Annotated in this window: 47 protein-coding genes and 4 tRNA genes (1 of these 51 running past the window's edge); 34 read left to right on the top strand and 17 right to left on the bottom strand. The window is 51.8% G+C overall.

Annotation, left to right across the window (positions count from 1 at the left end; all coding sequences use genetic code 11):
• On the bottom strand, positions 1 to 1,051 hold the 5' portion of the coding sequence (locus CLV58_RS02345; RefSeq protein WP_106136171.1) for a TlpA disulfide reductase family protein. The gene continues 74 nt to the left of window position 1, outside the view; only the first 1,051 of its 1,125 coding nucleotides appear in the window; its start codon is at positions 1,049 to 1,051; the stop codon falls past the left edge of the window.
• Positions 1,052 to 1,053: 2 nt separating this feature from the next.
• Positions 1,054 to 2,559, bottom strand: coding sequence for an Asp-tRNA(Asn)/Glu-tRNA(Gln) amidotransferase subunit GatB (gene gatB / locus CLV58_RS02340; protein ID WP_106136170.1), 1,506 nt, complete (start codon positions 2,557 to 2,559; stop codon positions 1,054 to 1,056).
• A gap of 223 nt (positions 2,560 to 2,782) precedes the next feature.
• Between gatB and CLV58_RS02335 the strand changes: the two genes are divergently transcribed.
• On the top strand, positions 2,783 to 5,887 hold the full coding sequence (locus CLV58_RS02335) for a SusC/RagA family TonB-linked outer membrane protein (RefSeq protein ID WP_106136169.1): 3,105 nt from the start codon (positions 2,783 to 2,785) through the stop codon (positions 5,885 to 5,887).
• 106 nt (positions 5,888 to 5,993) lie between these two features.
• Positions 5,994 to 7,637, top strand: a complete 1,644-nt coding sequence (locus CLV58_RS02330; protein ID WP_106136168.1) for a RagB/SusD family nutrient uptake outer membrane protein — start codon at positions 5,994 to 5,996, stop codon at positions 7,635 to 7,637.
• Between the two features lie 302 nt (positions 7,638 to 7,939).
• Here CLV58_RS02330 and CLV58_RS02325 read toward each other — a convergent pair whose 3' ends face one another.
• The 5 genes from CLV58_RS02325 to CLV58_RS02305 form a co-directional block, all read right to left on the bottom strand.
• Positions 7,940 to 9,172 (bottom strand): MFS transporter, encoded by a 1,233-nt coding sequence (locus CLV58_RS02325; protein WP_106136167.1) that lies wholly within the window; start codon positions 9,170 to 9,172, stop codon positions 7,940 to 7,942.
• 66 nt (positions 9,173 to 9,238) lie between these two features.
• Positions 9,239 to 10,075: a phytoene/squalene synthase family protein gene (locus CLV58_RS02320; RefSeq protein WP_106136166.1), complete on the bottom strand. Its 837-nt coding sequence runs from the start codon at positions 10,073 to 10,075 to the stop codon at positions 9,239 to 9,241.
• A gap of 48 nt (positions 10,076 to 10,123) precedes the next feature.
• Entirely contained in the window at positions 10,124 to 11,596 is a 1,473-nt protein-coding gene (locus tag CLV58_RS02315) for a phytoene desaturase family protein (RefSeq protein WP_106136165.1), read from the bottom strand.
• A gap of 159 nt (positions 11,597 to 11,755) precedes the next feature.
• On the bottom strand, positions 11,756 to 12,271 hold the full coding sequence (locus CLV58_RS02310) for an RNA polymerase sigma factor (protein WP_106136164.1): 516 nt from the start codon (positions 12,269 to 12,271) through the stop codon (positions 11,756 to 11,758).
• Between the two features lie 392 nt (positions 12,272 to 12,663).
• Positions 12,664 to 13,632 carry a KpsF/GutQ family sugar-phosphate isomerase gene (locus tag CLV58_RS02305; protein WP_106136163.1) on the bottom strand — a complete coding sequence of 323 codons (969 nt, stop codon included), beginning with the start codon at positions 13,630 to 13,632 and terminating at the stop codon, positions 12,664 to 12,666.
• Between the two features lie 106 nt (positions 13,633 to 13,738).
• On the opposite strand from CLV58_RS02305, the gene recQ reads away from it, so the two are divergent.
• The 3 genes from recQ to CLV58_RS02290 all read left to right on the top strand — a co-directional run bounded on the left by recQ (position 13,739) and on the right by CLV58_RS02290 (position 18,647).
• Entirely contained in the window at positions 13,739 to 15,943 is a 2,205-nt protein-coding gene (gene recQ / locus CLV58_RS02300) for a DNA helicase RecQ (RefSeq protein WP_106136162.1), read from the top strand.
• 41 nt (positions 15,944 to 15,984) lie between these two features.
• Positions 15,985 to 17,271, top strand: coding sequence for a phosphoribosylamine--glycine ligase (gene purD, locus CLV58_RS02295; RefSeq protein WP_106136161.1), 1,287 nt, complete (start codon positions 15,985 to 15,987; stop codon positions 17,269 to 17,271).
• Positions 17,272 to 17,426: 155 nt separating this feature from the next.
• Entirely contained in the window at positions 17,427 to 18,647 is a 1,221-nt protein-coding gene (locus CLV58_RS02290; protein WP_245882180.1) for a PSP1 domain-containing protein, read from the top strand.
• 48 nt (positions 18,648 to 18,695) lie between these two features.
• On the opposite strand, the gene CLV58_RS02285 is transcribed toward CLV58_RS02290, so the two are convergent.
• From CLV58_RS02285 to CLV58_RS02270, 4 genes are all read right to left on the bottom strand, one after another.
• Complete coding sequence (locus tag CLV58_RS02285) at positions 18,696 to 18,968, bottom strand: hypothetical protein (protein WP_106136160.1); 273 nt, start codon at positions 18,966 to 18,968, stop codon at positions 18,696 to 18,698.
• 230 nt (positions 18,969 to 19,198) lie between these two features.
• Positions 19,199 to 20,143 (bottom strand): hypothetical protein, encoded by a 945-nt coding sequence (locus CLV58_RS02280; RefSeq protein WP_106136159.1) that lies wholly within the window; start codon positions 20,141 to 20,143, stop codon positions 19,199 to 19,201.
• 8 nt (positions 20,144 to 20,151) lie between these two features.
• Positions 20,152 to 22,008: a M56 family metallopeptidase gene (locus tag CLV58_RS02275; RefSeq protein WP_106136158.1), complete on the bottom strand. Its 1,857-nt coding sequence runs from the start codon at positions 22,006 to 22,008 to the stop codon at positions 20,152 to 20,154.
• A 36-nt stretch (positions 22,009 to 22,044) separates the two neighbouring features.
• The gene (locus tag CLV58_RS02270) at positions 22,045 to 22,407 is read right to left on the bottom strand and encodes a BlaI/MecI/CopY family transcriptional regulator (RefSeq protein WP_106136157.1); all 363 of its coding nucleotides are present in this window, start codon (positions 22,405 to 22,407) and stop codon (positions 22,045 to 22,047) included.
• A gap of 109 nt (positions 22,408 to 22,516) precedes the next feature.
• On the opposite strand from CLV58_RS02270, the gene CLV58_RS02265 reads away from it, so the two are divergent.
• Positions 22,517 to 23,005, top strand: a complete 489-nt coding sequence (locus CLV58_RS02265) for a gliding motility lipoprotein GldH (RefSeq protein WP_106136156.1) — start codon at positions 22,517 to 22,519, stop codon at positions 23,003 to 23,005.
• Entirely contained in the window at positions 23,005 to 23,649 is a 645-nt protein-coding gene (locus tag CLV58_RS02260; RefSeq protein WP_106136155.1) for a phosphatase PAP2 family protein, read from the top strand. Before CLV58_RS02265 ends, CLV58_RS02260 begins: the two co-directional genes overlap by 1 nt.
• 33 nt (positions 23,650 to 23,682) lie before the next feature.
• On the opposite strand, the gene CLV58_RS02255 is transcribed toward CLV58_RS02260, so the two are convergent.
• A complete protein-coding gene (locus tag CLV58_RS02255; protein ID WP_106136154.1) occupies positions 23,683 to 24,192 on the bottom strand; it encodes a DUF4293 domain-containing protein in 510 nt (169 codons plus the stop codon).
• A gap of 51 nt (positions 24,193 to 24,243) precedes the next feature.
• Between CLV58_RS02255 and mnmC2 the strand changes: the two genes are divergently transcribed.
• The 19 genes from mnmC2 to CLV58_RS02160 all read left to right on the top strand — a co-directional run bounded on the left by mnmC2 (position 24,244) and on the right by CLV58_RS02160 (position 43,683).
• Complete coding sequence (gene mnmC2 / locus CLV58_RS02250; protein ID WP_106136153.1) at positions 24,244 to 24,912, top strand: tRNA (5-methylaminomethyl-2-thiouridine)(34)-methyltransferase MnmC2; 669 nt, start codon at positions 24,244 to 24,246, stop codon at positions 24,910 to 24,912.
• A gap of 74 nt (positions 24,913 to 24,986) precedes the next feature.
• Positions 24,987 to 25,574 (top strand): thioredoxin family protein, encoded by a 588-nt coding sequence (locus CLV58_RS02245; RefSeq protein WP_106136152.1) that lies wholly within the window; start codon positions 24,987 to 24,989, stop codon positions 25,572 to 25,574.
• A gap of 183 nt (positions 25,575 to 25,757) precedes the next feature.
• Complete coding sequence (locus CLV58_RS02240; RefSeq protein WP_106136445.1) at positions 25,758 to 27,773, top strand: M13 family metallopeptidase; 2,016 nt, start codon at positions 25,758 to 25,760, stop codon at positions 27,771 to 27,773.
• A 107-nt stretch (positions 27,774 to 27,880) separates the two neighbouring features.
• Positions 27,881 to 28,396, top strand: a complete 516-nt coding sequence (locus CLV58_RS02235) for a hypothetical protein (RefSeq protein ID WP_106136151.1) — start codon at positions 27,881 to 27,883, stop codon at positions 28,394 to 28,396.
• Positions 28,397 to 28,516: 120 nt separating this feature from the next.
• Positions 28,517 to 28,602, top strand: a tRNA-Tyr gene (locus tag CLV58_RS02230).
• Positions 28,603 to 28,707: 105 nt separating this feature from the next.
• Positions 28,708 to 28,783 (top strand) — tRNA-Gly (locus CLV58_RS02225).
• 14 nt (positions 28,784 to 28,797) lie between these two features.
• Positions 28,798 to 28,869 (top strand) — tRNA-Thr (locus CLV58_RS02220).
• A 159-nt stretch (positions 28,870 to 29,028) separates the two neighbouring features.
• Positions 29,029 to 30,216 carry an elongation factor Tu gene (tuf, locus tag CLV58_RS02215; RefSeq protein ID WP_106136150.1) on the top strand — a complete coding sequence of 396 codons (1,188 nt, stop codon included), beginning with the start codon at positions 29,029 to 29,031 and terminating at the stop codon, positions 30,214 to 30,216.
• Positions 30,217 to 30,349: 133 nt separating this feature from the next.
• Positions 30,350 to 30,420, top strand: a tRNA-Trp gene (locus tag CLV58_RS02210).
• Positions 30,421 to 30,437: 17 nt separating this feature from the next.
• Positions 30,438 to 30,629 (top strand): preprotein translocase subunit SecE, encoded by a 192-nt coding sequence (secE, locus tag CLV58_RS02205; protein ID WP_106136149.1) that lies wholly within the window; start codon positions 30,438 to 30,440, stop codon positions 30,627 to 30,629.
• 63 nt (positions 30,630 to 30,692) lie between these two features.
• The gene (gene nusG, locus CLV58_RS02200; RefSeq protein ID WP_106136148.1) at positions 30,693 to 31,253 is read left to right on the top strand and encodes a transcription termination/antitermination protein NusG; all 561 of its coding nucleotides are present in this window, start codon (positions 30,693 to 30,695) and stop codon (positions 31,251 to 31,253) included.
• A gap of 170 nt (positions 31,254 to 31,423) precedes the next feature.
• A complete protein-coding gene (gene rplK / locus CLV58_RS02195) occupies positions 31,424 to 31,867 on the top strand; it encodes a 50S ribosomal protein L11 (RefSeq protein ID WP_106136147.1) in 444 nt (147 codons plus the stop codon).
• A gap of 24 nt (positions 31,868 to 31,891) precedes the next feature.
• A complete protein-coding gene (gene rplA / locus CLV58_RS02190; protein ID WP_106136146.1) occupies positions 31,892 to 32,590 on the top strand; it encodes a 50S ribosomal protein L1 in 699 nt (232 codons plus the stop codon).
• 3 nt (positions 32,591 to 32,593) lie between these two features.
• Positions 32,594 to 33,127, top strand: coding sequence for a 50S ribosomal protein L10 (gene rplJ / locus CLV58_RS02185; RefSeq protein WP_106136145.1), 534 nt, complete (start codon positions 32,594 to 32,596; stop codon positions 33,125 to 33,127).
• Between the two features lie 56 nt (positions 33,128 to 33,183).
• Positions 33,184 to 33,567, top strand: coding sequence for a 50S ribosomal protein L7/L12 (gene rplL / locus CLV58_RS02180; protein ID WP_106136144.1), 384 nt, complete (start codon positions 33,184 to 33,186; stop codon positions 33,565 to 33,567).
• 250 nt (positions 33,568 to 33,817) lie between these two features.
• On the top strand, positions 33,818 to 37,687 hold the full coding sequence (rpoB, locus tag CLV58_RS02175) for a DNA-directed RNA polymerase subunit beta (RefSeq protein WP_106136143.1): 3,870 nt from the start codon (positions 33,818 to 33,820) through the stop codon (positions 37,685 to 37,687).
• 127 nt (positions 37,688 to 37,814) lie between these two features.
• A complete protein-coding gene (rpoC, locus tag CLV58_RS02170; protein WP_106136142.1) occupies positions 37,815 to 42,185 on the top strand; it encodes a DNA-directed RNA polymerase subunit beta' in 4,371 nt (1,456 codons plus the stop codon).
• Positions 42,186 to 42,368: 183 nt separating this feature from the next.
• Positions 42,369 to 43,235 (top strand): transglutaminase domain-containing protein, encoded by an 867-nt coding sequence (locus CLV58_RS02165; protein ID WP_106136141.1) that lies wholly within the window; start codon positions 42,369 to 42,371, stop codon positions 43,233 to 43,235.
• 4 nt (positions 43,236 to 43,239) lie between these two features.
• Complete coding sequence (locus CLV58_RS02160) at positions 43,240 to 43,683, top strand: hypothetical protein (RefSeq protein WP_106136140.1); 444 nt, start codon at positions 43,240 to 43,242, stop codon at positions 43,681 to 43,683.
• Positions 43,684 to 43,749: 66 nt separating this feature from the next.
• Here CLV58_RS02160 and CLV58_RS02155 read toward each other — a convergent pair whose 3' ends face one another.
• Positions 43,750 to 44,688: a hypothetical protein gene (locus CLV58_RS02155; protein WP_106136139.1), complete on the bottom strand. Its 939-nt coding sequence runs from the start codon at positions 44,686 to 44,688 to the stop codon at positions 43,750 to 43,752.
• Positions 44,689 to 45,019: 331 nt separating this feature from the next.
• Here CLV58_RS02155 and CLV58_RS02150 point away from each other — a divergent pair, with 331 nt between their 5' ends.
• Positions 45,020 to 45,841: an Fpg/Nei family DNA glycosylase gene (locus CLV58_RS02150; protein ID WP_106136138.1), complete on the top strand. Its 822-nt coding sequence runs from the start codon at positions 45,020 to 45,022 to the stop codon at positions 45,839 to 45,841.
• On the opposite strand, the gene CLV58_RS02145 is transcribed toward CLV58_RS02150, so the two are convergent.
• Positions 45,836 to 47,101 carry a DNA polymerase Y family protein gene (locus tag CLV58_RS02145; RefSeq protein ID WP_106136137.1) on the bottom strand — a complete coding sequence of 422 codons (1,266 nt, stop codon included), beginning with the start codon at positions 47,099 to 47,101 and terminating at the stop codon, positions 45,836 to 45,838. The two genes, CLV58_RS02150 and CLV58_RS02145, sit on opposite strands and share 6 nt — an antisense overlap.
• Before the next feature lie 126 nt (positions 47,102 to 47,227).
• Between CLV58_RS02145 and CLV58_RS02140 the strand changes: the two genes are divergently transcribed.
• The 3 genes from CLV58_RS02140 to CLV58_RS02130 are packed head-to-tail and all read left to right on the top strand — an operon-like array spanning position 47,228 to position 48,586.
• Positions 47,228 to 47,938, top strand: a complete 711-nt coding sequence (locus tag CLV58_RS02140; RefSeq protein ID WP_245882179.1) for a LexA family transcriptional regulator — start codon at positions 47,228 to 47,230, stop codon at positions 47,936 to 47,938.
• A gap of 37 nt (positions 47,939 to 47,975) precedes the next feature.
• Positions 47,976 to 48,221: a DUF433 domain-containing protein gene (locus CLV58_RS02135; protein WP_106136135.1), complete on the top strand. Its 246-nt coding sequence runs from the start codon at positions 47,976 to 47,978 to the stop codon at positions 48,219 to 48,221.
• A gap of 5 nt (positions 48,222 to 48,226) precedes the next feature.
• Positions 48,227 to 48,586 carry a DUF5615 family PIN-like protein gene (locus CLV58_RS02130; RefSeq protein WP_146141343.1) on the top strand — a complete coding sequence of 120 codons (360 nt, stop codon included), beginning with the start codon at positions 48,227 to 48,229 and terminating at the stop codon, positions 48,584 to 48,586.
• Between the two features lie 5 nt (positions 48,587 to 48,591).
• Here the strand turns inward: CLV58_RS02130 and CLV58_RS02125 are convergent, their stop codons facing one another.
• Positions 48,592 to 50,364: an ABC transporter ATP-binding protein gene (locus CLV58_RS02125; protein WP_106136133.1), complete on the bottom strand. Its 1,773-nt coding sequence runs from the start codon at positions 50,362 to 50,364 to the stop codon at positions 48,592 to 48,594.
• Positions 50,365 to 50,573: 209 nt separating this feature from the next.
• Here CLV58_RS02125 and fusA point away from each other — a divergent pair, with 209 nt between their 5' ends.
• Positions 50,574 to 52,685 carry an elongation factor G gene (gene fusA / locus CLV58_RS02120; RefSeq protein WP_106136132.1) on the top strand — a complete coding sequence of 704 codons (2,112 nt, stop codon included), beginning with the start codon at positions 50,574 to 50,576 and terminating at the stop codon, positions 52,683 to 52,685.
• A gap of 112 nt (positions 52,686 to 52,797) precedes the next feature.
• Positions 52,798 to 53,103: a 30S ribosomal protein S10 gene (rpsJ, locus tag CLV58_RS02115; RefSeq protein WP_077922220.1), complete on the top strand. Its 306-nt coding sequence runs from the start codon at positions 52,798 to 52,800 to the stop codon at positions 53,101 to 53,103.
• 104 nt (positions 53,104 to 53,207) lie between these two features.
• On the opposite strand, the gene CLV58_RS02110 is transcribed toward rpsJ, so the two are convergent.
• Entirely contained in the window at positions 53,208 to 53,744 is a 537-nt protein-coding gene (locus CLV58_RS02110) for a hypothetical protein (RefSeq protein ID WP_245882178.1), read from the bottom strand.
• 383 nt (positions 53,745 to 54,127) lie between these two features.
• Here CLV58_RS02110 and CLV58_RS02105 point away from each other — a divergent pair, with 383 nt between their 5' ends.
• On the top strand, positions 54,128 to 55,678 hold the full coding sequence (locus CLV58_RS02105) for a leucine-rich repeat domain-containing protein (RefSeq protein ID WP_170108628.1): 1,551 nt from the start codon (positions 54,128 to 54,130) through the stop codon (positions 55,676 to 55,678).
• Between the two features lie 40 nt (positions 55,679 to 55,718).
• Here the strand turns inward: CLV58_RS02105 and prfA are convergent, their stop codons facing one another.
• A complete protein-coding gene (prfA, locus tag CLV58_RS02100) occupies positions 55,719 to 56,792 on the bottom strand; it encodes a peptide chain release factor 1 (RefSeq protein ID WP_106136129.1) in 1,074 nt (357 codons plus the stop codon).
• A gap of 161 nt (positions 56,793 to 56,953) precedes the next feature.
• Here prfA and CLV58_RS02095 point away from each other — a divergent pair, with 161 nt between their 5' ends.
• Entirely contained in the window at positions 56,954 to 57,553 is a 600-nt protein-coding gene (locus CLV58_RS02095; protein WP_106136128.1) for a hypothetical protein, read from the top strand.
• Positions 57,554 to 57,671: the final 118 nt, after the last annotated feature.

Here is a 57,671-nt window from a genome sequence, read left to right as displayed (position 1 = left end):
TGTCCAACAGGAACGTCGCCGGAATGGCCTGAACACCGTACTGCTGAGCCGCTGCCGATTGCCAGAATTTCAGATCCGACACGTGGGTCCAGGGTAGGTTGTCGTTACGAATGGCGCGTTCCCACTCGCCTTTGGTACGATCGAGCGATACGCTGTAGATCGTAAAACCTTTGTCTTTGAACTTGTTGTACATCCGCACGACGTTCGGATTCTCGGCCCGGCAGGGACCGCACCAACTCGCCCAGAAGTCGACCAGTACGTAATTGCCCCGCAGTGATGACAGGGCCACTGCCTTGCCTGTCGTGTCGTTGAGGGCAATGTCGGGAGCTACCGAGCCGACCATAACGCCCTTGATGCGCGTTACCCGGCCGATCAGCGCCTGTGCGTGCGGACTGTTCGGATTGTCTTTTTTGAACCGCTCCGCCAGTTGATCGTAGGTGTCGAAGTCCGTATCGATATTGATGAAGTTGAGCGCAAACAGCGACGCCAGGGAAGTGCCCATTTCAGGCAGCATCGCTTTCACTTTACTGACGACGTCGGCTTCAGCTTTCTGATACTCTTCCTCAATCTGCGTGATTCGCTTGGTATCCTTTTTCTCGGTGGCGGCTGCAATCTGCTTGTTCCAGGTGGCTACGCGCGACTCCATGCTGTTACGAAGCGTCATCAGCTTGTCGTAATACTCCATGTTTTTGGAGCCGGTAATGGTTGCCTTACCCACCTCACCAGTCTTGGCGTTCATCTTGAACCCGTCGGCAACGACATTGAGCGTTTCCCCCCCTTCGACCAGCAGGGCCATTTTTTGATTGCCACCAACGTTCAGGACCAGTACTTCACCGCCGTCGGCTACGTTGCTTTTCAGCGAGAAGGCGTTACTGTTGTCGACTTTGGCGGAGTCGATTTTGCGGGTTGGCTGTCCGTTGGTTTCCAGATACACATAGCTGCCCGGCGTTGCCCGTTTAACAGTGCCGGTGACCGTAAAAGGCTTCGTTCCCTGTGCCAGTGCGGCAACGGAAGTCAACAGGCCTACGACTAAAACTATCGTTCGTTTCATGCTTACTGTAACGTCTTAACGACGAGTTGGTTGACTAATTTAGGATCGGCTGAGCCTTTCGACTTTTTCATCACTTCGCCGACGAACATACCGAGCAGGTTCTTTTTACCTTTCCGGTATTGCTCCACCTTATCGGGCCATTCGGCTAATACGCTCTCTACCAACGTTTGCAGCGCGTCGGTATTGCGGTTCTGAATCAATCCGTGCTGCTGGGCCAAGTCGGCGGGGCTGGTTTCCAGGTTCGTGAGCATTAGCGTAAACACCTGCTGCGCTGCCGTTTGGCTGACAGTTTCGTTCAGCACCAGACCAATGAGGGCTGCGAGCTGCGAAGCGGATACCGGAAATTGCCGGTCGCGCAGGGTTTTCTCGTTGAGATGCCCTTTGACAGGCCCCATGATCCAATTCGACACCGCTTTGTAAGCCGCCGGACTAATTTTGTCAGTAGGCAGGGCGGCACAGGTTTCCTCGTAGTAATCGGCCAGTTCCTTCGCGTCCGTCAGTAGTGTTGCGTCGTAGGCGGGCAGGCCGTAGTGATCGGTGAATCGAGCTAACCGGGCCGACGGTAGCATGGGCATGGCCGCTTCAATGTCGGCCAGCCAGGCATCGGAAATGACAACTGGTGCCAGATCGGGGTCGGGGAAATACCGGTAGTCGTTCATCGTTTCTTTCTCACGCATACCCGCACTCAAACCCGTGCTGGCGTCGAAGGTGCGGGTTTCCTGAATGAGCGTGCCGCCCGCTTCGGTGACATCGATCTGCCGCTGAATCTCGCTGTCGACAGCCCGCATGACGTTACGGATCGAGTTCAGGTTCTTGACTTCAACCTTCGTACCGAGGTAAGTCGCGCCCACCGGCCGAATCGACACGTTGACGTCACACCGTAACGAGCCCTCTTCCATGTTCCCGTCGCAGATGTCGAGGTAGCGTACCAGCCGCCGGACTTCGGTCAGGTATTGCCCCGCTTCATCGGCAGTACGTATACATGGCTCCGTTACCATTTCGATCAATGGCGTGCCCGCCCGGTTGTAGTCGAGCTGCGTGGTCCAGTCGCTGCCGTCGTGAATCGATTTACCCGCATCCTCCTCTAAATGAATGTGATGCAGCTGAATTTCAGTTTGGTACGATTCGCCCGTGACTGGATCTTTCGCCGTGATGGGTACGGTGCCGCCAACGCAGATCGGCCCTTTATCCTGCGACAGCTGATAGCCCTTTGGCAGATCAGGGTAGAAATAGTTTTTCCGCGCAAACACATTGTGCCGTGTGATCTCGCTACCGACCGCCAGCCCGATTCGAACGGCGTATTCAACGGCCTGTCGATTGGCTTTGGGCAGGGTGCCGGGGTGGCCCAGGGTAATTACGCTAACGTGCGTATTGGGTTCACCGCCGAAAGCGTTGGTGTCAGCTGCAAACATCTTACTGTGTGTAAGTAGCTGGCAATGAACTTCCAGGCCGATAACGGCTTCGTAGCGGGTCTGAACATCGGAGGAACGGGGCGTGTCGGCAACCATGGCATTAAAAATCGTTTAGACAAAGGTAAGCCGAAAAAGCGGTACGGTGCGCCCAAGGCCGTCTGTACGTCAATATGGGTGAACAGACGCTCTTATCGAATCGAGCAGGCTATCGGTAGAGAGGTAAACAGCAACCATTCGGTGACCACTTATACAATTCTTTGCCAACATCTGGGTAAACACTGGGTTAGGGAGAAATTAACCAAGTTAACTACTAGATTTTATGGTCTTATTTCTACGCACCCGCTACCTGTGGTGCTTACTCTGCATGTGCCATGCACTATGCCTCAGGCCCGGGTATGCCCAGACACCCGCAATTAGCCCATCGACTACCGCGCAACGTACCCTTTCCGGGCGCGTCACGACGACCACTGGTGAAGCGCTACCCGGTGTAACAATCGTTCAGAAAGGAACAACGCAGGGCACGACAACCGACGTCAACGGCAACTTTCAGCTATCCGTCGGCAATCAGAATGCAACGCTGACGGTTAGCTACATCGGCTACGTTACACAGCAAGTGCCTGTTGGCTCGCAGACGTCGTTTACCATCCAGCTCAAAGAAGATGCCCAGGCGCTCAGCGAAGTGGTCGTCGTTGGGTACGGCACGCAAAAACGGGCGACCCTGACCGGCGCGGTAGCTGAAGTGTCGGGCCGCGACCTGGTGCAAAGTCCACAACCGAACCTGGCGAACTCGCTTGTTGGCCGAACGCCGGGGCTGATTGCCTTGAACCGGTCCGGTGAGCCGGGTCGGGACGGGTCTCAGTTTTTTATTCGGGGCCGATCAACATTAGGTGACCCGAACCCGCTTATCGTTATCGACGGGGTGGCGAACCGGCTGGGTGGGCTGGACCGACTCGATCCTAATGAGATTGAAAGCGTATCGGTGCTGAAAGACGCGTCGGCGTCGATTTACGGGGCGCAGGCGGCCAACGGCGTTATTCTGGTGACGACAAGGCGCGGTACCAAGGGCAAACCGCAGATTACCTATAATTTCAACCAGGGATTCTCGACACCGACGCGTCTACCGAAAATGGCTGATGCGGCTACCTATGCCCAGATTCTGAACGAGATCCAATACTATTCAAATCCGGGTAGAGGACTGAACCAGCGATACACCGACGAACAGATTCAGAAATTTCGCGACGGTTCGGACCCGCTCAATTACCCCAATACAAACTGGTTACAGACGGTGCTGCGTTCGGCAGCTCCACAGCATCGGCATACGCTCGGTATCAGTGGAGGAAACGATGACATCCGCTATCTGGTGTCATTCGGGAATCTGTTTCAGGATGGTATCTACAAAAACGGGACGGCCAAGTATAACCAATACAGCCTGCGTGCTAACGTCGACGCGAACGTGGGCAAAAATCTGACAGTGGGCGTCGACATAAACGGGCGGCAGGAAGATCGAAACTACCCGCTCGACTCCGCCGGCCGTATTTTCCGGTACGCGTTGCGGGCCTATCCAACGCTGGTGGCGGTTTATCCTAACGGGCTGCCGGGGTCGGGTACCGATCAGGGCCGAAATCCGGTACTACAGGTTACCGATGCGCTTGGCTATCAGCGCGACCGGCGCGGCTACATCAATGCAACCGTTCGTCTGCGGGAAAACCTGCCGTTCCTGCCCGGTTTTTCCGTCGATGGCTTCGCTGCCCTTGATAAGTTGTATCAGTTCAACAAGCAGTGGTCGATTCCCTGGACGACGTACAATTACAACGCCACTACCGGACAGTATGCGTCACAAGTCAACCCGCCCAGTGTGCCCGGTTTGTTACAGGGGCAGACAAACGTGACACAGATCACGCTTAACGCCCGCGTCAACTACGACCGCACGTTCGGGCCGAACAAGTTGTCGGCTTTTCTGGCGTACGAGCAGAGCACGTACAACAGTACCCTGTTTACGGCCTACCGCAGCAGCTTCGTCAGCACCAGTATTGCCGATTTTTACGCGGGTAGTGAAAGCGACCGGGTGAGCGGGCAACCGTTTGCATCGGCGCGGCAGAACTACTTCGGACGGGTACAGTACAATCTTAAGGATCGCTACCTGGCCGAATTTCAGGGTCGTTACGATGGATCGCAGAATTTTGCCAGCAATCAGCGATTCGGCTTCTTTCCTGCCTTGCTGCTGGGCTGGCGCATTTCTGATGAACCCTGGTTCAAAACGTCGGGTACGGCATTCGTCAACAGTTTGAAGATGCGGGCGTCGTACGGTTTGCTGGGTAACGACCGGATTGCGCAGTTTCAGTATCTGGCGTCGTACGTATTCGATCCCGGCTATATCCTGGGCGATTCCCCCGTGCGGCAACCCGGCCTGACAGCGAGCACGGAACCGAACCCGAACGTGACCTGGGAGAAAGCACAGACGGCTAATATCGCGATTGACGGCGTTTTATTCGACGGCAAGCTGAACGTGACGTTCGACTATTTCAACACGCTGCGTAACGACATACTGATTCGGCGTAATGTATCGGTGCCCGACTATACCGGCCTGGTACTGCCCAACGAAAATCTGGGTCGACTCACGAACAAGGGCTTCGACTTTCAGATTACCCACAACAATACCTACGGACCGATCAATGTGTCGGTTGGGACCAACTTCACCTACGCTCGTAACCGGGTGCAGTTTCTGGATGAGGTGTCGGGCCTGCCGACCTATCAGCAGCAGACGGGCCAGTCGATCAGTGATCCCAGTTACGGTGGGTTGCTTTACCGTAGTCAGGGCATTTTCCGGACGCAGGCTGAGGTCGACGCCTATCCGCATGTGCTGGGGGCCGGTCCGGGCGATATTAAGCTGGAAGACGTGGATGGTAATGGCGTAATAGACGCGAACGACCGTATCCGGCCTCGCTACAGCAACGTTCCCGAAATCGTCTACGGCGTACCGATCAACCTGATCTGGCGCGGTATCGACCTGAACATTCTGGTGCAGGGGCAGGCGCATGTGTCGCAGTACCTGCTGCTCGAATCGGGATCGACGGGTAATTTCTTCGCGCAGGATGCCGCCAACCGCTGGAGCCCCACCAATCCCGATGGTACGTTTCCGCGTGTGTCGAGCGAGATGTTGAACAGCGTCAATGGCGTCTATCAAAACACATACTGGCTGAAAAATGCGGCTTTCACCCGGCTGAAAAACGTACAGATCGGCTACAATCTGCCGAAGACGTTGCTCGATAAATTTAAGATCCAGTCGCTGCGTGTCTATGCCAGCGGCTTCAACCTGTTGACGTTCGATCAACTCAAGACGATCGACCCCGAAGGTGGCTCAGCGCAGGGCTGGTTTTACCCACAGCAGCGCGTTTATAATCTCGGCCTTAGCGCACGATTCTAATAATGACTGAATGATGGATTGACGGAATGGTTGAATAAAAGCTTAAGCCAGCCCATTCTGTCTGTTGATCATCTACGCTGTCATTCGATCACTCAATAAGTTAGCTATGAAATCGCTCTTTCTCTCATTCATTCTTTCGCTCTTTTTATTCTCCTGCTCGCATGACCTGTTGGACAAAGCACCTGTCGATCGTATCAGCGAGGACGCTGTCTGGACCGATGCTGCGCTGGTGCAGACGTTTGTCAACTCGAAATACCGCGATCTGAGTTTTGGCTTCAACTGGAACGGCGATGAACTCATGTGGGCGTCGGCATCCGACGAATCGCTTTTCAGCCACGATTACGGAATGTGGGCCATCAACAAAGGCGAGCTGACCCCAGCGAATCTGGCTATTCTGAGCAGTGGACCGACGGAGTACAACGGCAACATGAATCCCTGGAGCAAGAACTACCGCTACATCCGCGACAGTAATATCTTTTTCGGGAAGATTGCATCTGTGCCGATGGACTCAACATTACGCCGGCAGCTAACCGGGGAGATGACGTTTCTACGTGCATTCCGCTACTTCGATCTGGTCCGCAACTACGGTGGTGTCCCGTTGATTACGCAGTCGTTTGGGCTGGGCGATGACTATGCCGCTACCCGTCGGGCAACGCTTGATGAAAGCATAAACTTCGTGGTTAGCGAGGCTGATAAAGCAGCTGCTTTACTGCCGGTTTCGTACACGGGTGCGGACGTTGGGCGGGCTACAAAAGGCGCTGCACTGGCGCTGAAAGCCCGAATGCTACTGTATGCAGCCTCGCCACTGTATGCGTCGTCAACGAGTACGGCCCGCTGGCAGGCAGCCGCACAGGCTGCGCAGGCTGTACTTGACCTGAACGCGTACCAACTGTATCCCAACTATCAGCAGTTGTTTTTAATAGCCAACAACAGCGAAGTGATCTTTAACCGGATTGAAGCGCAGCAGGGCGATAGCTTCCTGAATCTGGAGCGGTGGAACGGTCCGAACGGATACGGTGGCTGGGGCGGCAATGTACCTACACAAACGCTGGTCGATGCCTACGAGACACTGGACGGCCGCTCTATAACGGACGCTAGCTCTGGCTACGATGCGCAGAACCCCTATGCCAATCGCGATCCCCGACTAGCTGCTACCGTGCTCTACAACGGCTTACCGTACCGGGGGCGGGCGCTGGAAACGTTTCGGCCGGGTGGACTGGATAGCCCCGACGGACCAGAGTCGTTCAACACCTCACCGACGGGGTATTACCTGCGCAAGTTTATTACTGAGTCGCGCGACTTGGGCTCGGCTACGGGCAGTCAAGCACCCTGGATTTATTTTCGGCTGGGAGAGGTGTTGCTGAATTATGCGGAAGCGCAGAACGAAGCCGCCGGTCCTGACGCGAGTGTCTATACGGCCATCAACCGGATACGGGCGCGTGCGTCGATGCCTGCCCTGCCCGCTGGATTGTCACAGGCGCAGATGCGCGATCGAATTCGACACGAACGGCAGGTTGAACTGGCCTATGAAGAGCATCGCTACTACGACGTTCGTCGGTGGAAAATAGCGGGTACAACCGAGAATTTGCCGGTACGTGGCGCTGCTATCACAAAGGATGCCTCCGGGAAACTGCAGTTTGCCTATCCTTCCGTGCAGGAACGGCGATTCAACGAGCGAAACTACTTCCTGCCGATACCGCTCAAGGAAACGCAGGCCAATCCTGCCCTAACACAGAATGCGGGTTATTGATTGAGTCAATCGTTCTCCCTCTTTACTCTTTTATGGTTTTATCTAGCGTTGCAAGCAGGTTCTTTCACCCCTAAATCCCTTGAAGGCAGGGCTGTCAAGTACTTAAATTAATGCTGACATTAGCCAAATTCCCTTCGGTCCATCTACCCCACAGCCCCCTAAAGGGGGAGTTGTTTCTTCGCGGAACGCTCCCCCTTTAGGGGGCTGGGGGGTAGATGGTCTAGAACTTAACAGTCTGCTCTTCAAGAGGATTTAGGGGTGGATAGATCCCCAAAATAGCGTCGCAGTAGGAGGGAGAACGATTAATCCTTCGTGAATAAAGCTGGCTTGTCGCGGTGCGTACGGTAGGCTAGCCAGATAACAACGGCCATCGTGATACTAAACCAGATGAACGGTAGCCGAAGGTCGAGTGCTGACAGTGCCCCGAACAATAGCGTCGTAACCAGACTGGCGAATCCCTGCATCCCCTGTACCAGGCCAAACAGGGTTCCCCGGTCAGCCTCTTCAGTACGCTCGGCGATCAACCCTTCCACAATACCCGAAATCAGGCCAATGCTCAGACAGTCGATGGCCACTAACCCGTACAGAACCAGCGTCGACGTACCTACCAGACTGTAACCGATCAGCACGGGTACGCCCAGTATGGCAAACCACAGTACGGTTTTTGTTTGATTAAGCCGATCAGTCAGGAAGCGGTAGAAGACAAACGACGTGATGACGCTGAATCCACCGTAGTAAATGAAAAAGTAGGAAATCGCTTTCGTGCCGAATTGTAACGGTCCCAGCGCCAGATATGTGACGAAATACGTGTAATATCCCTGCGTTAGCGCCAATACCGTTCGGGTCAGGACCAGCGTTTGAAGACCCGGTCGCTCGGCTTCTTTCTCGACAAGCTGCCGCCACAACGCAACCGGATTGATTGATTCAAAAATCGTTTGCTTCAGCTTACTCCGATCTAATTCTTCCTTCTTGGGGCAGGTTTCGCCGATTAACAGGCTGGTACCAATGTTGAGCACCGACAATCCCAATGCTATGTAGATGATGTAATTGGTTTGTTCTTTCTCGGGAATCGTGAAAATTGTCAGCAACCCGCCCGCTACCATTGGCCCCAGGACGTTCCCCAACGACACGATAGTGCCCTGAATACCTAAATTTTTGACGAGGTTTTCCTTCGGCGATACATCGGTAATGGCGGATCGTACCGTCGCAAACATGCCATTCGTTAACCCATCACTAACGCGATTAACTAATAGTAGACCAGCTTTTACGGGAAGCAGCAATAGATTGGCAAGCGCCGTACCGACACTCGATACAATCAGGATAGGCCGGCGACCAACGGCATCCGCTAGTTTTCCCAACAGCGGACCAGAAAAGAGTTGAAGCCCCAGGAATAAGGCCGTAGCCCCTGATAGCCACAGTTCGGGATGTGATCGACCGGCAACGAATTGGGGCATTACGGGCGAGATAGCCGCTCCGACTACTACATCAATTAAAACGAGCGCGTAAATCAGCAGCAACTGACGATTCTTGACCATGAACAGTCAAGAGAGCGATTAGCCGTAATGTTCAGACAATCAGGTAAATCGTCTGCGAATTTAATGCTATATCACCCGGAGCCGGTACTTCAGGTACGTTTGTGCCAGTAGAATGATTTTCTGTGGGTTCGGTACCCGTATACGTTGATTGCTGATTGTAGTCGCTGATAACCGTTTTATCTTCCGGAATAGCGTCAGATAGTAGGTATACGCCAGATAGACGCCCATGCGCGCGCCGGCCGGCAGCTTTAGAATACCTTTCAGCGCATCGTCGAAGTCGTGCTGTATATCTGCTTCGATCTGCTGCTTGGCTTTTTGGCCGAACGCCTGAAAGTCGACGCCGGGAAAATAGGTGCGCCCCCGATCGGCAAAATCGCTTTTAAGGTCACGCAAAAAGTTTACCTTCTGAAAGGCAGCCCCCAGCTTGCGGGCTGACTCACGCAGTCGATCGTATTCAGCACAGTCGCCTTCGCAGAACACGCGCAGGCACATCAGCCCTACCACTTCCGCCGATCCATATATGTATTCGTTATAACCATCCGCGTCATACTGCTGATTATACAGATCCATTTCCATGCTGTGCAGGAACGCATCGATCAGCGGCCGGTCGATGTTGTACTGCCGAACGACTAGTTGAAACGAATGCAGCACCGGATTCAGGCTAATTCCTTCTTCAATCGCCTGATAGGTATCGTGCCGGAATCGGTCGAGCAGCGTTTTCTTATCGTAATCGTGAAAGGTATCGACAATCTCATCGGCGTAGCGCACGAAGCCGTAGATGGCATATATAGGCAAATGAAACTTACGATCGAGCGTTTTGATGCCCAGCGTGAATGAGGTACTATATCGCTCCGTGACGAGTTTGCTGCATTCAAGGGCGGTGTTGTTAAACAGGGCCATCATAGGCGTCATGGAGTGGGGTTAGGCGTTTTTTGGCAAGTGAGGTGTAAATTAACTGAATTCTTTGGCAACCTCGTCGGCGACGACCAGTCCCGAAATAAGCGACGGCGGAACGCCTGGCCCTGGAACGGTCAGTTGGCCGGTATAGAACAGATTGTTTACCCGTTTGTTCTTCAGCGATGGCTTCAGCAGGGCCGTTTGCTTCAGCGTATTGGCCAAGCCATACGCATTACCACGAAACGCGTTGTAATCCTGCTTGAAGTCGGTATGGGCGTAACTGCGTTTGAAGACAATGTGATTGCGAATGTCGGTACCCGTATACGTTTCGAGCCGATCCATGAGCATGGTAAAGTAGCGTTCACGCGTTTCCTCATCATCAGCCAGGTCAGGTGCCACCGGAATCAGCAGAAATAGATTCTCGTAACCTGCCGGGGCAACACTGGGATCAGTTTTCGACGGAGCCGATGCGTAGAAGAGGGGTTTCGTTGGCCAGCGGGGCGTTTCGTAGATCTCCTGAGCGTGCAGCTTGAAGTCCTCGTCGAAGAACAGGTTGTGGTGCTGTAACTTGGGAATACGCTTGTTGACGCCCAGATAAAACAGAAGTGAGGAAGGGGCCATCACGCGGCTTTTCCAGTAAGCATCGTCATAGTTGCGGGTACCATCCGTCAGTAGCGCGCTGTCAACGTGCTGATAATCCGCTCCGGCAACAACGACGTCCGTTTCGAAAACGCCCTTGTCTGTTACAATCCGTTTCGCTTGCCGATTAGTAACCTCGATCGACTGTACGGTTTGATTCAGCAGAATCTTAACGCCTTTTTCTTCCGCCAGACTAACCATGGCTTTCACGATTTCGTGCATGCCCCCCATCGGATACCAGGTACCCAGCGCCATTTCGGCATAATTCATCAGACTGTACATGGCTGGTGTGTTCTCCGGCGTAGCCCCCAGAAACAGTACTGGAAATTCAACGATTTCAAGTAAGCGGGGATGCTGGAAATACTTACGGGCATGGCTCGCCAATGATTGAAAAATATCCAGTCGCGCTACGTCGGCTAGTAGCTTCAGACTGATAAATTCTGTGAGCGAACGGCTCGGCTTCCACACGAATTTGTGCATGCCAACCTCGTATTTATAGGCAGCCTGTTCCAGAAATGACCGCAGGCGGGGGCCACTGCCCGGCTCGAACTGGTCAAACAGCGTAGCTAAATTGTCGAGACCAGCAGGGAGATCAACGGCTTCCTCAGGTCCGAAAATGACTTTATAGGAAGGATCGAGTCGGACTAGATTGTAGTAATCGGCGGTTTTCTTACCGAATCGTTCGAAATACGTGTCGAATACGTCGGGCATCCAGTACCAGCTTGGCCCCATGTCGAACGTAAAGCCATCGGCCTGGAAAACGCGGGCCCGGCCACCGGCCATACTGTTTTTTTCAAGAATCGTAACGTCGTATCCTTTTTGAGCCAGCGAGGTAGCGGCTGCCAGTCCGGCGAAGCCGGCACCAATGACGAGAATGCGTTTGGGCATTAGGAGGAAGTAAAAAACCGACTGAATGTCGGTTATGCAACTGTTTGGAACAAAAAAAAGTTGGACGGAACTCCATCCAACTTTTCGAACCTTCCTCTTTTTTAACCAAAAACTACTCAATCAATATTACTTAGACGACGTTTCGTCAAAAAGTATCGCTTACGCGTTGTAATGTGCATAAACTTTTAATTGATCTTTTAATTCTTTGCGGGCAATGTGAATCCGGTTCTTAACGGTACCGATGGGTATATCGAGCTTTGCTGCGATCTCATGGTACTTAAAACCCCGGAAGTGCATCATGAACGGCGTACGATACGTGTCGTCAAGTCCGTTCACAGCCCGGTTGATATCTTCCTGTGCAAACGAAGAGTAAGCCATGTTGTCCGTGCTGCTCTCCGTCGAGTTGATATAATGTAGGTTGTCCGTTGTGTCGATGAATGTGTTTTTACGAACCATCCGTTGATAGTTGGTAATGAACGTATTTTTCATGATGGTGTACAACCATGCTTTCAGGTTTGTACCATCTGTGTATTTATCACGATTCGTAAACGCCTTCAGCAGTGTATCCTGCAACAGGTCGTTTGCGTCTTCTACATCTTTCGTCAGCCGAAGGGCAAAAGGGCGCAACGACTTGGATACTTTACCGATGTGATAGGTGAATTCGAGCGCGGTCATGATCTATGTCTGTTTTTCTGTTGAATGCTAGTTGTCTACGGTTTTGCAAAAAGTTGACCAGCAATGCCACTCCCTTTGTTACGGCTCTGTTAATCGGTTGTATGTGTTTGTTATACAGGTATTTATAAAAATAGTTGACTTGTGCCAAAAAAAAATCAAACAAAAACGCTCGAAAATAGTGTAGAAGAATTTTCCCCAATGTGTGGATGTGTGGTGTGGAACGCTGTTTAAGATAATCAGCGCACTGTTAAACAAAAAGTCTCTATTTGTTGGAAATAATCATATAGATAATTGATAAAAAACAAAAAAGCCCCACATTGGCCTAAATGTGGGGAACCGTGTAATGCATGTATGTGCCACAAGGGTCACTTACTGATGACAACGGGTCAAAATCAGACAAGGCCCTCCCGTAACAGATCGTGTAAATGAACGAAGCCGACCACTGTCTCGCCTTCCGCTACAATCAACTGGGTTATGTTTCGCTCCTGCATTATCTGGAGCGCCGAAACCGCGAACTCGTCGGGGGGAACGCAAACGGGTGCCGGTGTCATAACGTCACGGGCGTGCAGGTCGAGAAAGGAGTCATGTTCGTACGCCATACGCCGAATGTCACCGTCGGTGATGATCCCACGAAGTTTGTTGTCTGCGTCAACAACAGCCGTAGCCCCCAGGCGATTTGCTGAAATAGAGAAAATAACTTCCTTGACGGCAGTCTCCGGTGACACACGGGGGCACTGGTTGTGGGGAAAGATATCAGCCACCTTCAAATAAAGCTTTTTACCAAGTGATCCGCCCGGATGGTATCGGGCAAAATCGCTGCGGGTAAAGTCGCGGGCTTCCAGCAGCGCTACGGCCAGCGCATCGCCTAGTGCCAAAGCCACCGTCGTACTGGTTGTCGGGGCGAGGTCAAGTGGATCAGCTTCGCAGGCACAGTAAGCGTGCAGAATATAGTCGGACTGACGGGCCAGATAGGAGTCCCGATCGCTCACCATCGCTACGAGGGGGACTGTGATGCGCCGAAGCAGCGGAACCAGCACCTTTATCTCGGCCGTGTTACCGCTCTTTGAGAGAATCAGGGCCACGTCGTTTGCCTGAAGCATACCGAGGTCGCCGTGGATGGCGTCGGCTGCGTGCATGAATAAAGCCGGGGTACCGGTTGAATTTAGCGTTGCAACGATCTTCTGACCGATCAGTGCGCTCTTTCCCACACCACTGACGACGACCCGGCCGGTGGCAGTTAAAATCGTTTGCACGACAGCTACAAACTGGTCGTCCAGCAGGTCGACTGCCTGACGAATGGCATCGGCTTCAGCCAGCATCACCGCCTGTGCCGTGTTTTTGGGATTTTTTAGTACTTTCAACGGTCGTTATCGCGATGAAGAATAGTTTGCTCTGTATATTCGCTATCAGTAGAAGCAAAGATACGCAAGCGAATTAGCGTAAAGTAACTTTTGTACGATTTGTAGAATGATGCAGGTTGATCAGACAGTCTATACGACTCTCAAAGAACGCCTAAAGGAAATTTTTGGCTACAATCAGTTCCGGGGCGATCAGGAAGCGATTATCCATAGCATCCTGTCCGGGTATAATACATTCGTGATTATGCCGACCGGAGCCGGCAAATCACTCTGCTATCAACTGCCTGCTATTGTTAGCGAGGGCACTGCGGTGGTTATTTCACCGCTGATTGCCCTGATGAAAAATCAGGTAGACCAGCTAAACGCCTTCGGTATCAACGCGCAATTTTTGAATTCGACGCTGTCGAAAACGGAAATGAACCGTGTCAAACGCGATACGCTGAACGGTACATTGAAGCTGTTATACATCGCGCCGGAGTCGCTGACGAAAGAAGAAAATTTGGATTTTTTAAAGAAAGCCAATATTTCGTTTGTCGCTATCGACGAAGCACACTGTATCTCGGAGTGGGGGCATGACTTCCGGCCGGAATACCGAAAAATTCGGGGCATCGTCGATAACATCGGTAATCTCCCCGTTATCGCGCTGACGGCTACCGCTACGCCGAAAGTGCAGCAGGATATTCAGAAAAACCTCCAGATGGAGGATGCTCACCTTTATAAAACGTCGTTTAATCGAAAGAATCTTTACTACGAAATCAAGCCGAAGGTTGACGCCAAGAAGCAGCTCATTAAATACGTCAAACAGCACAAAGGCAAGTCCGGTATCATTTACTGCCTGAGCCGTAAAACGGTTGAAGAAATTGCCGAGTTGTTGAGCGTAAATGACGTAAAGGCGCTGCCGTACCATGCCGGCCTGGACCCGCAAACCCGGATGCACAATCAGGACGCGTTTCTGAATGAAGACGTCGATGTCGTCTGTGCGACAATTGCCTTCGGGATGGGTATCGATAAACCCGACGTTCGGTTTGTTATCCACTACGATGCCCCCAAGTCGCTTGAAGGGTACTATCAGGAAACCGGTCGGGCCGGACGCGATGGGCTGGAAGGTAACTGCGTGATGTTCTACAGCTACGACGACATTCAGAAGCTGGAGAAATTCAATAAAGATAAGTCGGTAACGGAGCGGGATAACGCCAAACACCTGCTGGGTGAGATGGTATCGTACGCCAACCTGGGTGTATGCCGTCGTCGGCAGTTGCTGGGTTATTTCGGGGAATACATGGAGAAAGACTGTGGTTTCTGCGATAACTGTGTCAAGCCCGCGCCGACGTTTAAAGTGCAAAACGAGGTGGTACTGGCGCTGCAAACCGTTCTGCAAACCGATCAGCGCTTCGACGTTACGCACCTGAGCGACGTACTGACGGCAACGTCGAACCAGTACGTAACCAGTTACGAGCACAATCGGCTCGACGTGTATGGTAAGGGTCGTGAGTTCAACGAGACAGCTGAGTTCTGGTGTTCCCTCATCAAACAGATAACGATCTACGGGTATCTGGAAAAGGATGTCGATAACTACGGCATTCTAAAGCTGACGCAGCGGGGTATGAATTACATCGAGGACCCGTATCCGCTGACGCTACACAAAAACCACGATTACGACCACCTGCCGACCGACGAAGACGAGGATAAAGATGCTGCGCCAACGTCGGGTGGGGCCGCTTACGATCAGGAGTTGCTGGGTTTGCTGAAAGCCCTGCGCAAGAAGGTGGCCAAGGAGAAAAACCTGCCCCCGTACGTTATTTTCCAGGACCCGTCGATGGAAGAGATGGCCACGACCTATCCCACGACGCGGGAGGAAATGGCGCAAATCAATGGTGTCGGGCTGGGCAAAGTGCAGAAGTTCGGGCGACCGTTTATCGAACTGATCGCCAAGTACGTCGAAGACAACGACATTGAAACCGCGAAAGACGTCGTTATCAAGTCGACTGTCAACAAATCAAAAGTCAAGATTTACATCATTCAGCAGATTGACCGGAAGGTCGACCTCGACGAGATTGCCGAATCGAAGTCGCTACAGATGGAAGATCTGATGGAAGAAATCGAACACATCTGTTACTCTGGTACGCGGCTCAACCTCGATTACTACATCAACCAAGTGATGGACGAGGACCGGCAGGACGAGATTTTTGATTATTTCATGCAAGCCGAAACCGACAACATTGCCGTGGCAATGGAGCAGTTCGGTGGCGACGATTTTACCGAGCAGGATCTGCGTCTGATGCGCATCAAATTCCTGTCGGAAGTAGCTAACTAAGTCAATTGGGGCGGTTGCCGCAACGGACTAATTTTGTAGTGATGAACATACTTTTACTTGGCTCGGGTGGTCGGGAGCACGCATTTGCCTGGAAACTGACCCAGAGTCCACTCTGCGATACGCTGCTGGTTGCACCGGGAAATGCCGGGACGGCGCAGGTTGCTACCAACGTACCTGTATCAGCCACTGATTTTCCGGCCATTGCCGATCTCATTCGCACCCGAAGCATTGATCTGCTAATCGTTGGACCGGAGGAACCACTCGTCAAAGGCGTCGTCGATTACATGCGGCAGCAGCCTGATCTGGCGAAATTGCCAATTGTCGGTCCAGACGCGGAGGGCGCTCAACTGGAAGGTAGCAAAGATTTTTCCAAGCAGTTTATGCAGCGACATGGTATCCCCACGGCTGCCTCACAAACCTTTACGGCTGATACACTCAACGAAGGATTGGCCTATCTGGAAAGTCATTCGCTGCCCATCGTGTTGAAAGCCGACGGTCTGGCGGCAGGTAAGGGCGTCATCATTGCCGAAACCGTGGCTGAAGCGCAGCAGACGCTGACCGACATGCTGAGCAACGGTCGGTTCGGGTCTGCTGGTAATAAAGTGGTTATCGAGCAGTTTCTGCGGGGCATTGAACTATCGGTTTTCGTACTGTCCGATGGAGTGAACTACAAGATTTTACCCGAAGCAAAGGATTACAAGCGCATTGGTGAAGGCGATACAGGGCCGAACACAGGCGGTATGGGCGCTGTGTCGCCGGTTGTGTTTGCCACGCCGTCGTTTTTGAGCAAAGTCGAGGAGAAAGTCGTCAAGCCGACATTAGCCGGTTTGCAGCAGGACGGTATTCAATACCGGGGCTTTATTTTCATCGGATTGATGAAAGTAAATGGCGAACCCTACGTGATCGAATACAACGCGCGCATGGGCGACCCGGAAACGGAAGTCGTACTGCCGCGTATTCAGACTGATTTCGCTGAGTTAATGATGGCGGCTGCACAGGGTAAACTGGCGAACATCGATTTGCAGGTGTCGCCCCAGACAGCCGTGACGACTGTCGTTGTGTCAGGCGGATATCCCGATGGCTACGAGACGGGTAAAATCATTTCGGAACTCGATCGTTTAGAAGACGTGACTGCGTTTCATGCGGGCACAAAAGCGGAGGACGGTCAGATTCTGACCAATGGTGGGCGGGTACTGGTGCTCACAGCACAGGCTAACTCACTCGAAAACGCCGTTCGGAAGTCGCAGGAAGCGGCCCGGCGGGTACAGTTTGACGGGAAGCAATACCGGAAAGACATCGGGCTCGACCTGATTCGGTATTCTGATTAGAAGGAAGTGATGAAGTTGTGAAGTTGTATAGTTATGAAGTTGTATGGTTATAAAGTTGGCTGGCGCATTAGTACACCGGCAGAGCTAACTTTACAACCATGAAACTTTATGACTTTACAACCCTATAAGTTCACAACCATACAACTATAAACGTTATGTCATGCAAATCGTGTGCAACCGGCGGGTGTGGAACCCAGCGCGGAGCCGCCGACAAGCCGGGAGAGAAAACGGCGACGGCAGGCTGCGGCAGTGGTGGATGTAGCACGGGCGGTTGCAATAAATTGAATTCATTCGACTGGCTGAGCGATATTGCCATGCCCGGTCCGAAAAAATACGACGTCATTGAAGTTAAGTTCAAAGGCGGACGAAAAGAATATTACCGGAATGTGCATCAGCTCGACCTGACAACCGGCGATTACGTCGTGGTTGAGATGCAATCGGGCTTTCACATTGGCTCGGTATCCCTACAGGGCGAACTGGTGCGGTTACAGGTGAAAAAACGAAGTGTCAAGATCAACGACGACACCAAGGTTATTCATCGGATTGCTACACCGAAAGACATGGATCGGCACGAGCAGGCGATGCTGCGCGACTTGCCGGCCTTGTACCGCGCTCGTGAAATCATCCGGGAGCTAAAGCTGAACATGAAACTCTCTGATGTGGAGTTTCAGTCGGACAATACGAAAGCAACGTTCTACTATTCGTCGGAAGAGCGAGTCGATTTTCGGGAATTGATCAAGATGCTGGCCAGCGAGTTCAAAGCCCGGATTGAAATGCGGCAGATCAGTCTGCGGCAGGAAGCCGGACGGCTCGGCGGTATTGGCTCGTGTGGTCGTGAGCTGTGTTGCTCGACCTGGCTTACCGACTTCAAGAATATCGCGACGTCGGCGGCCCGGTATCAGAACCTGTCGCTGAATCCGGCTAAACTGTCGGGGCAGTGTGGGCGACTCAAGTGCTGCCTGAACTACGAACTGGATACGTACATGGACGCCCTGCGCGACATTCCAGCCGTGGATAAGCCGCTCGAAACGCAGAAAGGGCGGGCATGGCTACAGAAGACGGATATCTTCCGCAAGCTGATGTGGTTTGGCTACAGTTCGGAAAGTACTTGGCATCCGTTGCCGATCAACCGGGTCATGGAAATTCTTGAGTTGAACAAGCGGGGCGTTATCCCGGAATCGTTCGATGTACTGACGCCAATCGGTGACAAGGAGCCGGTCAAGGCAGCCGCGTTAAACAGTGACCTGCAAAAGCTCGACGCCAAGTATGCCACGCGTAGTAGCAGTAGCGCCAAAAAGAAAAAGAAGAAGCCTAAAGGGAGTGGGGGGAGCAATACCGCCGGAACGCCCAAGTCAGCCAATAACGGTAACGCTTAAAACGGAAAAAGCCCGACCTGCGCAGGTCGGGCTTTTTCCGTTTTAAGCCTACAAGCCGGCTTTCGTTGTAATTAGCAGCAGTCCGTGTTTAGCGTTTGGTCCGTACAGCGCAACGGCCTTCTCGCCATCCATACTTGTGATCGATGCCACATCGCTCTGCTTGAGTCGTCTGATCTGCTTGACGGTGGCTACGTTACCATCCAGAATATAGGTTGGTTCCCCTTTCGTGCGGTCGCGTAACCAACCGGGTGCTACCCGTCTGACGGCGGGGTCCTGCCTGGCTATCGTTCTGAAGTTTGTATCCAGGTGCGTGCCGGGCATAATAATCGGTGGCGGTGGCTGGTACGGCGATTGTCTATTTGGCCTCGGTTTCTGCGCGGGTACGGAGTCTGACGTGGCTGTGTGATCCGCCAGACAGGTCGTAAAAGGGGTAACCACTAGTACTAAGAAGAGAAGCCGTTTCATCCGTCAGGTTCGTGTTGGTATATAACGCTTCTTTGACGATTAATCGCACCTGCTGGTTTAACGTACCGATCAACGGGGCTGGTTTATCAAAAATCGCCCGTGTAAAAGGGGCTAAAGACGTAGTAACTGCTATCCCGGTTTGCACGCTTGGGCTCTGTCTGGATAAACAAGGCAAAACGGGGGGTGGGGTTATCGCGCCGAAACCAGTTTCTGAATGGACGCTCTTTCGTATGCAGCCGCGCTACTTCCCGTATGTGAATGGTCGCAACGTCGGCCGCCGTCGATCGGATGTTATTGATAAAGATTTCGGTCGTCGGTAGAAACTCGTCGTAAACTTTCAGATGATCGTCCTTCGTTCGTTCGACCAGCGCGTCTTTGTTGTGGAAAAAAGTCGCTTCCAACAACTGGTTCATCGTAAACGAATACGAGTCGCCCAATGGGTGTTTGGATAGATCAGCTGCCTGAAGGAGTGTAAAGAACGCTTGTCGATTTATGTCGAATGGCAGTACCTTTCCCCGCGTCTGAATCATCAGCTGATACGGAAGAATAGTGTGATCGGCTCCCCGGAGATTCTCGAACTGATGCATCAGAAACAACTCGTCGACCTGGTCGGGGGATAGCTGAGCGAGTGCGTCGGGCGTTGCTTTTTTACCATCGATGAAGATAGCCGTATCCCATTGATGGTCGGGCGATAACTGTAGCTTATCCTGCTTAACAGACACCAGGATTGGCTCGCCATAGGTTATCTCCGTACGTTTTTTGTCGGTAAACAACGCCATGTGCCGATACCAGAAACCTGTGTCTTCCAGATCCGCAACCAATGCCCGCGTCGGGCTCGTGGCTGGCAGTGCTCCAGCATAACGCGTTACCGGCTGATCGGTTGTATGTCGGCAAGCCAGAATGATTAAGCCAACAGCACCCAGCCACGCGGCATACCGTACGAACGCCAGCGGGCCCGACCGTTGCCGGTTCATCATCCGGATACGATCGCGGAGGCCAAAACCTGTAAATCGATTCGTAAAGGCGTACATAGCAATCGCTATTTATTGGTCGTATATAACAGCAGGGCAACAGGTGTAATGTGCTTACTTACGGGGTCATAGCTTGATCTCTTGACGACGGCGTAGAGCTTGTCGACGGTCCATAGATTGATTGCCTCAGCATCGACAGGTTCATTATTAATGTAAATAGATGCCGATCGACAGTCGTTGTCGACAACCAATGATTTGTCGGCTTTTACTAAAATGCCACTGCTCTTCGTAGACTTGTTATCGAAATAAAGTCGGTCGTAACGGGTTGAAAGTAGATTCCTTCCTTGAAGCTTAGATGGGGTTGCCGCAAGGGCAGATTCAGGGTCACTGCCAACAAAAGTAGCCGCTGATTTGGTATCAATACTGGCGAGTGATTTGAGTTCTTCGGGGAAATAGAGAGCATAGTCATCTACAGTACCTATCCCTCTGTGCCCCCGCCGGCTGCCAACCGAAAGATGACCAGCAATTGCCTTTATTGGATTGCCGTTGTCATTGACTGTGTCTCTAAAGGCAGTCATCCCCGAGCCAGGCTCGATGACGGTAATGTCAATTCGATCAATGTATTGATAGCCAGGATTGTACTTGATCTCTCGCAATTGCAGTTTACAACCATGCTTGGCAAGCTCACGCTGGAGCCCGTTAAACTCGTCCAATGTCGTTCTAGGAGTAATAACCCAGTGTAAAACATCTTCTTTATAAGCGACTAACTTAGAGTCGCTGTGGTAGATAGAATCGGTCCGAGCAATTTTTGATGAATCTATGGATACCGCGACCACAGATTGTTCTAGACTATCTTGTCTGACTTCTGAGTTATTTAACTCAACCACAGAGTCTGTAGTTAGCGGTAAATCATTCGTATATATTTTGATACTTTTTACAGGCTCAGCTACAAATGACCGCGCTACGGGTTCGGCCACCTGTGTGGCGATCTGCTCGGCCTTGTGGCGCGCAAAGGCCGTAACTACCGCCAGGCTCAACACCATAACGACTGGGTAGTTAAGCGCCTTAAACCAGCGTGACCGCTGCCGGTTCATCATCCGGATACGATCGCGAAGCTGCGACGTGCTGAAGGAGTTCACAATGGGTGTCGTTCCCGATGCCAGACTTACTTTGAGCAGATTGTACTGATACGATCGGGCGTCGATACCCTCAGCCAGTACTGCCTGATCGGCGCAAAATTCAAGTGTCTGGTGAACCAGTTTTCGGAACAGATAAGCCGCCGGATTCATCCAGAAAACGATGCACACCCCCTCGGCCATCAGCATATCCAGGCTGTGTCGCTGCCGGACATGGACGCGTTCGTGCCGCAGAATCTGCTCCAGCTCGTCGCCCGTGTGTCGAGCTGGGTTGAGTACTATCCATCGGAAGAACGAGAAAGGAGCGTCGACCACCGGGTTCGTTACCAGCGTAAAGGTGTCATAAGGCTGTCGGGCCGAACGATGGACAAGCCGCCGAATGGAAACGAGCTGAACCAGGAAACGGATAAACAGACTACCGACGCCTACCAGATAAAGGCCGATCAGCGCCAGTTGCCACGACCAGCCAAACCGGGCCAATCGACGGGCGGGTGTAACGGGGTAGGAGCGGCCGTTCGGAAACGTGATTGTCACGGGGGGCGCTACCGGTGTACGCGGTAGTACGCTCGGCGCAATCACCCGAGCGGTGTGTTGCATGGCAGATCGTACGCGTTGCGGACGCCAGTCAGGAAACTGTAGCGCCGGGAGCACCAGTACCGACAAAACGCCCAGCCAGAGCATAAGCCGGTTGGTGTTGAAAAACGTCTCGCGCCGGAGCAGTAAGTAAAAGGCAACGCTTACCACGATCAGCAGACCATTGGCCAGCAACACATAACGCAGCGTTTCCATTGGAGAAGAATTTGGTGTGGTGAAGCGAAAAGCCCGTTACTTTTTCTGTTCGATCAGCGATAGAATCTCGCGTAACTCGTCGGCCGAGATTTTCTCGTTCTCCGCAAAGTAGCTGACCAGATTCTTGTACGAATTATCGAAGTAGTCACCGACAACCTTTTTCAGGACGAACCGATTCTGGTAGAACTCTTTCGAGACAATGGGGTAGTACTCATGGGTGTTGCCGTAAGCTTTATGACCCACGTACCCTTTTTCTTCCAGGTTGCGAATAATGGTCGACACTGTATTGTAATGCAGTGGTGGATTGTCGAAGAGCGGCACCATGTCTTTTACATAGGCCTGCTCCATCTTCCACAATACCCGCATCACTTCTTCCTCTTTAGCGGTCAGCTTTTCCATAAATCAAATTTATAACTAGTTTTCTCGTTTCCAAACTATCGTCATAGTTTTTTTGCGGTTTGGCACCCACCGCTACCTGTCGTAGCTTTGCAACTTCGTATAGTACGCTATGAAACAAACGGTTTGGGCGTTGGTACTGTTGGTCGGCTTGCTCGTCGGCTGCGATTCTAATGCCGTTTTCAACGAATACACTGATATCGACGACGGTAAATGGTACATCAAGAATGCACCGTCGTTTACGTTTGAGATCAAGGACGCGTCGATTCCATATAATCTCTACTACAACCTGCGCAATAGTCTGTCGTACGGGTATTACAACCTATACCTGACCCGCTATCTGCGTGATAGTTCAGGAAAGGAAATCGAGTCGAAACTGGATGAGCTGATCCTGATGGACCCCAAAACGGGTAAGCCGAATGGCGATGGGCTAGGGGATTTGTTCGACCACAAGTTTCTGTTTAAACGAAACTACCTGTTTCCAAAACCGGGCAAGTACACCATTCAGCTTCGGCAGTATATGCGGCAAGATCCGCTGCTGAACGTGCAGAGCGTTGGTATCAGCGTCGAGCGGGCCAAGCCAGCCAATTCATCAAACTGATGGTGTTCCGAATCATTCGCGCCAATTACGCCTTTTTTCTGCCGTACCTGCTGCTGCTGATCGTAGTCGGCGTGTTACAGTTAACACGTTCGCAGGAGCAACTGATGCAATGGGTCAATGTGCGTAATGCGCCCGCAGCCGACGAAGTCTTTCCATACGTAACCTATCTGGGCGACGGTGTTTTCTTTGTGCTCGTCTGTCTGCTTCTGGCAATCAATAATCGCCGAATTGGATTGATGGCTTTCGCCAGCTTTGCCCTGTCGTCGCTGGTGTCGCTATTTCTCAAACAGGTTGTCTTCTCAGACTCGCTTCGGCCCTTGAAAACGTTTGAGCATTCGACGTATCAATACCACATCATTAAAGGGCTGGACATTCATAGCTACAACAGCTTTCCGTCGGGGCATACGACATCGGCTTTTGCGTTGTTTGGTATGCTGGCACTACTGGACGAGCGGAAGGGGCGGGGCTGGTTTTTTCTGGTGATAGCTGCGCTGACGGGCTACTCGCGGGTGTATCTCTTCCAGCATTTCGTGGAGGATGCATACGTGGGATCGACCATCGGGACCGTTTCGACGGTGGTGGTTTATCTGCTGATGTATCGCTGGGTTGCACAGGACCAAAAAAAAGGCCGGCCAACTGTATAAGCTGGCCGGTCGAAAGGTATACGGTCAATACGATTACCGAAGCCGGTCGGCTCCGCGAACCAGCTTCTCGTCGCGTCGAATAAAACGATTCGCCAGTGCATTGAAGATCAGCGCAGCAACAAGTGCGTAGAAGCCGAGTTGATACTCGCCCTGATCGCCGGGACTACCGTAGCTCTTGCTAGTGTATAAAGTCCGGTACAGTACGATACCCATGATAGCAGTCAGCATAATGGCGTTAATCGCACACAGGGCTGTTTGTGTCAGGCGATTCCGGTATTGGAAAACTGTATAGAGTGCGACCAGGCCAACGATGGCGATCAGCAGCGCCAGGTACCAGACGGGCGTAACGGCCGTGCTGGGTGCTACTTGCTGCGGAAGCCCAGCCTGCGCTGCCACAACCTGCTGCTGACTGTATTCCAGCGCCGTCAGGTGCGCCATTTCCGACGGTTTTGCCCCCATTTTTTCCCAGATTGGGTTGGACAGGGCGACGACCATGCAAATGGTAATGAGTACTAAAAATATGCTTTGAACGCGTTGAATCATAGATACGTCTGTAAGGTTGTATAGTGCAAAAGTAGCCGAAAAAGTAATGGTATGAATACGGCAATTCGGGTGATCATGACGGCCGACGGATCACACACGCTGGTGAACGGCGATTTAGAGAAAAGTTATCATTCTGTCTACGGAGCCTGGCAGGAGTCACAGCGGGTTTATATCGAACTCGGCTTGTTTCCGGCTTTCGATCGATTTGCGGCCGAACCGATCAATTTGTTTGAGATGGGCTTCGGTTCCGGCCTGAATGCCCTCCTGACTCTTCGCGAAGCCGAGCGGCTCCAGCGGCCTGTTCACTACGTAAGTATCGACACTGAGCCGGTCCCGTTAGCGGAAGCGCGCCGGTTGAATTATGATCAACTACTGGCCACGACTCAACTGGCCGCGCTGCACGAAGCTCCCTGGAATGAAGCAGTGGCTATCACGCCATTCTTTACCCTGGAAAAACGACAGGTGAGTTTGCAGGAGTTCAACACGGAGCACCAATTCCAGCTCATCTACTTCGATGCCTTTTCGCCGACCTCGCAGCCGGAGCTTTGGGAAGTCGATATGTTTTCGAAACTGGCGGGGTTCTTGTTACCCGGTGGATTACTGACAACGTACTGTTCCAAAAGCATTGTTCAACGGGCGATGCGGGCGGCTGGTTTGACCGTTGAAAAGCACTCCGGCCCGCGCCACAAACGGGATGTTTTACGAGCGGTCAAAAATTGAGTAGCCGCTAATTTTATGGCCTGTTGAACGTTACAGAAAGGGACACTCCTCCATCAATCAACGCCCGTCCGACTATGACTCGTTTTCTGCTGCTTGCCGCTACACTGGGGCTGTTTGCGCTCTGTGCGTTTCGGCTTCCCGCGCCTGCTTCCGAATCAGCTTCCGTTAAATCCGAGCCTAAACATATAAAGTGGCTGACGATTCAGGAAGCGTATGCCCTCACGCAGAAGCAACCGCGCAAATTCGTGATCGATGTGTATACCGACTGGTGTGGCTGGTGCAAAGTAATGGACCGGGAAACCTTCTCGAAACCTGCTATAGTCGACTATGTCAACGCCAATTATTACCCCGTTCGCTTCAACGCGGAACAAACGGCCGACGTGACACTGGGCAAGCAGACGTTCAAATACATAAGCGGAGGAAGTCGGGGAGTACACGAACTGGCTGCGGCTTTGCTCAAAAATCAGATGAGCTACCCCACGACGGTGTTTATGGACGAAAAATTCAATTTGATTCAGCCTATTCCCGGCTATCTGAAGCCTCAATTGTTCCACCAGATCATCACGTATTTCGGCGGCAACAACCACCAGAAAGAACCCTTCGATCAATACAAGGACGGTACGTATGCCCGGGCTTACAAAACGTCGGTGGCGGGTCAGTAGCTAGCAAAAAATTTGGTCATAGTGTGAAAGCGCAGTTCGCCGGCTGTGCTTTTTTGCGTATAGAAGAAGTAAATAAACTGTAAATTTGACCCTTTACACTCAACAAAAGTTTACGTGTACTTCATGAATCAGCAACTAACCAAACTGGTGTTTGTAGCGCTTGCCTTGCAGGCTACAGGCGCAATGGCCCATATTCTGGTACCACCGGTTAAAAAACCCTTACCCGTAGCCCCGATTGCCACCCGGAAGTTTATCGATCCGCAGAACATGGACATGTCGGTCAAACCGGGTGACAACTTCTATTTGTATGCTAACGGCAACTGGCTGAAGAAAAACGAGATTCCGGCGTCGAAAACGTCGTGGGGTAGTTTCAACGAACTGCGCGACAAAAGCGTAGCCGCCATGAAAACGCTGCTGGACGATGCCGCTAAAACCACGACGAAGGGACGACTGTACCAGATGGTCGGCGACTTTTACAGCAGTGGGATGGACACCGCTGCGATCGACCAGCGTGGTTTTGATCCGATCAAGGCTGACCTGGCCCGTATCGAGAAAGTCAACAACAAGACGGTGTTCTTCGACGAATTGGCTTACCAGCGATCGCAGGGCAACGGGATGCTGTTCAACTTCGGCATCACGCAGGATCGTAAAAATGTCAGCAAATACCTGCCTTCCTTTGGGCAGGGGGGCACCTCGCTTCCCGACCGCGACTATTACCTGAAAAACGATGGTCGCAGTCAGAAGATACGCGATGCTTACCGAGACAACGTGACGAAGATGTTCGCGCTGATCGGTGAAGAACCTACCCAAGCATCGCAGGACGCGGACGTGATTATGCGGATGGAAACGGCACTGGCAAAAGCCCAGATGTCGCGGGTCGAGATGCGCGATCCGTATAAAACCTACAATAAGTTAACCGTTGCCAGTTTCAGTCAGCAGACACCCGGTATTAACTGGGCTGACCAACTGGTAAAGTTTGGTGTACGTAATCAGGACACGGTGCTGGTACAAAATCCGACCTTCTATAAGTCGCTCGACAGTCTTGTTACGGCTACGCCCATCGAAGACTTGCGCACGTACATGCGTTGGAACATCATCAAGGACGGCGCACCGTATCTGAGCGACGCGTTCGTCAAACAGAATTTCGCGTTCTCACGCGTTCTGACGGGGCAAAAAGTACAGACACCCCGCTGGGAACGCATTAGCGGCCTGATCGACGGGTCACTGGGTGATTTACTGGGTCAGCTCTATGTGCAAACGTACTTCAAGCCGGAGGCCAAGCAGCGCATGCTGACGCTGGTCGATAACCTGGAAGCGTCGTACAAGGAGCACATTAAAAACCTCGACTGGATGAGCGAGGAGACCAAGAAACGGGCGCTAAACAAACTGACGTCATTCAAACGTAAAATCGGCTACCCCGACAAATGGAAGAATTACGACGGTGTAACCATCGCCCGCAATGACTTCTATGGTAATGTAAAATCGGTCAGTAAGTGGCGGTATAACTACATGATCAATCGTCTGGGCAAGCCCGTCGACAAGACGGAGTGGAGCATGACGCCCCCCACGGTTAATGCGTATTACAGTCCTGTCAACAACGAGATTGCGTTCCCGGCGGCTATTCTGCAATTTCCTTTCTTTGACTTCGATGCCGACGATGCCGTCAACTACGGTGGTATCGGTGCCGTAATCGGTCATGAGATGACGCACGGTTTCGATGATTCAGGCCGTCAGTACGACGCCGATGGAACCCTCCGCGATTGGTGGACAAAAGATGACGCTGACAACTTCAAGAAGCGGGCTGACCAGGTTAAGGAGCAATTCTTTGGTTTCAAAGTGCTTGATTCGCTGAAAGTAAACGGCCAACTGACGCTCGGCGAAAACCTGGCAGATCTCGGCGGACTGGCTATCGCGTACGATGCGTTTAAGAAAACGGCACAGGGTAAAGCAAGCGGAAAAAAAGCCATGATTGACGGCTTCACACCCGATCAGCGATTCTTTTTGTCGTGGGCGCAGGTATGGCGTGTCAATATGTTGCCGGAACAGCAGGCACAACAGATCATGACCGACCCGCACGCACCGGGTATGTATCGTTGCAACGGGCCGCTGTCAAATATCACTGCTTGGTATCAGGCGTTCAATGTGCAACCGGACAATAAGATGTATAAAAAGCCGGAAGACCGTATCAAAGTCTGGTAATTGTCACGCTTAGAAACAACTCGTCAAAAGCCGCATCTTGTTAGCAGGATGCGGCTTTTTCATGACCGACATCGTACGTTTGTTCTACGAAGCCAACCCCCTGACTAATGAAACACGTATTGCTCTGTAGTATCGTCGTTCTATCCATTGCTGGCTGTCAATCGAAGCCAAAGCAGCAGAACACGCCGACTGAAACGACAATCACGGCCGATAGTGCTGCCAGCCTGGCGAAACGCCCCGGCCCGGACGCTCCTCGGTCTGCCGCTGACCGGCTTGTTCGGGCTTTGTATTTTGAACACCAGAAGACGGAAAACCCTTTCCGCACAACCAGCGATCAGGCTCTCGTTGAGCAATTTTTTACAAAGCCGACTGCCGCGCTGATCTGGAAAAGCAAGCCCATGCTCAAAAAAGAGTTGCTATTCAAAGCACCAGATAGCGAGGTGAAAAAGATGTGGGTCGAGCCAGCCGCAGTAGGTGGCAGCCGGGCTGTCGTATACACGACATTTGAAGAGAAGGGGCGTAAAAAAGAAATTCGACTAGAGCTGACGCAGACAGCAGGGCGGTGGCGTATTGAAGAGATGACATACCCGGATGGATCACGGCTGACCCAAGTGCTCAAGTGAGCTAAAAGACAGAACAAAAAGAATTATTTTTGAGATACGTGTTGACAACACGATTTTATCGTGTAGTTTTGCAACTCCAAACCGGGAACGGGGCGGAAAATGTTCTTTACAAGTTGTATTGGGGAGTTTCCAGAGTGGCCAAATGGATCAGACTGTAAATCTGCTGGCGTACGCCTTCGGAGGTTCGAATCCTCCACTCCCCACCAAAAAGAAGTTATAAAGTTCTATAGTTAGAGAGTTATAAAGTTGAATTGCAAGTTGCAGGCAGCTATATAACTGTAAAACCTTACGACTCTATAACTTCTTTTTTTGCGGAAGTAGCTCAATTGGTAGAGCGATAGCCTTCCAAGCTATAGGTTGCGGGTTCGAGACCCGTCTTCCGCTCCAGTACAGTACAAAAAGCCGTTATAGCTCAGCGGTAGAGCACTTCCTTGGTAAGGAAGAGGTCCGGGGTTCAAGTCCCCGTAACGGCTCAAGACTTCTTCGGGAGTCTTTTTTAAATTGAAGCCGCCCGTGCGGTTTTAGGCCGAAACGGTGTCAGTTCTCAATTGGAGTTGATCGCGTCCGGCTTGATTGACGTTCAGCGAGTTCATCCAAAAACAAACAACAGTTCACAATAGCGTTTTAAAAACATGGCAAAAGAGAATTTTGACCGCTCGAAACCGCACGTAAACATCGGTACGATTGGTCACGTTGACCACGGTAAAACGACGCTGACGGCTGCCATTACGAAAGTGCTGGCCGAAAAGGGTCTGGCCGCAATTCGGGACTTCTCCTCGATTGACAACGCTCCCGAAGAAAAAGAGCGTGGTATCACCATCAATACATCGCACGTTGAGTACGCTACGGCTAACCGCCACTATGCGCACGTTGACTGCCCAGGTCACGCCGACTATGTGAAGAACATGGTAACGGGTGCCGCTCAAATGGACGGCGCTATCCTCGTGGTAGCTGCTACTGACGGACCAATGCCCCAGACTCGTGAGCACATCCTGCTCGCTCGTCAGGTAGGTGTACCTCAGCTGGTAGTGTTCATGAACAAAGTCGATATGGTCGACGATCCTGAACTGCTGGAACTGGTTGAAATGGAGATCCGCGAACTGCTGAGCTTCTATAACTTCGATGGCGATAACATCCCTGTTATTCAAGGTTCGGCTCTTGGTGGTCTGAACGGCGATGCTAAATGGGTTGCTACGATCGAAGACCTGATGCAGAACGTGGATGATTTCATCCCCCTGCCTCCTCGTCAGACGGATCTGCCGTTCCTGATGCCGGTCGAAGACGTGTTCTCGATCACGGGTCGTGGTACGGTTGCTACCGGCCGTATCGAGCGCGGTGTTATCAACTCGGGTGAGCCTGTTGAGATCCTGGGTATGGGTGCTGAGAACCTGAAGTCGGTTGTAACCGGTGTTGAAATGTTCCGGAAAATTCTGGACCGTGGTGAAGCTGGTGACAACGTAGGTCTGCTGCTCCGTGGTATCGAGAAAACCGATATCCGTCGTGGTATGGTAATCTGTAAGCCTGGTTCGGTAACCCCGCACCTGAAGTTCAAGGCTGAGGTTTACGTTCTGTCGAAAGAAGAAGGTGGCCGTCATACGCCATTCTTTAACAAATACCGTCCTCAGTTCTACTTCCGTACCACGGACGTAACGGGCGAGATCATCCTGCCAGCTGGCGTTGAGATGGTTATGCCGGGCGATAACATCACGATCGAAGTAAGTCTGATCAACAAAATCGCTATGGAAAAAGGTCTCCGTTTCGCTATCCGCGAAGGTGGTCGTACCGTAGGTGCTGGTCAGGTTACCGAAATCCTCGACTAGTAAGTGAGAAAAACAAGTGCATTTCTTCACGGAGATGCACTTGTTTTTTTAAGATTGTTTCGTACTTTTGCAGTCCGTTTCGGAAGCAAGCCGTAACGGAATTTTTTTAGGCAGCAGCACGGCTCGTCGATATACGGGTGTAGTTCAAGGGTAGAATAGCGGTCTCCAAAACCGTTGATGGGAGTTCGAATCTCTCCACCCGTGCTAATCCTGATTCTATAATGGACAAGTTTGTTTCGTTCCTGAAGGCCTCCTGGGAGGAAGTTCAGCATAACGTGACTTGGCCTAAATTCAGCGATCTCCAGTCTAGTTCAACGCTGGTACTGGTAGCGTCGCTGATTTTTGCGCTGATGGTTGGGCTGATTGATTTGGTATTCGAGAATGCGCTTAATGCGTTCTACCAGTCATTTTAAGGCCGGTTGCTAAATCAGCTCCATTGTCGGCAGCAGATTAGTAACCTCTAACGATAGTTTCTTATGAGCGGCATACAATGGTACGTGATCCGGGCCGTTTCGGGACAGGAAAAGAAAATCAAGTCTTATCTCGATAACGAAATCATCCGGCAAAAGTTGGACGAAGTGATTCCTCAGGTACTTATTCCTGCGGAAAAGGTATACGAAATGCGCAACGGCAAGAAGCGCGTTCGGGAAAAATCGTTCTTCCCGGGCTATATCCTGATTTCGGCCGATTTGGGTAACAACCGTGCCCTTGACATGATACTCAACATGCCTGGCGTATTGGGTTTCCTGGGAAATTCACAGGTTGGTACAACATCGAAAGTTCCTGTTCCATTGCGTGAAGCCGAAGTACGCCGGATTTTGGGTAAGGCCGAGGAAGAAGCACAGGAAGTAGCGGCCCCAACCGTAGCGTACATCAAAGGTGAATCGGTGAAAGTTGTCGACGGTCCATTCGGTGGATTCATCGGTACAGTAGAAGAAGTATTTGACGACCGGAAGAAACTGAACGTCGTTGTGAAAATATTTGGCCGGAATACTCCGGTAGAACTCAGTTACGCACAAGTAGAGAAGGAAGCTTAGTTGGTTCAACTAAACTTCCGAGACGCGGCATCTTATGCTTCCCTCAGAAGATGACCCGTCAGCAGTAGTTGATTTGATGCGAGAGGGGTGCGGGCCGGTTATGTGACGAATTGGCTAAGAACCTTAAGCAACAGCGGGGCCGCCCGTGCGGTCGTAACTAAATTACCACAATGGCAAAAGAAGTAGGTGGCTATGTAAAGCTGCAAGTCAAAGGCGGGCAGGCTAACCCCTCACCTCCGATCGGTCCTGCGTTGGGTTCCAAAGGTTTGAATATCATGGAATTCTGCAAGCAGTTCAATGGCCGTACGCAGGACAAGATGGGTATGGTATTGCCAGTTTTGATTACGTATTACAAGGATAAGTCCTTTGATTTCGTCATCAAAACGCCCCCTGCGCCGATCCTGCTGATGGAAGCAGCTAAACTGAAAGGTGGCTCTGCTCAACCCAACCGGAAAAAAGTTGGTTCAGTAACGTGGGATCAGGTTCGGACCATTGCCGAAACCAAGATGCCCGACCTTAACTGCTTCACAGTTGAGTCGGCAATGCGTCAGGTGGCTGGAACGGCCCGCAGCATGGGTATCACCGTCAGCGGTGCTTCCCCCTTTGAGAACTAACAGACTTGCTGAGCAAACACAGGAATGGGTAAGCTAACGAAAAAACAAAAAGAAGCACTCACTAAGTACGATGCTGCTAAAGAATACTCGCTCCAACAGGCAGCTGAGATTCTGAAGGAGATCTCGTACACGAAGTTTGATGCTTCTGTGGACATTGATGTCCGGTTGGGCGTCGATCCGCGTAAAGCCGACCAAATGGTACGTGGCGTTGCTACGCTGCCCCACGGTACGGGTAAAACGGTTCGCGTTCTGGTGCTTTGCACCCCGGACAAGGAGAACGAAGCGAAAGAAGCCGGAGCTGATTATGTTGGCCTCGACGATTACATTCAGAAGATCGAACAAGGCTGGACGGACATCGACGTGATTATCACGATGCCGAACGTTATGGCCAAAGTTGGTCGTTTGGGTAAAGTGCTTGGTCCCCGTGGTCTAATGCCAAACCCGAAGTCGGGTACGGTAACGCCAGAGGTGGGTAAGGCTGTTCGCGAAGTGAAAGCTGGTAAAATTGACTTCAAAGTCGACAAAACCGGTATCATTCATACCAGCATTGGTAAAGTATCGTTTACGCCGGAAAAACTGGCTGAGAACGCGCAGGAAATTATCGCTACGCTAATGCGTCTTAAGCCTTCGTCGGCTAAAGGCACTTACGTAAAAACGATCAACCTGTCGAGCACGATGAGTCCGGGAGTAACGATTGACAAAGGCACAGTAGCCGGTATATAAGCCATGAAGCGCGAGGACAAAGGAGCAATTATTGAGGAATTGACTGAAAAGTTTCAGTCGACTCCCTTCTTCTACATCACGGAAGCCAATGGCATGACGGTAGCCGAAGTCAACGAACTTCGTCGGAAATGCTTTGAGCAGGGGATCGAGTACAAAGTGGTGAAAAACACCTTCATTAAGAAGGCACTCGAAACCCTGGACGCGGATTATTCCTCGTTCAACGACACGGTGTTGCAAGGACAGTCAGCGGTGATGTTTCACCCTGAGAATGCCAAAGCACCGGCAAAACTCATCAAAGAGTTTCGCAGAACAAATGATAAGCTACAATTGAAAGGTGCGTCGATCGACAACAGCCTGTTCATTGGTGCTGATCAGCTTGATACGCTCATCGCGCTGAAAAGCAAAGAGGAGCTTATTGGCGAAATCGTTGGTCTGCTGCAATCGCCTGCCAAGAACGTTATTTCGGCGCTTCAAGGCGGTGGCAACAAACTGGCTGGTATCCTCAAAACGCTGTCGGAGCGCGAGGAAGCTGCTTAATTACCATCCGACTTTTTTATTCAATCTTGTATCACAATCAAATTTAGAATACGACAATGGCAGATTTGAAAGCGTTCGCTGAGCAGCTTGTAAGCCTGACGGTTAAAGAAGTAAACGAACTGGCTACCATTCTGAAAGATGAGTACGGTATCGAACCCGCAGCTGCGGCTCCGGTAATGGTTGCTGGTGGTGCAGGTGCAGGTGATGCTGCTCCAGCTGCTGCTGAAAAAACCTCGTTTGACGTTATCCTGAAGTCGGCTGGTGCTGCTAAACTGGCTGTGGTGAAACTGGTTAAAGACCTGACCGGTCTGGGCCTGAAAGAAGCCAAAGAACTGGTAGACGGCGCTCCGAAACCAGTTAAAGAAGGCGTAGCTAAAGACGAAGCTGAGTCGCTGCGTAAGCAACTCGAAGAAGCTGGTGCTGAAGTTGAAGTAAAATAAGCAACCGCTTACTTACATATTGCTCTAAGCAGGAGAGGCCAGACAAAACGTCTGGTCTTTTCCTGCTTAGAGATTTTTTGTCTATGCACTTGCAAAAGACAAACTTATTTTTATTGCCATACGTTGTCTACTCACACCCCTTAGGTCGGGTAACGACCGGGGTCTGATTAGCCGCTCAGTCAGAGTGCTGTCGCAACGCTTCGCAACACACTCATATAGAATCGGTTACGCAACTAAACGAAGTACAATCTTGGCTACAAACGCGAAAATCAGTACGCGCAAAAATTTTGCGACGATTCAGCCAGTGATTGAATATCCTGATTTTTTGGATATTCAGGTTAAATCCTTCAAAGATTTTTTTCAGCTCGACACGCCTTCGAACCAACGTTCGGAAGAAGGCCTGTTCAAGGTGTTTCAGGAGAACTTCCCAATTTCCGATTCACGCGAGAACTTCAAGCTGGAATTTATTGACTATTCGGTCGATCCGCCAAAATACTCGGTGGATGAGTCAATTGACCGGGGACTGACTTACTCAGTTCCGCTTAAAGCAAAGTTGCGGTTGTCTAACAACGACCCCGACAATGAAGATTTCGAAACGATCGAGCAGGAAGTATTCTTGGGGAACATCCCATATATGACCGAAAAGGGCTCTTTCGTCATTAACGGTGCCGAACGTGTGATTGTTTCACAGCTACACCGGTCGCCGGGCGTGTTCTTCTCGATGAGTAAGCACACAAACGGTACGAAGCTGTATTCGGCCCGTATTATTCCGTTTAAAGGCTCGTGGATCGAGTTTTCGACGGACGTTAACAACGTCATGTATGCGTACATTGACCGGAAGAAGAAATTCCCGGTAACGACGCTGCTGCGTGCTATTGGATTCGGTTCGGATAAAGATATTCTGGATCTGTTTGGTCTGTCGGAGGAAGTTCCCGCTACGCAGGCTAACCTGAAAAAAGCAATTGGTCGGCGGTTAGCTGCCCGGGTGCTTCGTACCTGGACGGAAGACTTCGTTGATGAAGATACAGGTGAAGTTGTATCGATCAGCCGAAACGAGGTGCTCATGGAGCGTGACTCGGCCATCTCGGTTGACGATATTGATACGATTTTGAATTCAGGCCAAAAGTCGGTCATCCTGCACAAGGAAGACATGAACATGGCCGATTACAACATCATCTACAATACGCTGCAAAAAGATAGCTCTAACTCGGAAAAAGAGGCTGTAGAGCAAATCTATCGGCAGTTGCGTAATGCAGATGCGCCTGATGAGCAGGCGGCTCGTGAAATCATTCAGAGCCTTTTCTTCTCTGACAAGCGCTACGATCTTGGTGATGTAGGTCGCTATCGGATCAACAAGAAACTGAATCTGGAGATTTCTTCAGACATGAAAGTACTGACCACGGAAGACATCGTGTCGATCGTGAAGTACCTGATCGGTCTGATCAACTCGAAGGCGGTTGTCGATGATATTGACCACCTGAGCAACCGGCGTGTTCGTACTGTCGGTGAGCAGCTGTACGCGCAGTTTGGCGTAGGTCTGGCTCGTATGGCACGGACGATCAAAGAGCGGATGAACGTTCGGGACAACGAGGATTTCAAGCCCGTCGACCTGATTAACGCCCGTACGCTGTCGTCGGTAATCAACTCGTTCTTCGGTACCAATCAGCTGTCGCAGTTCATGGACCAAACCAACCCGCTGGCCGAGGTGACGCACAAGCGTCGTATGTCGGCACTGGGACCTGGTGGTCTGTCGCGTGAGCGGGCAGGTTTTGAGGTTCGTGACGTACACTACACGCACTACGGTCGTCTGTGTACGATTGAAACGCCGGAAGGACCGAACATTGGTCTGATCTCGTCGCTTTGCGTTTACGCGAAGATCAACAGCATGGGATTCATCGAGACGCCGTACCGGGTTATCGAAAACGGTAAGGTCTCGATGGATAAGCCGGTGATGTATCTGACGGCCGAAGAAGAAGATACGCACTACATCGCGCAGGCAAACGCGGGTGTCGATAAGAAAGGTAACTTCCATGTCGATCGGCTGAAGGCTCGCTTCGAAGGTGACTTCCCTATGGCCGAGCCCGCGAACGTAACGTTTATGGACATTGCGCCAAACCAGATTGTATCGGTTGCTGCGTCGATGATTCCGTTCCTTGAGCACGACGATGCTAACCGGGCACTGATGGGCTCGAACATGCAACGTCAGGCCGTACCGCTGCTCCGCCCCGAAGCACCGATTGTCGGTACGGGTCTGGAAGGTCGGGTTGCCGTTGACTCACGGACGCTGGTGATCGCTGAATCGGATGGGGTGATCGACTTCGTTGACTCGACTAAGATTGTGGTTCGCTACAACCTGGACAACGATCAGCTGGCGGTTACCTTCGACGAAGACGTTAAAACGTATAACCTGATCAAGTTCCGTCGGACGAACCAGGATACCTGCATCAACATCAAACCAACTGTCTTCAAGGGACAGAAGGTGAAGAAAGGCGATGTGCTTTGCGAAGGCTACGCTACGCAGGCGGGTGAACTGGCGCTTGGTCGGAACATGAAAGTCGCGTTCATGCCCTGGCAGGGGTACAACTTCGAGGATGCTATTGTAATCTCGGAGCGGGTTGTTCGCGAAGATATCTTCACGTCGATTCACATTGAAGAGTTTGAACTGGAAGTTCGGGATACGAAGCGTGGTGAAGAGGAATTAACCTCGGAGATCCCGAACGTATCGGAAGAAACCGTTCGTAACCTCGATGAGAATGGTATCGTACGTATCGGTACGGAGGTTAAGGAAGGCGACATCCTGATCGGTAAGATTACGCCGAAAGGAGAAAGCGATCCGACACCGGAAGAAAAACTGCTGCGGGCGATCTTCGGTGACAAAGCTGGCGACGTGAAAGATGCGTCGAAGAAAGCACCACCCTCCTTGAAAGGCGTTGTTATCGACACCAAACTGTTTGCGCGTCCGGCAAAAGAAGACCGGGGTAAGCACAAAGAAGAGGTGAAGGTGCTGATGAAGAAATACGGCCGTGAGCTGAATGACTTCCGCGCCCGGATGATCGACAAAGCGGTTGCGCTGCTGGAAGGTAAAACCAGTGCTGGCGTGAAGCACAAATTTGGTGACGAAATCGTCAGCAAAGGCGTGAAGTTCAACCGGAAGAACATCACGGACAACCTGTTCCCTGACAAGAACAACTACCGTGATGAAAGCAGCTACGCTGTTCCCGAAGAAGCGAACCTGTTGTCGGATCTGAATTTGAGTGACTGGACCGACGACGAGAAAACGAACGAGATGGTTGTGTCGCTGGTGAAGAACTACAACAACCGTCGGAGCGAAATCACAGGTCGGTTCAAGCGGGAGCGTTTCTCACTTGAAGTTGGTGACGAGCTGCCTGCGGGTATCGTGAAGCTGGCTAAAGTGTACATCGCCAAGAAGCGTAAGCTGAAAGTAGGTGACAAAATGGCTGGTCGTCACGGTAACAAAGGGGTTGTTGCCCGGATCGTTCGTGACGAAGACATGCCGTTCTTGGCTGACGGAACCAAGGTTGACATCGTGCTGAACCCACTTGGCGTACCAAGCCGGATGAACCTCGGTCAGATCTACGAAACGGTATTAGCGTGGGCCGGTCAAAAACTTGACCGTAAATACGCGACGCCGATTTTCGACGGTGCTACCGAACAGCAGGTTGTCGACGAACTGGATGCCGCTGGTCTGCCATCGTTTGGCCGTACGTACCTGTACAACGGTCTGACGGGTGAGCGTTTCGACCAGAAAGTAACGGTTGGTATCATCTACATGCTGAAACTGGGTCACCTGGTTGACGACAAGATGCACGCCCGTTCGATCGGCCCCTACTCGCTCATCACGCAGCAGCCGCTGGGTGGTAAAGCCCAGTTCGGTGGTCAGCGCTTCGGTGAGATGGAGGTGTGGGCGCTCGAAGCATTCGGTGCGTCGAACATCCTGCAGGAAATCCTGACCGTGAAGTCGGATGACGTTGTCGGTCGTGCTAAAGCATACGAGGCTATCGTGAAAGGGGAAAACCTGCCGAAGCCGAATATTCCGGAGTCATTCAATGTACTCGTTCACGAGTTGCGCGGTCTGGCCCTTGAAATTACGTTAGAGTAAAGGGGTTTACGGTTTATAGTTTTCGGTTTACGGTTAGTCAATGAGGAGGAGTTTCCTGTGTTGACTTACCGTAAACCGAAAGCTGTAAGCCGAATACCTTTCGTTTAAAACCTATAATCTCCAACCAATGTCGTTCAAAAAGAACAAGAAACTCAATAGCGACTTCCAGAGCGTGACGATCAGCCTGGCGTCGCCGGAGTCTATTTTGGAGAGTTCCTACGGCGAAGTGACACAGCCGGAGACCATCAATTACCGGACGTACAAACCCGAAATGGGCGGCTTGTTCTGCGAGCGCATTTTCGGACCGGTGAAAGACTGGGAGTGTCATTGCGGTAAGTACAAACGGATTCGTTACAAAGGCATTATCTGCGACCGTTGCGGTGTAGAGGTGACCGAGAAAAAAGTTCGCCGGGAGCGTATGGGCCACATCGAACTGGTGGTGCCTGTTGCGCATATCTGGTATTTCCGTTCGCTGCCTAATAAAATCGGATACCTGCTGGGGCTGTCGACGAAGAAACTCGATCAGGTTATCTATTACGAACGGTACGTTGTCGTTCAGCCGGGTGTGAAAGCCGAAGATGGTATCAACCAGCTCGACTTCCTGACCGAAGACGAATACCTCGACATCATCGACAAGCTGCCCAGCACAAACCAGCATCTGGAGGATAAGGACCCGAACAAGTTCATCGCCAAGATGGGTGCGGAAGCGCTGGAAATGCTGCTGTCACGCGTAGCGCTCGACGAACTGTCGTACTCGTTGCGCCACGCTGCTGCTACGGATACGTCACAGCAGCGGAAAGCGGAAGCGCTGAAGCGGCTGAAAGTCGTTGAAGCATTCCGGGAGGCAAACGGCCGGATTGAAAACCGTCCCGAGTGGATGGTAATCAAAATGGTACCCGTTATTCCCCCCGAGTTGCGCCCACTCGTCCCGCTCGACGGTGGCCGGTTTGCCACGTCTGACTTGAACGATCTGTATCGCCGGGTTATCATTCGGAACAACCGTCTGAAACGCCTGATCGAGATCAAAGCGCCGGAGGTAATTCTGCGGAACGAGAAGCGGATGTTGCAGGAAGCTGTCGACTCGCTGTTCGATAACTCGCGTAAGGTAAACGCCGTTCGTTCGGAAGGTAACCGCGCCCTGAAGTCACTGTCTGACATGCTGAAGGGTAAGCAGGGCCGTTTCCGTCAGAACCTGCTTGGTAAGCGTGTCGACTATTCGGGTCGTTCGGTTATCGTCGTTGGTCCTGAACTGAAACTACACGAGTGTGGTCTGCCGAAAGACATGGCGGCCGAGCTGTTCAAGCCGTTCGTTATCCGTAAGCTCATCGAGCGGGGTATCGTGAAGACGGTAAAGTCGGCGAAGAAAATCGTTGACCGGAAAGACCCCGTTATCTGGGACATTCTGGAAAATGTGCTGAAAGGACATCCTGTTCTGCTGAACCGGGCTCCGACGCTGCACCGTCTCGGTATTCAGGCATTCCAGCCGAAGCTGATCGAAGGAAAAGCCATTCAGCTGCACCCACTCGTCTGTACCGCCTTCAACGCTGACTTTGACGGTGACCAGATGGCTGTGCACGTACCACTGGGACAGGAAGCTGTGCTGGAAGCGTCGCTGCTGATGCTGGCATCGCACAATATTCTGAACCCGGCCAACGGCGCGCCGATCACCGTACCGTCGCAAGACATGGTGCTTGGTCTGTACTACGTAACGAAGGGTCGTAAGTCAACGCCTGAATACCCGATTCCGGGCGAAGGCATGACGTTCTACGGTGCCGAAGAGGTAATCATCGGTATCAACGAAGGTAAAATCTCGAAACACGCCAATATCAAGTGCCGGGTGAAAGTCCGGGATGAGAGCGGGCAGATCGTTGAGAAAGTAATCGATACCGTTGCGGGTCGGCTGCTGTTCAACCAGGCTGTACCAGAAGAGGTTGGTTATATCAATGAACTGCTGACAAAGAAAAAACTCCAGCAGATCATTGCGCTGATCTTTAAAATTTCGGGTGGTGCCCGTACGGCTCAGTTCCTCGACGAAATCAAAGAACTTGGTTTCCAGATGGCCTTCAAAGGTGGTCTGTCGATCGGTCTGAGCGACGTGATGATTCCAGAAGCCAAGCAGCCGCTCGTTGATGAAGCGAAAGCGGAAGTGCAGGGCGTATGGGATAACTACCTAATGGGTCTGATTACGGAAAACGAACGCTACAACCAGGTTATCGATATCTGGACGCGGGTAAACTCGCGCCTGACCGAAACGCTGATGAAGCAGCTCGAAGCCGATCAGGGTGGTTTCAACTCGATCTACATGATGATGCACTCGGGAGCCCGTGGTTCGCGTGAGCAGATTCGTCAGCTGGGTGGTATGCGGGGGCTGATGGCCAAGCCGCAGAAAAACCTGCAGGGATCGGTTGGTGAGATCATCGAAAACCCGATTCTGTCGAACTTCAAAGAAGGTCTCGACGTACTGGAGTACTTTATCTCGACGCACGGTGCGCGGAAAGGTCTGGCCGATACGGCGTTGAAAACCGCCGATGCCGGTTACCTGACCCGTCGTCTGCACGATGTAGCCCAGGATGTTATCATTGTCGAAGACGACTGTGGTACGCTGCGTGGTCTACAGGTGTCGGCGCTGAAAGATAACGAAGACATCGTTGAACCTCTGTCGGAGCGGATTCTGGGCCGTACAACGGTACACGACGTATTCGATCCGCTGGTAAAAGATGCCGACGGTAAGCCGCTGAAAATTGTCGGTTCTGGTGAATTGATCACGGAAGAAATTGCCGCAGCGATCGACGAAACCAGCATCGAAACGGTTGAAATCCGGTCGGTACTGACCTGCGAAGCTCGTCAGGGCGTGTGCGCGAAGTGTTATGGTCGTAACCTGGCGTCGGGTCGTATGGTCGACATCGGGGAAGCTGTGGGCGTTATCGCATCGCAGTCAATCGGTGAGCCGGGTACGCAGCTGACTCTCCGTACCTTCCACGTGGGTGGTACGGCGTCGAACATCGCGGTCGACGCATCGATCAAAGCGAAGTTTGACGGTCTGGTTGAGTTCGAAGAAATGCGGACCGTAGAATCGGAAGATGCTGAAGGTAACGCACAGACGGTTGTTATGGGTCGTTCGGGTGAAGTCCGGATCGTTGATCCACAAGACCGTAACATCGTTCTTATCAGCAACAACGTACCATACGGTGCTTTCCTGCGGGTGAAAGACGGTCAACTGGTGAAGAAAGGCGACGACATTTGTGCGTGGGACCCTTACAACGCCGTTATTCTGTCTGAACTGACGGGTTCGCTGAACTTCGACGCGATTGAAGATGGTATTACCTACCGGGAAGAGTTTGACGAACAGACGGGCTTCCAGGAGATGGTTATCATCGAAACCCGCGACAAAGCGAAAAACCCAGCCATCGTAGTACAAGGCACGACAACGCTGTCGCTGCACCTGCCCGATGCTGATTCGTCAGGGTTGCTACAGAAAAGCTACAACCTGCCGGTTGGTTCGCGTCTGGTCGTGAAAGCAGGTCAGAAAATCAAAGCGGGTCAGCCGTTGGCGAAGATTCCGCGTAACGTTGGTAAAACCCGCGACATTACCGGTGGTCTGCCACGGGTAACGGAACTGTTCGAAGCACGTAACCCGTCGAACCCGGCGGTTGTCAGTGAAATCGACGGTGTCGTTACATACGGTACGATCAAGCGTGGTAACCGCGAAATCTTCATCGAGTCGAAAGACGGTACGAAGAAGAAGTACCTGGTACCGCTGTCGAAGTTTATCCTTGTACAGGATAATGACTTCGTCCGGGCTGGCGCTCCGCTGTCTGATGGTGCCATTACGCCGAGCGACATTCTGGCCATCAAAGGTCCGACAGCCGTTCAGGAGTACCTGGTGAACGAGATTCAGGAAGTATACCGCTTGCAAGGGGTGAAAATCAACGATAAGCACATTGAAGCCATTGTTCGGCAGATGATGCAGAAAGTTGAGATCATCGACTCGGGTGATACCAACTTCCTCGAAGGTCAGGTTGTCGACAAATGGGCTTTCCGCGAAGAGAATGACAAAGTTCTCGATGCGAAAGTGGTTGTCGACGCGGGCGATTCTCCAAACGTGAAGCCTGGGCAGATCGTTACGAGCCGTCAGCTGCGTGATGAAAACTCAAGCCTGAAACGGCGTGACATGGCGCTCGTACAAGTTCGTGATGCTATGGCTGCTGTATCGCAACCGACGCTGATGGGTATCACCCAGTCATCGCTCGGTACAGATAGCTTCATCTCGGCTGCTTCGTTCCAGGAAACGACGAAAGTACTGAGCGAAGCGTCGATCCGTGGTAAGCGTGACATGCTCGACGGTCTCAAAGAGAACGTTATCGTCGGTCACCTGATTCCGGCCGGTACGGGTATCCGTCGCTACCTAAACGCAATCGTAGGTTCGAAAGAAGAACTCGAAACGATCACCGAATCGAAAGAGCAATTCACCAAGAGCAAGCGTAAAGCACTGGCCTAGCCAGAGATATACTAAAAACGGCAAAGCCACTTCGGGAAACTGAGGTGGCTTTGCCGTTTTTTAAATAATCTTGTCAATAAATACCCTTATAGTGCTGTGCTTAGGTCGTGAATGATTTTCCTGTATATGCTAAACAAAAGGGGATTCTTCGGGCTTGAACGTTGACAGACAACACATAATCTTATGCAACTGAACGCTGGCTGTGAACTACAATTCGATGCCAAAGAGACAACCCCGTTGATCCTGATGCTGCGGCCCCGCTCAGGTGATGGCCAATGGATCATGAAAGAGGAGTACGATATTACCCCCGCCGTAACGGTGACCGAATTTACCGATATGTACGGTAACCTGTGTCAGCGCGTCATTGCGCCCGAAGGCCCTTTTTCGATTAATTTCTCGGCAACTGTACAGACCGCCGATGACATCGACGTCGCGCCCGGAGCGCCGTACACGCCCATCGAGGAGTTGCCCGACGAGCTACTGCACTATACCTTGCCGAGCCGTTACTGTCAGTCGGACATGCAGGGTAATTTAGCTGCTGACATTACCAACGGTGCGTTACCGGGCTATGACCAGGTCGAAGCGATCCGCAGCTGGATTCATACCAACATAAAATACCAGTATGGGACAAGTAACGCCAGCACGTCGGCCGTCGATACGGCACAGAGTCGGGTTGGCGTGTGTCGGGATTATACCCACCTGGGCATTTCATTATGCCGGTCGTTGAATATTCCGGCGCGTATGGTCGTTGGCTACCTGTACAAGCTTGATCCGATGGACATGCATGCCTGGTTTGAAGCCTACGTCGGTGGGCGCTGGTATACGTTCGACGCCACACAGGATAAACCCCGGGGTAATCGTATCACCGTTGCGTACGGGCGTGATGCTGCCGATGTAGCCTTTACCACGCAGTTCGGGAATATGGATCTGAATACAATGCGTGTGTGGGTCGACGCGGTCGATGAAGCTGAGGCTGAAAAAAAAGCTGTTGAGCCGGCAACGGTTCCGGCCGAAGCGGGGTCTACCAACCAAACAACTACCGCTGCATAAGACCATGAAAACTCCGCTACTATCCGTCACGGCCCTGCTGCTGACAAGTTGGCTGACCGGTTGTCAGCAAACCAACGATATCGAACCCCAGAGTCTGGCGCGATCGGTAGCCGGCACCTACAAAACGAACGCCTTTGTCAACCCGCTTTTCGTGGAGCTGACTACAGGGCAATTGCCACAGTTACTTGTCAAACCAGAAACAGATAGCACGGTTACACTGGTCTACACGCAATTCCACCCGACGAAGACAGCGCAGCAACTTTCGCACGTCTTGTTACAGCGCAACGGGGACGTTGTTACGCTTAAGCAGGCGGGAAAGACTATCGGCAGCTGGCAATGGGATCGTATTTTCACCAGTAATGGAATGGAAACGCAGGCAAACGTGCTGCAGTTGACTAACCAAAGCGGGCAGGATAGCAGTCTATCGTTCACCGGTTATCGCGATTAGTATTACCCTACAGCAGAAAAGCACCGGACGTTGGCCCGGTGCTTTTCTGTTGTGTACTATGTCGACTTAGCGAATGGCGAATTCGCCGGCTCCGATGCGGAAACCTTCCGAGTACAGTTCAACCGTGTACTTACCAGGCTTGTAAGGAATACCGCGCGAATACAGCAGTTCAACGTTTTGGTTGTTGTTTGTATAGCTAACTGTTTGCTTCGTCGTGTAGATGGTTTCATTGCCATCGACGGTGAACGTACCCGATCCGTTAGCCATGTCCGACACAACGGCACCATTTGGGTCAAGCACCCGAACGTAGACTTCTTTCGGTTCTTCGCGAGTCAGCGGATTGTCGAGTAGCGTGTAGGTCAGTTTGATCTTGTCAAGCTTCTTCGCCTTGTACGAATCATCTTCCTTCACTTTGCCCCGGGCGTTCACCGCAAATACTTTTACGTTTTGTGCCCGCAATGCCGAAGCCCGCGTCACTTTGGTGCTGAGTTCCTGATTTTGGCTGGCGTATGTTGTAACCGAGTCCCGGAGTACCTGGCGCTGTGTTTTCAAGCCCGTATTTTCCTCGTCAAGCACTTTGACGTTCGACGCCAATGTTACGTTTTCGCGTTGCAGATTGGCAATCAGAGTATCTTTCTCGACCAGGAATGCTTCGTACTGCTTGATTTTCGCTTCGTATTTCGCAATCGAAACACGGTTACCACGACGGAGCGACGCCTTGTCCTGTTCCAGTTGCGCTTTTACTTTCTCTAATTCTGTAACGTCACCACCTAGTTTCTGAACTTCGGCGATTTTGGCATCCAGTGCCGTCGAGATAGAATCTAACTTGGTGCGGGTAGTCGACAACTCTTCGACACGCTCCGAAATGGTGACTTCCTGGCTTTCCGATTCCTTTTTCTGATCGAAATACAGATAGCTGGATACGCCTGCCAGACCCGTCATGATAATGAGGGCGGCTAAGAGAGCACCATTTGTTTTGGAGCGTTGGGGATTGTTGTTTTCCATACTGATTTTTCAGTTTAACGGTTTAACATGCACTCGAACTACGTGTAGAAGGTGTTCCGTCAGACAGCTGGCTGGGTTAGTTGAAAGAGCTGCGTGAAGGCAAAATGCCAGTCACAGGCAGTACCGTAACGCTATGCGCTTTGGCAATATTGTCTACCATAACTAGAGAAAATCAAGCAAAGTTCATAGCCAATCAATTGACAGACAATCTGTTTAGTGTCTAACTGAATGTTTATTAAACGGTTGGGCGGGTTGTGGAGGCTGTTTCTACGACCTTACGCTCCGCAAAACAACCATCGTAGACAAGCGGTTAGGGCGGATAAAAAAAGTCATGCCCGAATTACCCGAAGTAGAGATAAGACGTCAGTATCTGGAGTCGTCCGCGCTCAATCAGCCCATTCAACACATTGACGTGGAAGATAAGAAGCTGCTGACAACCGACTATGCACAGCTTCAGCAGGCGCTCGATGGTCGGCAGTTTACGGGTACCTATCGGGTGGGCAAAAATCTGTTTGTCTATACCGACGATCCTGACATAATCGTTCGCATGCACTTCGGCATGACAGGCGATCTTGAATACTACCACGCGTCACTTGACCGGCCTCGGTTCGCCCGAATCGTTTTTGAATTTACAAGCGGCTTCAATCTGGGATTCCTGTGTCCGCGAAAATTCGAGCGGGTTGGTCTGGTGAAGGATATCGATGCGTTTCTGAAAGCGAAGAAGATCGGCTCCGATGCACTGGCTATTTCACTGGACGAACTGACGCAGCGGGTTCGGACCAGGAAGTCACCCATCAAACCGGTTTTACTCGATCAACAGGTCGTGGCCGGTATTGGCAACTGGATTGTCGATGAGGTACTGTTTCAGGCATTTATTCATCCCGAGCAACGGGCGAACACACTTACCGATGCGCAGTTGGAGCAGCTTCACCGCTCGATCCGGTATGTGCTGGAAACGGCTATTCAGCATGAGGCCGCTTATCGGAATTTCCCTGCTGATTTCCTGATTCACGTGCGTGAGTGGGACGACTCCCCGTACGATGATGTCGACGCACACAAGTTCTGCCCACGTTGCCAGACTCGGATCGAACGGATAACCGTAGGCGGACGTACCACGTTTTTCTGCCCGAACGAGCAGCGGTTGCCTTTATAGATCGTTGATGTTCCCAAAGCCTATGACGTCGCGGTACACGGGGTCGTCGGTGAGTTCACTGGCTCGCATCAGCTTCTCGGAGCCGTAACGGGCCTTTAAATCGTACAGCGTCTGACGAAGTTTGTCCTTACGACTTGTATCGGCGAATAAGTCGAGCGGAACCTGTTCGGCAAGCACAAACCGGAAAACGGCCACGGTCATGGATCGAAGCTGCCCGTTCAGCACTGCCTGACGAGGATGCCGTTTCTGAAACGCTACGATGCGTTGCTGAATCAGTTCGTACAGTTCGGGCCCATCCTGTTTAGGTGGTTGTAGTTTGATTTCGCACTGGTATGTCTGGCCTGACTGGTAACGGCAGGAGAACGACAGTTCCTGGCAGAAGACGGCGTGCTGCACCATACGCCGTTCTAAAGTCAGGCAAAGTGCTCTGAGCAGTTCGGCCAGCTTATCCGGTGTACCCCGCTGCTCTGCTGAGATCGTACGCATAGCCGACATACTTTTGTATGCTTCACTGGGCTCCAGATCGACTTCACCGCCGAAATTCAGCCGGATGTGCCAGCGCCAGCCAATTACACTTTGACAAACGGCTTTCAGGTGTTCGGGTGAGGAATAACGCAGATCGATAGGCGTATTGATGTTGTGCCGTTGCAGCCGCTCGGCCATTCGGTGGCCGATGCCCGGTAGATCGGTAAGCCGGAGCGTTTGTAAAATGCCGTCGAGCGTGTCGGGTGCGATCAAGGTAAGCCCGTCGGGTTTTTGTACGTCGGAAGCCAGTTTTGCCAGAAACGCATTCGGTGCGATACCGATTGAGCAGCGCAGATAATCGCCTACCCGCTCCCGGATAGCTCGTTTGATCGCCTGCGCAACGTGGCGGGGATCAGGATAGGCAAGCTGATAATTAGTCAGGTCGACAATCGCTTCGTCAATGCTTTTCGGCAGCACATCGTCGCAGAACGTTCGCAGCAAGGCGATGATTTTAACGTGAAATTCGCGGTACCGCGCCGGGTGTGTCTCGACCGGTATAAGGTCAGGGCAAAGTACCATGGCTTCATCCAGCCGCATCCCGGTTTTGACGCCCCGTTGTTTGGCTTCGATCGACGGTGAAATTACGCACCCTTGCCGGCCCGTATAGACGCATACACCCACCGGCCGGCCGCGTAGCCAAAAATTTACCTGCTGCTCGCAGGACGCGAAAAAACTGTTCATATCGATAAACAGCACAGTAGGGGCCGTATTGGCGTGCAGACGGTTCCGGTTCATAAACAGACAGATGAAAAGCACACAGTATGCGCGTATTCTGTACGGAATTATTGTAGATTTGACCAACGTTTTGTGAGCAATATAATATAGTTGTATTATATTATACATTGAACTATACTATATAGCATGAAAAAATGTTTGGACGATATGAGCAAGCCCGTAGCCATACAAGAGCGACTGAAGCAGGTTTTTGATGCTTTGGGGATTACTATTTATCAGATCGCTAAGGAGTTAGGCGAGAACCCGTCCAAATTCTACAACATTCTGAACGGGCGTGCCAAGCCATCATACGATACCATGATGAGTTTGCTGACCTGCTATCCCCAAATCAGCGCCGATTACCTGATTCGGGGTATTCTGCCCGTGCTTAATTCGGCCGATTCGAACGCCCGAATCAGTGCTGCCGATGACGACACGGTAGAAGTGCCGTTTGTTCCGGTTCGCTTTTACGCCAGTTTTGTCGAGAGCTTCGCCGACGGCAACAACATGACGGAAGTAGAGCCATTTCGTGTGCGGAAAACTGTAACGAAAGGGCACAAGAACGCCGTCGTGATCGAGATTTCCGGGAACAGTATGAGCCCCCAGCTAGCGCACGGAGCCAAAGTATTGGCTGTACCTGTCAGCGAAAGTGATTGGGAATACCAGTCGGGTGGTGTGTTTGCGGTCATGTACCGGGATTATTTTGTTGTCAAACGTATCCGCGACAACGAACTCCTGACGCGCAACTACCTGACACTGCATTCCGACAACCCCAACGGCGGCAACGTAACGGTAGCCCTCCAGGATATTCGTGGTCTCTGGAAAATCGTCACCATCGTAGAAGCCCCCGTCGAGTAATTCTTTGCGTTACATTCGTATCGTTATCTGTAGATTGATGAACTGGCAGGAATACATACATACAGATTCAGCTGTTCTGGCGGGTAAGCCCGTCATCAAGGGCACCCGGATTTCTGTCGAACTGATTTTGGAACGGTTAGCAAACGGCTGGACCGAACAGATGATTCTTGAGAGTTATCCCCATTTACCCAAGAATGCCTTGCCGGCAGTATATACTTTTCTGCTCGAAAACATTCGGGAAGATGTCTTTCAAATCCCGACTACGCTGCGTCAGGCGTCATGAGCACTATGCTGCGCTGGCTAGCTGACGAACACTTCCCAATGCCCGCATTTACCAGACTGGTCGACGCTGGTCTGGATATAAGGCATGTCGCAATAGAGCAGTGGGGTTTGTCTGACACTGCTGTCATGCAAATGGCTATCGATCAACAACGAATCGTTATCACGTTTGACGGAGACCATGGAACGTTGGTCTTTAAAGACGGGTATCGTCCGATTGGCATCGTTTATTTTCGGATCGATGACTATCTTCCCGAGACCCCTGCCTATATCCTACTCGATCTGCTGGCGTCTAACCTGGTATTTATTGGATACATCACCGTTGTTGAGAAAGAAATGATACGGCAACGGGTAATTCCGAATACGTAGTGCAGCTATACGGCTTGATCCGTTGGACGGAGGGCGTCCTGCTGATGAGCCCAGAGATCGCGGAAGACAGGGCTATGCTGACGCAAGTGTGAAAACGTACCCGCATCGACAATGCGCCCGTCATCCATGATGTATACGTAATCGAAGAGCGGCAGCAGATGAAGCCGGTGAAGGGTGGAAACGACAGCCTTATCCGCAAACTCACGAAACAACTCCCGATAAACAGCTAGCTCTGTCTTCGGATCGACGCTGCTGGTTGGTTCGTCCAGCAGCACAATCGTACTGGTGCGGGCTGCCAGAATACCCCGTGCCAGCGCCAGCCGTTGCCGCTGCCCGCCCGACAGATTTACCCCTTTTTCCTGGATATTGGTAGCCAACCCATGCGGGAGTTGCTGAACAACCGTATCGAACCGGGCGGCCCGACAAACTGCATCGATTGTCTCGGCATCGAACGGCAGGCCCAGCGTGATGTTATACGTGATCGTGTTCTCGAAAATTTCTGGTTCCTGCGGAAACAGCGTGACCGTGTTCGCAACAGCATTCAGTGACGAGGTCAATTTGTCATCGATCCGAACGGTTAGGCCGGGCTCGGGCTGGTACAAACCGCGCAACAGCGTCAGTAACGTGCTCTTGCCCGAACCACTTGATCCAATGAACGCAACGCGCTGACCCCGACGTAACGTGATCGACAGTTTGTCAAGCGTGGCGCTGCGACGGGCAACCGTGTGGGAAAAGCTGAGGTCGTCGATCGTGATCGATTGCCAGCGGTCGGGTAATGTTTCATGGACCGGGCGTTCGTAGCGGGCGTAGGCTTCACCGATGCTGCGTGCTGTCTGCACGTCGGCGTTGTGGCGAACAACCTCGGTATACTGGTAAGCGACATCGTGAAAAACACTGGTAAACTGGTTAACGTAACCCAGTAACGTCACGAGTCCACCCACTAGAAATACAGTACCGGGCGTATAATGCTCGTAGACGTAACCAGCCGCCAATACGATATAAATCAGCGTAACGAGTAGGTACGCCACAAACCATTTCCACTCGTTGATCCGGACCTGTCGCATAAACGGCGGCAATACAGCGGCCACTTTCCCGGCCAGACTGTGCTGCATGCGCTCCTCCAGTCGCAGGGTGATAACCGTAAGAATATTCGATAAGCTATCGAACAGCGTCGACGATACCACGTGTTCGCCCTCGTTGGTCTCGTCCAGCGCCCGCATGAACGGTCGATCGAAGCGCAGAATTACCCAGATCGTAAACGCACCCAGTCCCAAGCCGATCAGGCCGAAGTAAGGCGAGAAATACAGGATGGCGGCAAACGAAAAAATAAGCTTCAGAAAGGCGTGGAGATACACAAAGCCGTCCTGAAAAAAGGTCTTGAGCGCGTCGTAGGCCTTACGAATGCGGTTGATTGTAGCCCCGCTGTGGTGGTCTTTGTGCCAGCCGACCGGCAGGTGCAGTGTATGATGGAACAATTCATCCAGAAAATTGCGGCTTACGTTGAACGCCAGTCGACGCTCCATAATCCGGGCAGGGCCGTGAAAAGCCCATTCGATTAGCATGAGTCCCACGTAGCCGCCTGCATACAGCCATAACGTTTGTAGTATGTCGGCATGGTTTTGCTGAAGTCGGCCAACGAACCAGCCGAATAATAATGGATTAAGTGAACTGGCGACATTGGCCAGTACAAACATAAAATAGACGAGTACGTACCGGCGCTTTTCGTGCCGGGCGTAGGTCCAGGCTGTGCGAAGCAGCGCGATATACGGATTTTGCATGATTCCAAGGAGGGGCCTGTTAGTGGCAGTGGGGAGACGCTCACTAACTATAGCCAAAAGTAAGCCATAGTGCAACGATATTCTCGGCTGTAACGTTGCTATTGTGATTGACTTTCAGTAATTTTGCGACCTGATTTGCAGAAGGGTGTTTATTGCTCGCTTTGCATTTCGGCAAGAGTAGAAAACCATAACTTTCTGTATACAAGCTAATGGCTCGCGATTTAAAGTTCACGAGAAACATCGGTATCGCTGCCCACATCGACGCGGGTAAAACGACGACGACCGAACGCATTCTGTACTATGCCGGCGTAAGCCACAAAATTGGTGAAGTACACGATGGTGCTGCTACCATGGACTGGATGGAGCAGGAGCAGGAGCGCGGTATCACGATTACCTCGGCCGCTACTACCGTCGACTGGACCTATCGGGACCAGAAGTATCACATCAACATCATCGACACACCGGGTCACGTTGACTTCACCGTTGAAGTAAACCGCTCGCTGCGCGTTCTTGATGGTCTGGTGTTCCTGTTCAGCGCCGTTGACGGTGTTGAGCCCCAGTCGGAAACCAACTGGCGTCTGGCCAACAACTACAACGTTGCTCGTCTGGGCTTCGTAAACAAAATGGACCGTTCGGGTGCCGACTTCCTGAACGTGTGCAAGCAGGTGAAGGAAATGCTCGGTTCGTACGCTGTCCCCCTTCAGCTGCCAATTGGCGAAGAAGACGGGTTCAAAGGTGTTGTCGATCTGGTGAACTTCCGGGGTCTGATCTGGAATGAGTCGGATAAAGGCATGACCTTCGAAGTTGTCCCCATCCCCGACGATATGCTGGATGAGGCTACCGAATGGCGTGAAAAATTACTGGAAGCGGTTGCCGAATTCGACGACACGCTGATGGAGAAATACTTCGAAGATCCTGAGTCGATCTCGGAAGACGAAATTCTGGAAGCGCTTCGTAAGGCAACGATCAGCATGAAGATCGTTCCGATGCTTTGCGGTTCGTCGTTCAAAAACAAAGGTGTTCAAACTATGCTCGATTACGTGATGGCCCTGTTGCCCTCGCCCCTCGACAAGGAGAACATCAAAGGTACCAACCCGGACACGGGCGAGGAAATCTCGCGTAAACCGAGCGCAAGCGATCCGTTCTCGGCGCTGGCGTTCAAAATCGCTACTGATCCTTACGTTGGCCGCCTGTGCTTCATCCGCTCGTACTCGGGTGTGCTGGAGTCGGGTTCATACGTCCTGAACAACCGGTCGGGCAACAAAGAGCGTATCTCGCGTATCTTCCAGATGCACGCCAACAAGCAGAACCAGATCGAACGGCTGGAAGCTGGTGATATCGGTGCCGTTGTTGGTTTCAAAGACATCAAGACCGGCGATACGCTGTCGGATGAAAAGAATCCGATTATCCTGGAATCGATGATTTTCCCAGAGCCTGTTATTGGTTATGCGATCGAGCCGAAGAAAACGGCCGACCAGGATAACTTCTCGAAGGCTATCGGTAAACTGATCGAAGAAGATCCAACGCTGAAAGTCGAGTCGAATGAAGAAACGGGTCAGACCATCATCCGGGGTATGGGTGAGCTTCACCTTGAGATCATCATCGACCGGATGCGTCGTGAGTTCAAGGTAGAAGTAAACCAGGGTGCTCCCCAGGTAGCGTACAAGGAGAAACTGACCAAGAACATCGAACACCGTGAGGTATACAAGAAGCAAACGGGTGGTCGCGGTAAATTCGCCGACATCGTGTTTGAGCTTGGACCCCGCGATCAGGACGAGCAAGGCGTTATTCAGCCAGGTCTGGACTTCGTAAACGGTATCGTTGGTGGTGTTATTCCTCGTGAATTCATTCCGGCTGTTCAGAAAGGTTTTGATGAGTCGCTGAAAAACGGTCCGTTGGCTGGCTTCCCGCTGGAAAGCATGAAAGTGCGTTTGTTCCACGGTTCGTACCACGACGTTGACTCCGACTCACTGTCGTTTGAAATGGCAGCTCGTCTGGGTTTCCGCGAAGCAGCTCGTCAGGCTGGTCCGAAACTGCTCGAACCAATCATGGCTGTTGAAGTACTGACGCCGGAAGAATATACCGGTCCGATCACGGGTGACTTGAACCGTCGCCGGGGTGTGATGAAAGGTATGGATTCGAAAGCTGGTTCGCAGGTAATCAAAGCTGACGTTCCCCTGTCAGAACTGTTTGGTTACGTAACCGACCTGCGTACGATGTCGTCGGGTCGTGCTACGGCTAACCTGACCTTCTCGCACTACGAAGTTGTTCCCCAGAACATTTCGGATGCAGTTGTCGCTAAAGAAAAAGGTAGCAAGTAATACAAGGCATTGGGCAACCGGTCAGCACTGACCGGTTGCCCATTTTTTGTGCCGTCGGAGTAAATGGTTCTTTCGGCGGTGCTCACTTTAACACATAACGAACCACAACACAATGAGCCAAAAAATTCGGATTAAACTGAAGTCGTTCGATCACATGCTGGTCGACAAGTCGGCTGAGAAAATCGTGAAAGCGGTTAAGTCGACGGGTGCTATCGTTAGCGGCCCCATCCCCCTGCCAACAGACAAGGAGATTTACACCGTTCTGCGGTCGCCCCACGTCAACAAAAAAGCGCGTGAGCAATTCCAGCTTTGCACCTACAAGCGACTGGTTGACATCTACAGCAGCAGCGCAAAAACCGTTGATGCCCTGATGAAACTCGAGCTGCCCAGCGGTGTCGACGTTGAAATCAAAGTTTAAGTTCGTATTGCCTCAGGCAAGTAAAGCCGCTGACTTGATGTACGCATCAGTCAGCGGCTTTTTCATTGGTATTGGTTAGCTCTGGCGATTCTTCGGGCAGTCAACTACCATGGTGTTCGTAACCGCTGAATTGCCACCAAATGCGAAAGCAGCACAATCGGTACGACGACGGAAGGAAGCCACACAAACGGAAAGTAGGAAATGGCGATGTTTGGCTGGTCGAAGGCGGTTTGCTGAAAGGGTGTCGGTGCCGCCAATATGGCGGTCAGAACGATGTTTATCAGTAGACCCAGACAGGCCATGTTCCAGAGAAGCAGCATCCGTCGGGTGATTTTTTTGCGCACGAATGCCAGGTAGTACACGAGCGGTGCCGTCAGCCCTGCTAGTATATCGAAATTACTGCCGTCAAACGTCATAGACGCTGGAACGGCTTTGTGAACAAACAACAGGTAGAGTACGATCTCGACAACGATTCGTACGGAGTGCAGCAAGGTTAACTGCTCAAGTCGGAGCGTGTCGATAAAGTGTTGCCCTTTTTTGCTGACAAACAGAGCAACGATAACGAGCAGTGGCGGGCCAATCAGAAAAGCTAGGCGGGGTGGAGTCGTATCGGTACGCTCATAAAAGCCAGCGAGAGCCATAACCGCCTGTGAAGCAAGCCAACCCTGCAAGACGACTAAAGTCGTGCGGTTGTAATTAGTGGCCCTGTAGAAAAGCCAGACTGTACTGATTGCGATCAGTATAAACAATACGGAAATATAAACCGGAAGACCGGGGAGCATGGCTAGCGAATTAGTTTGGTGAATGTACAAATCAATAGTATAAGTTTAGTCTTTCATTAGGATACGATAAAAACCAAAACGGTTACCCGCTCGTATGCATCAGGTAGTTTACGTTGCCGGTCTAATGTATTGATCGTCAACGTTTCTGATTTGCTAATTTCTACTGTTTATTGTGTCTTCACCATATGGGTCGAAAAGCTACGTATCGTTTGTACGCGTGTATCGCTGGGATCTATCTTATATTGATAACTGCTGCCAATGCACAGCCAGCGCTGATTACACTCACTGCCAGTAATTCGCTATCCTGTGAGCAGAAACAGGCAACACTGGTCGCTGTAAGTAATTGTGTGGCTGGCTCAGCCTATCAGTTTACGGGCCCCGACGGCTTTGTTGCAATGAACACAACGGGTGTTATCAGCGTATCGGTCGACGGGAGTTATAGCGTAGCAGTCGACAATGGAGCAGGTTGTAAGGGAAGCGCGAGCGTAGTGGTTGGGAGTACACTGCACCCCGATTACCTGCCGCTCGTTGATCTATACAATTCGACAGGTGGGGCCAATTGGACAAACAAAAGTGGTTGGCTTGGTAACTGCGATCCGTGCAGCGGCTGGTTTGGCATACGCTGCGCCAACGGACGGGTGACGAACATTAGCTTCGCTTCTGACTTTCCCGGCAATAACTTGAATGGAACCGTACCGCAAACGATCGGTAAGCTTAGTGCGCTGACTACGCTCAACCTGTCCTACCAGCCGGATTTACGGGGTTCGATTCCGGCTTCAATTGGAAATCTGAGCAATCTTCAGGATATAAACCTGGCGTATACGCATTGCAGCGGATTCGTTTTAGATAAACTAACCAGCCTGACCGCGCTCCAGTCGGTCGATATCAGCTACGCTAATTTTGTCGGAACGATACCTGAGACAATCGCCAACCTGTCGCAGCTGAAAGTCTTCAACTGTGGCGCGAATGCCGGCCTTGGCGGAAACATTCCTGCGAGCGTAGGTAACCTGACAAAACTCGAAAGACTGGTGTTAGGCACGAATCAATTTACGGGTACCGTACCTGCCAGTTTGGGTAATCTGACAGCTTTGACGACGCTTTACCTGTCAGATAATCAGCTAACAGGCTCAATTCCGGCTGAGTTGGGCAAGCTGACGCAGCTTCAGACGCTGTATCTCTCGGGTAATCAGTTGGCGGGTGCGATCCCGGAGCAGTTAGGGAATCTAACACAGATCAAAAGACTAGGCGTTGACAACAACCAGTTGAGTGGCACTATACCAACAAGCCTGAGTGCACTGACGCAGGCTGAATATTTGTATTTCGGACAGAATCGACTGGTAGGTTCGGTACCTGACGTGTTTGGTTCATTCGCCAAACTAACCGAACTAACGCTGAACGATAATCAACTAATGGGTAGCATACCGGCCTCCCTCGGTAGCGTACCGACCCTGCACTACCTGCAACTTCAGAATAATAAGCTGACCGGCTGCATTCCGTCGTCATTCACGGCGCTCTGTGGAAAAACTGTGGACATCAGCAATAACGTTGGTCTACCCGCCTGGAATGAGTTCTGCGACAGCGGCTACAACGGCTTGGTAACGGTTACCAACGGTAGCTGGCAGGACCCGGCGACATGGTCGTGTGGGCGGGTGCCTGCGCTGACCGACATCGTTACGCTTCGACATGCCGTTACTGTCAAAGCGGGTAGCGCATCGCAGGCCCGACGAATCGACTATGACGGACTGGCTAAACTGATTTACGAAGCCGGGGGGATAACCAAACTAGGAAACTAACTATAACGAAAAAGCCGGACAACAGTGTCCGGCTTTTTCGTTAGGCGGTAGCCCCTTCTTTCAATCGTTCGGCGTTCTCGGTAATGCGGAGCTGCTCGATAAACTCGCTGATACCGCCGTCCATAACGGCCGGCAGGTTGTAAACGGTCATGCCAATGCGGTGATCGGTGACGCGGCTTTGCGGATAGTTATACGTCCTGATTTTGTCGGAACGGTCGCCACTGCCGACCATCGTCTTGCGTTGCGAGGCAATCGCATCGTTGTGCTTCTGCAACTCGATTTCGTACAGCCGTGACCGCAATACTGTTAACGCCTTGTCGAAGTTTTTAAGCTGCGACCGCTCGTCCTGACATTGCACGACGAGACCTGTCGGCAGGTGCGTCAGGCGAACGGCGGAATAGGTCGTGTTGACCGACTGTCCACCCGCACCCGACGAACAGAAGGTATCCTTGCGAATGTCGTTCATGTTCAGTTCGACGTCCACTTCTTCTGCTTCGGGTAGTACGGCCACGCTGGCGGCAGAGGTATGGATTCGTCCCTGAGTTTCGGTAGCCGGCACACGCTGCACGCGGTGTACGCCCGACTCAAACTTGAGCTTACCGTAGACGTCTTCACCTTCTACCTCGGTTATGATCTCTTTGTAACCACCCGACGTGCCTTCAGTATAATCGACCAGCGACATGCGCCAGCCCATTTTCTCGCAGAAACGCTGGTACATGCGGAACAGATCGCCCGCGAAAATGGCTGCTTCGTCGCCCCCGGTACCACCCCTGATTTCGAGAATCACGTTTTTGCTGTCGTTCGGGTCTTTCGGAATCAGCATCTCTTTGAGCACCTCTTCCATCGGTTCCCGGCGGGGGATTAGCTCATCGAGTTCGGCTTTTGCCAGTTCGCGGAAATCCTCGTCTTTCTCCGTCGCGATAATCTGTTTGGCGTTGTCAATCTCTTCCAGCAACTGCTTATAGGCCTGATACTGGTTGACGATTTTTTCGAGGTCTTTGTATTCCTTGCTCAGCTTCATAAAGCGTTTCTGGTCGGAGACAACCTCCGGCTGAACGATTTGCTGGGCAACTTCGTCGAAGCGTTCGCGAATTGCTTCTAACTGATCGAGCATGATGTATGATGAAAAATCCGCCGGTTTCTGTGGCAGATGATAGATAACAAACGAATAAACAAAAGTACGAAAAATAGGGCAGTTACGATGACCGGCTCATTTGCAACCAAGCCCGGCAGGTGTGTGTTGTTACCGGAAACACCATATCATCTTTCGCTGTCATGAATCGCCTGACATCCCTGACTAGTGCGCTTTTGCTTGCTGTTGTGATAACCCGCTGCACACCCGACCGTGTGAAGTATACGCCTGAGCTGAAGCAGCAGATGGCCGATATGAAAATCAAACGGGTCACCAACGCCGATCTGGTGGAGACGGTCGACGAACTGGGCGGTAAAGTGACGGCGGTTGTCGAGAAAGAACTGACCGACAGCTTGACAAAAGCGGCTGACGCAGGCCGGAAGGCGCAACTATGCCAGTTACAAAACCTGCCCCGGCTCGACGCGATCAGTAAGAAATATGGTGTGACGATTCAACTGCTTGGCCCGGCCGACGTACAGAATAAGACGCTGGATGCGAAGGAGCGGGAAGTGCTGGATGCTTACCTTTATAACGCTGAACAGAAGCAGTCGCAGATTGCCAATATTCAGAAAATCAACGATACGACGTACATCTATAACGCGGCTGTTCCGACTGAGAACGTGATCTGCCAGATTTGTTTTGGTACCGAAAAAACGCCGTTGGCCGTATGGCGGCTGGCAATCAATAAACGCGATGTCGTGTTGCGGATGAATGCCTCGGTCAAGAAAAAGCCGGCTAACTAAGCCGATACGATAAACGACTGCTTAGAGTCTATCCGAAAATAGGGAAAGCCTGACGAGTTGAGCAATTTTGTGGTATCTCACATCACAATATTGCTCACCATGCAGGCTTTCGGCTACG

Source organism: Spirosoma oryzae (assembly GCF_003002825.1).
GTDB classification, from domain to species: Bacteria; Bacteroidota; Bacteroidia; order Cytophagales; family Spirosomataceae; genus Spirosoma; species Spirosoma oryzae.
This window is presented reverse-complemented; position numbering and strand designations above follow the sequence as displayed.

What these genes read in the sequence shown, in the direction of transcription:
- CLV58_RS02165 (WP_106136141.1), top strand. Translation starts at nt 42,369, where the DNA reads ATGCAACTGAACGCTGGCTGTGAACTACAATTCGATGCCAAAGAGACA.
- gatB (WP_106136170.1), bottom strand. Translation starts at nt 2,559, where the DNA reads ATGGTTGCCGACACGCCCCGTTCCTCCGATGTTCAGACCCGCTACGAA.
- CLV58_RS02335 (WP_106136169.1), top strand. Translation starts at nt 2,783, where the DNA reads ATGGTCTTATTTCTACGCACCCGCTACCTGTGGTGCTTACTCTGCATG.
- CLV58_RS02130 (WP_146141343.1), top strand. Translation starts at nt 48,227, where the DNA reads ATGCTGCGCTGGCTAGCTGACGAACACTTCCCAATGCCCGCATTTACC.
- CLV58_RS02290 (WP_245882180.1), top strand. Translation starts at nt 17,427, where the DNA reads ATGTCATGCAAATCGTGTGCAACCGGCGGGTGTGGAACCCAGCGCGGA.
- nusG (WP_106136148.1), top strand. Translation starts at nt 30,693, where the DNA reads ATGAGCGGCATACAATGGTACGTGATCCGGGCCGTTTCGGGACAGGAA.
- CLV58_RS02255 (WP_106136154.1), bottom strand. Translation starts at nt 24,192, where the DNA reads ATGATTCAACGCGTTCAAAGCATATTTTTAGTACTCATTACCATTTGC.
- CLV58_RS02125 (WP_106136133.1), bottom strand. Translation starts at nt 50,364, where the DNA reads ATGCAAAATCCGTATATCGCGCTGCTTCGCACAGCCTGGACCTACGCC.
- prfA (WP_106136129.1), bottom strand. Translation starts at nt 56,792, where the DNA reads ATGCTCGATCAGTTAGAAGCAATTCGCGAACGCTTCGACGAAGTTGCC.
- CLV58_RS02260 (WP_106136155.1), top strand. Translation starts at nt 23,005, where the DNA reads ATGGTGTTCCGAATCATTCGCGCCAATTACGCCTTTTTTCTGCCGTAC.
- rplA (WP_106136146.1), top strand. Translation starts at nt 31,892, where the DNA reads ATGGGTAAGCTAACGAAAAAACAAAAAGAAGCACTCACTAAGTACGAT.
- CLV58_RS02280 (WP_106136159.1), bottom strand. Translation starts at nt 20,143, where the DNA reads ATGTACGCCTTTACGAATCGATTTACAGGTTTTGGCCTCCGCGATCGT.
- CLV58_RS02315 (WP_106136165.1), bottom strand. Translation starts at nt 11,596, where the DNA reads ATGCCCAAACGCATTCTCGTCATTGGTGCCGGCTTCGCCGGACTGGCA.
- CLV58_RS02155 (WP_106136139.1), bottom strand. Translation starts at nt 44,688, where the DNA reads ATGGAAAACAACAATCCCCAACGCTCCAAAACAAATGGTGCTCTCTTA.
- CLV58_RS02145 (WP_106136137.1), bottom strand. Translation starts at nt 47,101, where the DNA reads ATGAACCGGAACCGTCTGCACGCCAATACGGCCCCTACTGTGCTGTTT.
- CLV58_RS02160 (WP_106136140.1), top strand. Translation starts at nt 43,240, where the DNA reads ATGAAAACTCCGCTACTATCCGTCACGGCCCTGCTGCTGACAAGTTGG.
- rplJ (WP_106136145.1), top strand. Translation starts at nt 32,594, where the DNA reads ATGAAGCGCGAGGACAAAGGAGCAATTATTGAGGAATTGACTGAAAAG.
- CLV58_RS02325 (WP_106136167.1), bottom strand. Translation starts at nt 9,172, where the DNA reads ATGGTCAAGAATCGTCAGTTGCTGCTGATTTACGCGCTCGTTTTAATT.
- rplK (WP_106136147.1), top strand. Translation starts at nt 31,424, where the DNA reads ATGGCAAAAGAAGTAGGTGGCTATGTAAAGCTGCAAGTCAAAGGCGGG.
- CLV58_RS02275 (WP_106136158.1), bottom strand. Translation starts at nt 22,008, where the DNA reads ATGGAAACGCTGCGTTATGTGTTGCTGGCCAATGGTCTGCTGATCGTG.
- CLV58_RS02140 (WP_245882179.1), top strand. Translation starts at nt 47,228, where the DNA reads ATGAAAAAATGTTTGGACGATATGAGCAAGCCCGTAGCCATACAAGAG.
- CLV58_RS02110 (WP_245882178.1), bottom strand. Translation starts at nt 53,744, where the DNA reads ATGGCTCTCGCTGGCTTTTATGAGCGTACCGATACGACTCCACCCCGC.
- CLV58_RS02330 (WP_106136168.1), top strand. Translation starts at nt 5,994, where the DNA reads ATGAAATCGCTCTTTCTCTCATTCATTCTTTCGCTCTTTTTATTCTCC.
- purD (WP_106136161.1), top strand. Translation starts at nt 15,985, where the DNA reads ATGAACATACTTTTACTTGGCTCGGGTGGTCGGGAGCACGCATTTGCC.
- tuf (WP_106136150.1), top strand. Translation starts at nt 29,029, where the DNA reads ATGGCAAAAGAGAATTTTGACCGCTCGAAACCGCACGTAAACATCGGT.
- CLV58_RS02265 (WP_106136156.1), top strand. Translation starts at nt 22,517, where the DNA reads ATGAAACAAACGGTTTGGGCGTTGGTACTGTTGGTCGGCTTGCTCGTC.
- mnmC2 (WP_106136153.1), top strand. Translation starts at nt 24,244, where the DNA reads ATGAATACGGCAATTCGGGTGATCATGACGGCCGACGGATCACACACG.
- CLV58_RS02310 (WP_106136164.1), bottom strand. Translation starts at nt 12,271, where the DNA reads ATGACCGCGCTCGAATTCACCTATCACATCGGTAAAGTATCCAAGTCG.
- CLV58_RS02285 (WP_106136160.1), bottom strand. Translation starts at nt 18,968, where the DNA reads ATGCCCGGCACGCACCTGGATACAAACTTCAGAACGATAGCCAGGCAG.
- fusA (WP_106136132.1), top strand. Translation starts at nt 50,574, where the DNA reads ATGGCTCGCGATTTAAAGTTCACGAGAAACATCGGTATCGCTGCCCAC.
- CLV58_RS02095 (WP_106136128.1), top strand. Translation starts at nt 56,954, where the DNA reads ATGAATCGCCTGACATCCCTGACTAGTGCGCTTTTGCTTGCTGTTGTG.
- CLV58_RS02320 (WP_106136166.1), bottom strand. Translation starts at nt 10,075, where the DNA reads ATGATGGCCCTGTTTAACAACACCGCCCTTGAATGCAGCAAACTCGTC.
- CLV58_RS02235 (WP_106136151.1), top strand. Translation starts at nt 27,881, where the DNA reads ATGAAACACGTATTGCTCTGTAGTATCGTCGTTCTATCCATTGCTGGC.
- secE (WP_106136149.1), top strand. Translation starts at nt 30,438, where the DNA reads ATGGACAAGTTTGTTTCGTTCCTGAAGGCCTCCTGGGAGGAAGTTCAG.
- CLV58_RS02245 (WP_106136152.1), top strand. Translation starts at nt 24,987, where the DNA reads ATGACTCGTTTTCTGCTGCTTGCCGCTACACTGGGGCTGTTTGCGCTC.
- CLV58_RS02150 (WP_106136138.1), top strand. Translation starts at nt 45,020, where the DNA reads ATGCCCGAATTACCCGAAGTAGAGATAAGACGTCAGTATCTGGAGTCG.
- rpoC (WP_106136142.1), top strand. Translation starts at nt 37,815, where the DNA reads ATGTCGTTCAAAAAGAACAAGAAACTCAATAGCGACTTCCAGAGCGTG.
- rplL (WP_106136144.1), top strand. Translation starts at nt 33,184, where the DNA reads ATGGCAGATTTGAAAGCGTTCGCTGAGCAGCTTGTAAGCCTGACGGTT.
- CLV58_RS02240 (WP_106136445.1), top strand. Translation starts at nt 25,758, where the DNA reads ATGGCCCATATTCTGGTACCACCGGTTAAAAAACCCTTACCCGTAGCC.
- recQ (WP_106136162.1), top strand. Translation starts at nt 13,739, where the DNA reads ATGATGCAGGTTGATCAGACAGTCTATACGACTCTCAAAGAACGCCTA.
- CLV58_RS02135 (WP_106136135.1), top strand. Translation starts at nt 47,976, where the DNA reads ATGAACTGGCAGGAATACATACATACAGATTCAGCTGTTCTGGCGGGT.
- CLV58_RS02270 (WP_106136157.1), bottom strand. Translation starts at nt 22,407, where the DNA reads ATGGAAAAGCTGACCGCTAAAGAGGAAGAAGTGATGCGGGTATTGTGG.
- rpsJ (WP_077922220.1), top strand. Translation starts at nt 52,798, where the DNA reads ATGAGCCAAAAAATTCGGATTAAACTGAAGTCGTTCGATCACATGCTG.